This window comes from Stutzerimonas kunmingensis (assembly GCF_900114065.1).
GTDB classification, from domain to species: Bacteria; Pseudomonadota; Gammaproteobacteria; order Pseudomonadales; family Pseudomonadaceae; genus Stutzerimonas; species Stutzerimonas kunmingensis.
Window position 1 is genome coordinate 672200 of record NZ_FORS01000001.1, and the last position, 57121, is coordinate 729320.

Sequence of the window (57121 nt, forward strand, 5' to 3'; positions counted from 1 at the left end):
GCGATGCTCGAGTAACCGGTCAGGATCAACACCCGCATCTCGGGGTCCAGCTCGAGCAACTTGGGCAGCAGCACCAGGCCCGAATCGCCTTCCATCTTAAGGTCGAGCACTGCGTAGTCAGGAATATCCTGCTTGGCCAGGGCCAGGCCCTCCTCGGCAGAACCAGCAATGCTGACCTGCAGGCCCCGGCGACTCATGGCGCGCGCCATTACCCGGGTGAACGTCGGATCGTCATCCACCAACAGCAGGTGAGGTTGTTCTTCACCCTCTTGCTGCAACTCGTCGGTCATCTGTGCATTCCTCGCATTGGTCACGATCAGGATCAGGCGCGTACCGAACCATGCGGTAGGCGCAGTTCGGTCAGTGTGCCACCTTCTTCGTGATTGTAGAGCTTCACCGTGCCGCCAGCGCGCGTGACGCTGGCCTGACTGAGAAACAGACCAAGGCCGAAACCCTTGCCCTTGGTCGTGATGAAGGGTCTGCCGATCTGCTCGGCGATGGCCAGCGGAACACCGGCGCCGTGGTCACGGATGGTCAGCTTGATCCACTGCGGATCCCAGTCCAGGCGTATTTCCAGATCCTCGGGACTGGCATCGGTGGCGTTGTTCAACAGGTTGAGCAGCGACTGGCTGAGGTCCGCCGGCGGCATCAGCTTCGGCGCACTGCCAAGGCCGACGCACTGGAAGCGGAATGTTGCCTCTGGACGCATTAGGTGCCAGCGCTGCAGGACCGAGTCGACCCATTCGCGTGCGGTCTGCTCGACGACCGCCTGGCGCCTGTCCGCCTCGGCGGCGCGGACCAGCTGACGCAGGCTCTCCTTGCAGAGCTGGACCTGCGACTGCAGCAGGCCGAGATCCTCGCTCAGCTGCGGGTCCTTGTATTCCTGGCGCAACTCCTTGAGCAGCACGCTCATGGTTGCCAGCGGCGTGCCCAGTTCATGAGCGGCGCCAGCGGCCTGGGTGGCCACGGCGAGCAGTTGCTGGTCACGCATGCTCTCCTCGCGGCGCTGGGCCTGCTGCTGTTCCTGTCGGCGCAGCTGTTCGGCCATGCGCGCGACGAAGAAAGTGATCAGCGCGGCCGCCAGCGCGAAACTCAGCCACATGCCGTAAACCTGCAGCGTCGCCCGCTCGAAGGGTGGCAGGGTGAGCGGGTCGTACCAGACCAGCATCAGCGTGTAACCCAGCAGCGCCAGGCCGGAAAGCACGATGGAATAAAGCCACGGCAGGGTTGCTGCAGCGATGGTCAGCGGCACCAGGTAGTAGGACACGAACGGATTGGTCGAGCCGCCGGAGTAGTACAGCAGCGCGCTGTGGATCATCAGGTCGCAGCCCAGATGCACGGCGTATTCCAGCTCGGTGACGGGCCACGGGCCGCGCAAACGCAGTGCCGTACCTAGACAGAGCACCGCCGACACGGCCAGCGTGATGCCCAGCGCCAGCCAAGGCAGCGTCAGCATCTGCGTCGCGTAAGCCACGCCCACGGCGCCGGACTGTGCAGCCAGCACCACGATGCGAATAAGGGTCAGAAGCCGAAGGTTCTGCCGGCTGGCAGATAGCAGCGGGACGGATGTGTACATGGAGTCTCCAAGAATTCGGCGGAGTATAACCAAGCCGTCTGGCGGCCAAACCGAAATGCGGCAACTCGACGCACGGGCAGCTGCATACATTCACCGGCGCAGGTAGAGTCTTGCGCTATCGCACCGGCCGGTGCACATGCCAAGGATCCGTTATGCAGCCAACTCTCTTCCGCAGCGCAGCCCTCATGGCGCTGATCACCAGCCTCGTCAGCCTGCCCGCCTTGGCCGAGGAACCACGCTACAACCAGGTCGCCCTGCGCGCCGAGGTCAGCAGCGAAGTGGCCCATGACCGCATGCACGTCACGCTCTACAGCGAAGCACAACACAACGACCCCGCCCAGCTCGCGGCAGAGACCACCCGCGCGCTGAACCAGGCGCTGCAGACCGCTCGGCAGAGCAAGGATGTGATCGTCAGCCAGGGCAGCCGCAACAGCTATCCAGTCTATGACGACAAGGGCCAGCAGATCTCCGGCTGGCGGGAGCGTGCCGAGCTGCGCCTGGAGAGCGGCAACTTTGCCAGCCTGTCGAAGCTGACCGCCGAGCTGATGAAGAGCCTGAAGATGAGCAGCATGCACTTCAGTGTCTCCGACCCGATCCGCAAGCAGAACGAGGATGCTCTGCTCAAGGAGGCGGTCGCCGCGTTCCAGGCGCGCGCCCAACTCGCGACCGAAGCGCTCGGCGGCAGCGGTTACAAGCTGGTGAGCCTCAACCTCAACGGCGGCGGATTTCAACCTGTCATGCGCAGCAGCGCGATGAAGATGGACATGATGGAATCGGCACCCATCCCCGAAATCGAAGCGGGCACTCGCCAGGTCACGATCAACGCCGACGGCGTCATCGAAGTTCAGATGCCGTGACAGAAACTGACCGTTCGGACCACTTCTAAATATTCGCTTACAAATAGCCAGCCCGCGCTGTGCAAGGGCTGGCAACCGATTTGACGACCCAGATGAGAAACTAATGCAGTAAAGTCTACATTCTCGTTTACGAATGATTATCATGCGGGCGCCAACGAGACGGCTACAAGGAGCCCGCATGTCTATCCCCTTCGCACGTACCGCCCTGTCCTGCGCCATGATCGGCTGCAGCTGGACGGCTCTCGCCCAGAACGCGCCTGTCACGCTCAACGACACGGTCGTCAGCGCCTCCGGCTTCGAACAGAAGATCACCGAAGCACCGGCCAGCATCAGCGTCATCAGCCGTGAAGACCTGCAGCAGAAGCGCTACAACAACCTGGCGCAGGCACTGGGCGACGTGGAAGGCATCGACATCGGCCAGGGCACCGGCAAGACCGGCGGGCTCAACATCAGCATTCGTGGCATGCCCAGCCAGTACACCCTGATCCTCATCGACGGCCGTCGACAGAACGCCGCAGGCAATGTCACGCCAAACGGCTTCAACGAAACCTCCACCAGCTTCATGCCGCCGCTGTCGGCCATCGAGCGCATCGAAGTGATCCGTGGCCCGATGTCGACGCTCTACGGCTCCGACGCCATGGGCGGGGTAATCAACATCATCACCCGCAAGGTCGGCAAGGAGTGGACCGGCTCGGTGACACAGGATTACACCTACCAGCAAGATCGCGACTTCGGCGACACCCGCAACACCAGTGTCTACGCCAGTGGTCCGCTGGTCGACGGCCTGCTCGGTCTGCAGGTCCGCGGCAGCCTGTTTGATCGCCAGGAGTCGGACCTTAGCTACGGCAATGGCATCGACGTCAGCAAGCGCGGCCCCTCGCCCGTCGATGGTCGCAACCAGAACATCGGCGCCCGCCTGGCTCTGACCCCGCATCAGGACCATGACTTCGCGCTGGATATCGAGCGTGGACGGCAGGCATACAACAACGACGAATGCCAGCTCGGCACCCTCGACGGCTTGAACAGGGCTTGCACCGCACCGGATACCGCAGCGAACGGCTATGACGACGAGCTTCGCTTCGAGCGCGAACAGATCGCCCTGACCCACACCGGTCGCCTCGGCTTCGGCACGCTGGATTCCAGCCTGATGCACAACACCACCGAAACCTTTGGCCGGACCATTCCCGGCACCATCGGTGCGCCGACCGCCGTACCCGGGGCAATCGGCGGGGACGATCGCGAGCTGGAAACCACCAACCTGGTCTTCGACACCAAGCTGGTTGCCCCGATCGGCGAATCGCACATCGCCACCGTAGGCGGCCAATGGTGGAAAGCCGAAATGACCGATGGCATCGCCCAGACGGAATTCGAGCAGAAGACCTGGGCACTGTTTGCCGAAGATGAGTGGCGCCTGCGCGATGATCTGGCCCTGACTCTGGGCGCCCGCTATGACGACCACGAGTCCTTTGGTGGACATATCAGCCCGCGGGCTTACCTGGTCTGGAACACCACCGACAACTGGACCCTCAAGGGCGGCATCAGCAAGGGCTACAAAACGCCGGACCTGAACGACCTGCACGGCGGCATCAATGGCGTAACCGGCCAGGGCTCCATCATCACCATCGGCAACCCGGACCTGGACCCCGAAACGACCACCAGTACCGAGATCGGTGCCTATTTCGACAGCCTGACCGGCTTCAGCGCCAACGCCACGCTGTTCCACAACAAGTTCAAGGACAAGATCGCCAGCGGCGACCCGATCACCGATCCACTGTGCGCAGGCAACAACAACGGCACCTGCTCGCAGCAGATCAACGTCGACGAAGCGGTGACCCGTGGCCTGGAGCTGGCTGGCAGCTGGCAGTTCGCACCAGCCTGGAAACTGAGCGCCAACTACACCTACACCGACAGCGAGCAGAAGAGCGGGGATAACCAGGGAGAGCCGCTGACCAACACGCCCGAACACCTGGCCAACGCCAAACTCGACTGGCAGACCACCGACCGCCTGGGCCTGTGGCTGAAGAGCGAGTACCGCGGTGAGCGCGCGCGCTTCACCTCCAGCTACGAGAATCTCGCTAACGCCAACGGCAGCTACTCCACCAGCCAGTCGATCTACGACACGCTGGGCAAGAACGCCAAGGCATACACACTGTTTCACCTGGGCGGGTCGTATCGGGCTACGGAGAACCTGACGCTCAACGCGACGATCTACAACCTCTTCGACAAGGACTTCATCGACGGCAAGGCCTACACCACCTACTCCAATGGCGGGAGCGCAAACGGCACGGCCTACGGCACCGACTACAGCCACTCCGGCGCCGCCACCACCGGTATCGTGGAAGAAGGCCGCCGCCTGTGGCTGTCAGCCAACCTGACCTTCTGACCTGAAGGCGACAAAACAGAGCCGGGGTCATCCCGGCTCTGTTGTTTCTCGCCCATACGGATCATGAAAAACGCGAATGTATGCTGTTTGTAAATCTTTAGCATCGCCGCGTCAGTCGCCCTAGAATTCGCCCACCCTCCCATACGCCAAGGACCACCATGCATATCTGGCTCGGCACTCTGCGCCAATGGCACTGGATCAGCTCCGCGTTGTGCCTGGTCGGCATGCTGCTGTTTGCGGTCACCGGCATCACGCTGAACCACGCCGGGCAAATCGAGAGCAAACCGCTGGTGGAAACCCGCGAAGGACAGCTGCCCGAGCGGCTGCTCAACGGTCTGCAGGTCGACACCCCGGAGGACGGCCTGCCAGCTGACCTGCAGCGATGGCTGGAACAGACCCTGGGCGTGCAGCTGGCCGGTCGCGAAGCCGAGTGGAGCGATGGCGAACTCTACGTCGCCCTGCCCCGTCCTGGCGGCGATGCCTGGCTGAGTCTGAGCCTGGAAAGCGGCGAGCTGGAATACGAATCGACCGATCGCGGCTGGATCGCCTACTTCAACGACCTGCACAAGGGCCGTCACAGCGGCGAAGCCTGGAGCTGGTTCATCGATCTGTTTGCCGTTGCCTGTGTGGTGTTCAGCCTCACCGGCCTGCTGCTCCTGCAACGCCATGCCGGCAATCGCCCCGGCACCTGGCCACTGGTTGGCCTGGGGCTGGTGATTCCGCTGCTACTGGCGCTGATCTTCATTCATTAAGGACTGCTCATGCGTAAACGCCTGTTGTTCCCCCTCGCCCTGCTTAGCGCCCCGCTATACGCGGCGGACCTGCAGCTGGACGTGGAAATCCCCCGCCTGGATGTCGCCGAGTACCACCGTCCCTATGTCGCCATCTGGCTCGAGCGCCCGGACCAGAGCCACGTTGCCAATCTGGCGGTGTGGTACGACACCAAGCTCAAGGACAAGGAAGGTGAAAAGTGGCTCAAGGACCTGCGCCAGTGGTGGCGCCGTAGCGGCCGCAGCCTGGAAATGCCGGTTGATGGCGTCAGCGGCGCCACCCGTGCCGTGGGCAGCCACAGCCTGAAGTTTTCTGACAAGCAGGCGCCGTTCAAAACGCTGGAGGCCGGCGAGTACCGCGTGGTGGTCGAAGCCGCCCGTGAGGTCGGTGGCCGCGAGCTGCTGCGCGTCCCATTCAGCTGGCCGCCCCAGCAGAACGCCGAACATCAAGCCCAGGGCAAGAGTGAGCTGGGCGCCATCAATCTCACGCTGACCCCATGAACAGGAAGCACGCCATGAAACCCGTCATCAAATGGACCGCCCTGGCCCTCGCCGTCTGCCTGCCGCTTTCGGCCCAGGCCCACCGCGCCTGGATGCTGCCTTCGGCCACCGTGCTCTCGGGTGAAGAGCCTTGGATCACCGTCGACGCCGCGGTTTCCAACGACCTGTTCTATTTCGAACACGTGCCGATGCGCCTCAAGGGTATCGGCGAGGCAGCCCAGGCGCCGGCAGGTGGCCCGCCCGGCATGCGCGGGCGGCCGGTTCCGGAGCTGCAGGTCATCGCCCCGGATGGCTCCAAGGTTGCGGTACAGAACGGCGCCATCGGCCGCTACCGCAGTACCTTCGATGTGCAGCTGAGCCAGAAGGGCACCTACAAGCTGGCGGTCGCCAACAACGGCCTGTTCGCCAGCTGGAAGGAAAACGGCCAGATGCGCCGCTGGATGGGCACCCCGGAAAGCTTCGCCAAGGACGTCCCGGCCAAGGCCGAAGGTCTCAAGGTCAGCCAGACCAGCAACCGCATGGAAGTGTTCGTGACCTCCGGTGCGCCCAGCACTGACGTACTCGCGCCCAGCGGCCAGGGCCTGGAACTCAAGCCCGTCACCCACCCCAACGACCTGTTCGCCGGCGAAGCGGCGGAGTTCGTCTTTCTGCTCGATGGCAAGCCGGCCGCGGATGTCGAGATCAGCGTGATCCCGGGCGGCAACCGCTACCGCGACCAACTGGGGGAGATCAGGACGAAAACCGACAAGGCCGGTAAGGCCAGCATCACCTGGCCGGAAGCCGGCATGTACTGGCTGGAAGCCGAGCTCACTACCGACAAGGGCGTCAGCAAGCCGGCCACCGAGCGCCGCGCCAGCTACAGCGCCACGCTGGAAGTGCTGGCGCCCTGACGCCAGCCCGCTGCCTGAGCACTGACGCTCAGGCAGCGCGCTACCGCATTCCCCGCAACGAGTCCGCTTCTTGCCCAGACCTTTCCAATCCGTCCGGCGCCTGTCGCCGCTGCTCGGCTGTCTCGCGGTCGCTGCGCTGCTGCTGTGGTGGCAGCCGCCGCGAGAGATCAGCGCTGCCGTGGTCGTCCTCGTCTATCTGGCCATGTCGCTGTATTGCTGGCGTAGACAGCTACCCCGCAAGGCAGCATCTACCAACGCGACCTCGGCGCTTGTGGTGACCTATGCCAGCCAGGGCGGGCAAGCCCGGCTCTATGCCGAGCGCAGTGCTGAGCAGCTTCGCGAAGCTGGCGTGAACGTGCAGCTGCTGCCGCTGAATGCGCTGGAGCCGAGCCGGCTGCCAGCGCGGCGCATCCTGTTCGTCGTCAGCACCTATGGCGAAGGCGAGGCGCCGGACGACGGCGCGCGTTTCGAGCGGCGCCTGAGCACGGCAAACCTGCAGCTGCAGGACCTCGAGTATGCCGTGCTGGCCTTCGGTGATCGCCAGTACCGCCATTTCTGTGCGTTCGGCCAGCGTCTGGATGAACGAATGCGCCAATGCGGCGCCACGCCACTGTTCGATCGCCTGGAAGCTGACCGAGCCGATCCCGGCGTGCTGCGTCACTGGCAACAGCAGCTGGCCCATTTAAGTGGCAACAGCGATTTCAGCGACTGGCTGCCGGCGCCCTATCGGCAATGGCAGCTCACCGAGCGCCGCTGCCTCAACCCCGGCAGTGCTGGCGCGCCAGTGCAGCATCTGACGCTCGTGCCAGTCGACGATCAGCAACGCTGGCGCGCCGGCGATATCGTCGAGGTCGGCCCGCAGCACGAACTGGCCCGCATGGAACGCTTGCTGCAGCAGCTGGATCACGACCCGCAGCAGCGGGTGGATGGACAGCGTCTGGCAAGCCAGCTGGCCGGATTACGCCTGCCGGACCTCGACGTGTTGCGCACGCTCGACCTGCCCGCCTTGCTGGCCCTGCCGCCCTTGCCGCACCGCGAATACTCCATCGCCTCGATACCCTCGGACGGCGCCGTGCAGCTGGTGGTGCGCGAAGCTCGTCATCCGGACGGCACGCTCGGCCTCGGCTCCGGTTGGCTGTGCCGTCACGCGGCGATTGGCGAGCGGATCGCCCTGCGCATCCGCAGCAACCCCGGTTTTCATGGGCCCTCGGTCGATACACCGCTGATCCTGATCGGCAACGGCACCGGGATCGCCGGATTGCGCGCGCACCTGCGCGAACGCGCAGCCGCGCCCCAAGGCTCACGCAGCTGGCTGCTGTTCGGCGAACGCAACGCCGCCCACGACTTCTTCTTTCGAGACGAACTGCAGCATTGGCTCGACAGCGGCCTGCTGGAGCGGCTGGACCTGGCGTTCTCTCGCGACCAGCCGGAAAAGCGCTATGTGCAGCAAGTCCTGCGGGACGCGGCCGACGACCTGCGCCGCTGGATAGATCAGGGCGCGGCGATCTACGTTTGCGGCAGCCTGGAAGGCATGGGGCAGGAAGTGCAGCAGATCCTGCTCGGTCTGCTCGGCCAGGCGCGGCTGGAACAGCTGAGCGAGCAGGGACGCTATCGCCGCGACCTGTATTGATGTCCGCCATAACGACAAAGGCCGCTTCGAAGAGCGGCCTTTGTCATTTTCACAGCGGGATCAGAAGTGGAAGTTGGTGCTCAGTAACGCAGTACGACCGGCCGCGACGTGGGCATAGTGGCTGCCGTAGACCTGATCGAAATAGCGCTTGTCGGTCAGGTTCTGCACGTTCAGCTGCAGGTCCAGATTCTTGCTCACGCGATAGGCGGCCATCGCATCGTAGCGCCAGTATTCCGGTACCTCGATGTTGTTGGCCGTGTCGCCGAAGCGGGAGTCGACGTAGGTCGCACCGCCACCGATGGTCAGGTCCTGGGTGAGGTTGTAGGTGTTCCAGAAGCTGAAGCTGTGCTTCGGCGTGCTCGGCACCTCGTTACCGTCGTACAGCCCTTCCACGTACACCGGCGCCGCGCGGGTGCCGACGTTGGCGGCACCGGACTTGACCAGTTCGGCGTCCAGATAGGTATAGCTGGCAAACACCTGCCAGTTACGGGTGATCTGGCCGGTGGCGGCCAGCTCCAGGCCGTCGACCTGGGTTTCACCGATGCTTTCCTGGAAACCGCTGGCGTTGGTAACCCGCGCGTTGGTCTTCTCGGTGCGGAACAGCGCGGCGGTCAGGCCGAGACGCTCGTCGAAGAAGTCCCACTTGGTGCCGATCTCGTAGTTGCGGTTGCGCTCCGGATCGAGAACCTGGTTGTTCACGCTGAGCGCATCGGAGCCTTCGCCGCCGGTCTCGCTGGACGGGTTGCTGGAGGTCGACCACGCCGCGTAGATGCTGCCATTGGGCAGCGGATTGAAGACCAGACCCAACTGGTAGTTCCAGAAGTGGCTCTTGTTCTCCGGCCGGGTGACGACACCGGCGGTGGAGACGGCCTTCTGCTCCGTTTCGTAGTCGTCGTAGCGCAGGCCCATGTTCAGCGACCACTGCTCGTTGAACTTCAGCGTATCGAAGACGTAGGCCGCCAGCGTTTCGGTGTCGGTATCGGTCGTCGCCGCGCTGCGCGCGATGCTGCCGGTCCAGGCATCCTTGGAGCTCGGGTTGGACAGGCTGATGCAGTCGCCCGAAGCCAGGTGCGCCGACGAACAGGTGTTGCCGCTGGTGCCCGGAGTGACCACGTAGGGTCGGTTGTGCACGCCGACATCGCTGATTTCCACGCCGGTCACCAGGGTGTGCTCGATGCTGCCGGTGTCGAATCGCGCCGTCAGATCGGTCTGGTTGACCCAGCTCTGGGTATCGGAATTGCGGCTCTTGGCAGAGCGCGAAACCAGTCCATTGGGCACGTTGCCACGCGAGTCGTCCGGGTTGGTGACGATGTAGTCCAGGGTGGTGCGGGCGATACGCGTGGTGTTGGAGACGGTCAGGTTCTCGTTCAGGTCGTGCTCGAGCCGAATGGTGCCGGCATCCGTGGTGCTCTCGCGGAAGTCGCGGCTTTCAAGGCCGTAGAAGTTGTCGCGATCCACGCTCACTGGCTCGCGACCTGGATTGCCTGGCGTAGCCACGGTCAGCGGAATGCCGTAGTCCGGCATGTCGTCTGTTTCCAGGTGGTAGTAAGACAGCGTCGCCCGAGTCGGCGTATCGAAGCCGAAGGTGATGGTCGGTGCCACGCCCCAACGACTGACATCCACACCATCGCGGCCGGCGACGTTGGCCTCGTGCTTCATCAGGTTCAGACGGCCGGCGACGTTGTCACCGAGCACGCGGTTGACGTCCAGCGTATAGCGGCGCGTCTGGTCCGAACCGAGGGTGACGCTGGCATCGCCGAAGTCGCGTTGCTTGGCGGTCTTGCTGATCAGGTTGAGGCTGCCGCCCGTGGAGCCGGAACCGGTGTAGGCGGAGCCCGGCCCCTTGCTCACTTCGATGCTCTCGACGTTGAAGATCTCGCGGGTTTGCGAGCCAACGTCACGCAGGCCGTCGATGAAGGTGTCGCTCTCGGCGTTGAAGCCGCGGATGATCGGCCGGTCGCCCGCCGGATTTCCGCCCTCGCCCGCACCGAAGGTGATGCCGGAAGTGGTGCGCAACGCATCGACCAACGTCAGCGAACCGGTGTCGCGAATCACCTGGTCGGTGATCACGGTGACCGACTTCGGTGTTTCGCGCAGCGGTGCCGTGTATTTCTTCGAGGCGGATGTATCGGCCTTGTAGGCCTGTTCCTGCTCACCGATCACCGTCACTTCATCGAGCGCAACCGGCGCTTCGCTGGGCGATGACGCTGCAGGGACGACCTGAGCCATGGAGGGAGCGGAGAAAGCGGTAAGGGCGACACCGATAGCCGAAGCCAACACGAGAGGTGGCTGGGCCAGTTCTAGAGACTGACGCGACATGTAATGCGGATCCTTGGAGATGACGCAACTGCGAATTGCTATTATTAGCAGGTAGCATTCTGATACATTCTGTCGCATTCTGAAACACCTGAATGCAAACTAATATCATTCGCCAATTCCACATCCTGTCGGTGATCGATGCTCCTACGCATTGCCAATGTGTTTTCCCGTGAAGAAACCGACCGTATTCGCTCCGCGCTGGAACAGGCCAACTGGCAGGACGGCCGCGTCACCGCTGGCTATCAGTCGGCCAAGGCCAAATACAATCTGCAGCTGGCGGAGGACGACCCACTCGCCCACGAGATTGCCGAAGCCATGCTGCAACGGCTCTGGCAGCACCCGCAGTTCATGTCTGCCGCGCTGCCGAGCAAGGTCTTTCCGCCCCTGTTCAACTGCTACACGGCAGGCGGCGAGTTTGGCTTTCACATCGACAATGCGGTGCGTCAGGTACGCAACAGCGCCGAACGCGTGCGCACCGACCTGTCCGCCACACTGTTCTTCAGCGATCCCGAGGAGTACGACGGCGGCGAACTGGTGATCCACGACACCTACGGCACCCAGCGGGTGAAGTTCGCTGCCGGCGACATGGTGCTCTACCCCAGCACCAGCCTGCACAAGGTCGAGCCGGTCACCCGCGGCGCACGGCTGGCTTCGTTCTTCTGGATTCAGAGCCTGGTGCGCGAGGATGCGCAGCGCACGCTGCTCTACGAGATGGACCAAGCCATCCAGCAGCTGACCGCCGATGTGCCGGAGCACCCATCCCTGGTGCAACTGACCGGCACCTATCACAACCTGCTGCGCCGCTGGGTCGAGGTCTGATGCCTCATCTTCTGCGCCGTGAGGAAGCCCTCGACAGCGACCAGCTGGGCAAGCTGGCCGAGGAACCGCACCGAGCCGCACGCCTGGTCCTCGCGGCCGCCGCGACCGGGGAAATCGACGCGCAGGCGCTGCTCGGGCAAATCCTGCTGGAGGGCCGCGGCATCCAGGCCGATCCCGAACTGGCCCTGACCTGGTTCGGCATTGCCGCCGGCCGCGGCCACGCCATGGCCTGCAACATGGCCGGACGCTGCCACGAGCTTGGCTGGGGCTGCCCGGCCAATCCCGCACGCGCCGCCGAGCGGTACCGGCGCGCGGCAGACATGGGGTTGGACTGGGGCATGTACAACCTGGCCAATCTGCTCGCCACCGGTCGCGGTGTTTCACAGGATGAAGCCGTGGCCTATCGCCTATACCGCCAGGCCGCCGAGCTGGGCCACGCCAAGTCGATGAACCTGACCGGACGCTGCCTGGAAGAAGGCCGCGGTGTGTCGCGCGACGTGTCAGCGGCGCACAGCTGGTATCGACGTTCCGCGGAGGCTGGCGACTTTCGCGGCCAGTTCAGCCATGCCGCCGTGCTGCTCACCCAGCAGCAATGGGACGCCGCCCGGCATTGGCTGGACCGCGCGCTTGAGGTTGGCCACCTGAAGTTCGTCGAGACCGCGCTGGCCAGCCTGCAGGCCGCCGCATTGCCTCAGATCGTCGATATCGTCGAGGCCTACGCGCGGCGACGCGACGAGCTACGCGCCGGGTTACGGTGAACGAAGCACAGAAACGAAAACGCCCCGCAATGCGGGGCGTTCGTTCATCGTCTACGGCTTAGATGTAGTAAGCCTTCAGCGGCGGGAAGCCGTTGAATTCGACGGCGCTGTAGCTGGTGGTGTAGGCACCGGTGGACAGCCAGTACAGGCGGTCGCCGATGGCCAGGTTAAGCGGCAGGCCGTACTTGTAGTTCTCGTACATGATGTCGGCGCTGTCGCAGGTCGGACCGGCGATCACCACTTCCTCGACTTCGCCCTTCTTCTCGGCATAGATCGGGAACTTGATCGACTCGTCCATTGTTTCGATCAGGCCGCTGAACTTGCCCACATCGACATACACCCAACGCTCGACCGCGGTACGCGACTTGCGTGCCACCAGCACCACTTCACTGACGAGGATGCCGGCGTTGGCGATCAGCGAGCGACCCGGCTCGAGGATGATTTCCGGCAACTCGTCGCCGAAGTCTTCCTTGAGGAAGCGGATGATTTCCTCGGCGTAGGTTTCAAGGCTGTTGGTGCGGGTGATGTAGTTGGCGGGGAAACCGCCACCCATGTTGATCATCTTCAGCTCGATGCCGTCTTCTTCCTTCAGACGCTCGAAGATCACCTTGACCTTGGCGATGGCGGCGTCCCATACGGAAATGTCGCGCTGCTGCGAACCGACATGGAAGGAAATGCCGTAGGGCTCCAGCTTCAGCTGACGTGCGAGGATCAAGAGATCCATCGCCATGTCGGTCTGGCAGCCGAACTTGCGCGACAGCGGCCAGTCCGCAGTGGTAGAGCCTTCGGTGAGGATGCGTACATAGACTTTCGAACCCGGCGCGGCCTTGGCGATGTTGCGCAGGTCGGCTTCCGAGTCGGTGGCGAACATGCGCACACCCTTGTCGTAGAAGTAGCGGATGTCCTTGGCTTTCTTGATGGTGTTGCCGTAGCTGATGCGCTCCGGGCCAACGCCGCGGGACATTACTTTGTCCAGCTCATAGATCGAGGCGATATCGAAGCTCGAACCCTTGTCGCGCAGCAGATCGATGATCTCGACCGCCGGGTTGGCCTTGACGGCGTAGTACACGCTGGCGAATTCGAAACCGGCGCGCAGGTCGTCATAGGCCTTGCTGATGGTTTCGGTGTCGATCACCACGAAGGGGGTTTCGTGCTGGTCGGCAAATGCCTTCATCTTCTGGAAGGTGGCGCGAGGGTAATAGTCTTCGATCTTGACCGTCATGCGTGGGACTCCAAAAAACGGGAAACAAAAGTCGGATGAGGGATGGAGGGCATCAGCCCTGACAAGAACGCCTGATCAGTTTCCCCACTTTGGTTCGCCTACTTCCCAAGGCATGTCGCCGAGTATCACGGAGGATCTCTCGTCGTCAGTACTTGAGCCGGATGGATCGTTGCCAGCATGGACGTTCGGGCGCGAACTTTAGGACCAAGGGGGGCATAGATCAATCAAAAAAACGTCCCGAAGGTGCATCCGTTTCTAGTTGTTGTCGATTCAAAACAAAGCGTCATGGAAACTGCACAAATCGGCGATTTCCGCAGCCGTGCGGGCCGCAGCGAAATCCATTTGCCGCTATAATCGCCGCCTTTTTTGACAGACCGACTACTCGTCGACGGGTTCCTTAATTCCGATGACCACTCAGGCCGCCGAAGTCGCGAAGCGCCGTACCTTCGCCATCATCTCGCACCCCGATGCGGGCAAGACCACCATCACCGAAAAGCTGCTGCTGATGGGCAAGGCGATCGCCGTTGCCGGTACGGTGAAGTCGCGCAAATCCGACCGCCATGCCACCTCCGACTGGATGGAGATGGAGAAGCAGCGCGGCATCTCCATCACCACCTCGGTGATGCAGTTCCCCTACCGCGAGCACATGATCAACCTGCTCGACACCCCCGGTCACGAGGACTTCTCGGAAGACACCTACCGCACCCTGACCGCGGTGGACTCGGCGCTGATGGTTCTCGACGGCGGCAAGGGTGTCGAGCCACGCACCATCGCGCTGATGGACGTCTGCCGCCTGCGCGACACGCCGATCGTGAGCTTCATCAACAAGCTCGACCGCGATATCCGCGACCCCATCGAACTGCTCGACGAAATCGAGGCGGTGCTCAAGATCAAGGCCGCGCCGATCACATGGCCGATCGGCTGCTACCGCGACTTCAAGGGCGTGTACCACCTCAAGGACGACTACATCATCGTCTACACGCCGGGCCACGGGCACGAGCGCACCGAGGTCAAGATCATCCAGAACCTCGATTCCGACGAAGCGCGCAAGCACATCGGCGACGAGTACGAGCGTTTCATCGAACAGCTGGAACTGGTTCAGGGCGCCTGCCACGAGTTCGACCAGGACGAATTCCTCAATGGTCAGCTGACCCCGGTGTTTTTCGGTACCGCGCTGGGCAATTTCGGTGTGGACCACGTGCTCGACGCCGTCGTCGACTGGGCGCCGATGCCGCTGCCCCGCGCGGCCAACGAGCGAGTGGTCGAGCCGGTCGAGGAGAAGTTCACCGGCTTCGTGTTCAAGATCCAGGCGAACATGGACCCCAAGCACCGCGACCGCATCGCCTTCATGCGCATCTGCTCGGGCAAGTACGAGAAAGGCATGAAGCTGCGCCACGCGCGCATCGGCAAGGATGTCCGCATCGCCGACGCCCTGACCTTCTTCTCCAGCGAGCGGGAAATGCTCGAGGAAGCCTGGGCCGGCGACATCATCGGCCTGCACAACCACGGCACCATCCAGATCGGCGACACCTTCACCGAGGGCGAGAACCTTGGCTTTACCGGCATCCCGCACTTCGCACCGGAACTGTTCCGCCGCGTGCGCCTGAAAGACCCGCTGAAATCCAAGCAGCTGCGCCAGGGCCTGCAGGAACTGGCCGAGGAAGGCGCCACCCAGGTGTTCTTCCCCGAGCGCAACAACGACATCATCCTCGGCGCGGTCGGCGTGCTGCAGTTCGACGTCGTCGCCAGTCGCCTGAAAGAGGAATACAAGGTCGAGTGTGCCTACGAGGCGATCAACGTCTGGTCGGCGCGCTGGATCGAATGCGATGACAAGAAGAAGCTCGAAGACTTCAAGAACAAGGCCTACGAGAACCTCGCCATTGACGGCGGCGGCCATCTGACCTACCTGGCACCGACACGGGTAAACCTGAGCCTGATGGAAGAGCGCTGGCCGGATGTGAAGTTCAGGGCAACGCGCGAGCATCACTGACCCAGGAATGCGCCTGCTGCGGGGTACAGCAGGCGTAGTTGATTCTGCACTTTACTGCCGCTGCGCTCATTTAGATGCGCTCTCGCATGGAAGCGAGAGGCTGCGTTTTCACAAGGACCGTGTATGCCCAACGAACGCGCCTCCCCCGAACAACGCCAGTTCGCCAGACACCTGCGATACCAACTCACCGATTGCGAGCGCCTGCTGTGGCGCCAGTTGCGCAATCGCGGCTTAGCCGGATTCAAATTTCGCCGACAGCATCCGTGCCCGCCCTATGTCCTGGATTTCTACTGTGCAGAATTGCGACTTGTAGTTGAACTCGATGGCGGTCAGCACTTCGACGAAGCTGGCATGGCGAAAGACCGTTTGCGCACGGCCTACCTGCAGCATCACGGGCTGGAGGTTCTACGCTTCAGCAATCTGGATGTGATACGGAATCTAGAGGGTGTTCTGACTGAAATCTTGAGCTGGATTGAGACCCGTACCCCTCACCCCAACCCTCTCCCCAATGGGGAGAGGGAGCTGGATTGAGGCAGCCGGATCACTTGCGCTCATGCAGACCGTGCAGAGCAAGCGAGGGGAGTGAGCGAGGGCTGTGCCCATCAAGCAGTTGCAACCACCACCAGCACGCTCTCACCCCAGCACCCAATCTCCGCATTACCGATACACCGGACTGAATCCGAGTCCTGACTGAAAGCTCGCACCGAATCGAGGCCCGCGCCCCTCACCCCAACCCTCTCCCCAACGGGGAAGAGGGAGCTGGATTGAGGAAGCCGGATCACTTGTGCTCATGCAGACCGCGCAGAGTAAGCGAGGGGAGTGAGCGCGGGCTGTGCCCATCAGGCAGTTGCAACAAACACCAGCACGCTCTCACCCCAGCACCCAATCCGCGCATTACCGATACACCGGCCTGAATCCGAGTCCTGACTGAAATCTTGCACCGGATCGAGGCCCGCGCCCCAACCATCTCCCCAAAGGGGAGAGGGGGCCTGAATGAAGCCACCGAACCCTTTGTGATCGGCCCGACACGCATTAAAGCGCATCGCCCTACACCCGGAACGAAAAACCGCGCGGTCTAGTCCCCTCTCCCCTTCGGGGAGAGGGCTAGGGTGAGGGGCTGGCGGCCACGACTAGCGTCGCAACTAAAACCCACACAGCCCGTTTCACCTACTCCTCAAGGGACCACGCGATCAATAAACCGCCCAGATTGGTACCGAGCAAGCCATGCCGGCCTGGCTCGAAGACCGCCCACCCAATCCTCTCCACAACGACGAGAGAGGGCCTGATTGAAGCCACCGAACATCCGCAACTAGCGGGCACATCATGCGTTTCGCCCTGCACCGGATCGGCAACCCAACCCGGTCAAGTCCCCTCTCCCCTCCGGGGAGAGGGCTAGGGTGAGGGGCTGGTGGCTATGTCGAGCGCTGCAGTCGACGTCGCCACCTGCCCCCGCCTCACCTACTCCTCAAGGGTCCACGCGATCAAGGAATCCCCCAGCTTGGTGCCGAACGAGCCATGCCCGCCGGCCATCTGCACCACGTACTGCTTGCCGGTCTTCTCGGACACGTAGGTCATCGGAGTCGCCTGGCCACCGGCAGGCAGGCGGCCCTTCCACAATTCCTTGCCGTTCTGCAGATCGTAGGCGCGCAGATAGTAATCCAGCGTTCCGCTCATAAAGGCCACTCCGCCGGCGGTGACGATCGGCCCGCCCAGTGCTGGCGTACCCACCGGGAAGGGAATGCCCAAGGGCGCACTGTCGCGGCTGGTGCCGTTCTTGTGCATCCAGACCTTCTTCATGCTGCGCAGGTCCAGCGCGGTGACGAAGCCCCATGGCGGCGTCTGGCACGGCAGGCCGAGCACCGACATGAACGGCTCCAGCCGCACCATATACGGCGCCCCCAGATTGGGCTGCAGGCCAGTCTCACCGCCGCCGGTACGCTCATCGGGGTCGACCTCGCTGCGCTTGACCATCGTAGAGATGAAGGCCAGGTAATTCGGCGCGCCGAACAACAGCTGTCGGCTCGGATCGACCGCCACCGATGGCCAGTTGAAAGTACCCACGTTACCCGGATAGATCAGCGAGCCCTGCTCCGACGGCGGCGTGAAGTCGCCCTCGTAACGCAGCTTGCGGAACTGGATGCGGCACATCATCTGATCCAGCGGCGTACCGCCCCACATGTCGCGCTCGCGCAGCGGTTCTTGCGGGGCGTAGCTGACGGCCGATGCGGGCTGGGTCGGCGCGGTGAACTCGCCGTAGTCAGTGCCTTGGGGCACGGGCATCTCTTCCACCGGCACGATCGGCTCGCCGGTACGGCGGTCGAGGATGTACAGATCGCCACGCTTGGTCGGCTGGATGATGGCCGGCACCTGGCCTTGTGGCCCTTCGATATCCACCAGCGTCGGCTGCGATGGCAGGTCGCGGTCCCAGAGGTCATGGTGCACGGTCTGGAATTCCCAGCGCACCTGGCCGGTCGCCAGGTCCAGCGCCACCAGGGTGTCGGTGAAACGCTCGGACTCCGGCGTGCGCGGCTGCGCCCACTGGTCCGGGGTCTGGTTGCCGGTGGGGATGTAGACCAGCCCCAGCGACTCGTCGGCAGTGGCGATGGTCCAGGAGTTTGGCGTGCTGCGCACGTAGGTTTCGCCGGGTGGCAAGGGCTCTGTGGCGTCCGGGTTACCCGGGTCGAAATTCCATACCAGCTCGCCGCTGCGCACGTCGTAGGCGCGAATCACGCCGCCGGGTGAATCCACCGCGCCGTTGTCGGTGATCGAGCCGCCGACGATGACCAGCTTCTCGGTCACCACCGGTGGTGAAGTCGGCAGGTAAACGCCCAAAGCGTCCTCACCGAGTCCAGCCTTCAGATCCACCACGCCGGCATTGCCGAAGTCCTCGCAGGGCTTGCCGTCCTCGACATCCAGCGCGACCAGAGTGCCGTCGTTGGTCGGCAAAAACAGCCTCCGCGCGCAACGCGCTACGGGCTGGTCGGACGGTGCCGTCGCTGCGGGCCCGTAGGCGTTGGCGTCATGGAAGGCCAGGCCACGGCAGGTCATGTGCTGGTAGTACTCGGCATCGCGGTTGATGCTCGGATCGAAGCGCCAGCGCTCCTCACCGCTGTCGGCATCGACGGCGATGGCGATGCTGTGCGGCGTGCAGATGAACAGATTGTCGCCAACCTTCAACGGCGTCACCTGATAGGTGATCTCGCCGGGGTCACCCTCGCCGGACAGGTCACCGGTGTGGAACTCCCAGGCCTTTTTCAACTTGCCGACGTTGTCCGGCGTGATCAGATCGGCCGTCGAATAACGATCGCCGCGGTCGGAGCCGCCGTAGGCTTTCCATTCGCCGGCAACCCGACCGGCCTGCCCCTCGGGATTCGAGCCCTGCATCTGCGCGTCGCTGAATTCACCCGTGATCGAGTGATAATCCTGGGTCAGCGAGTACCCGGCGATCAGCGCGCCGGCCAGCAGCCCCAAGCCAAGCAGGCCGCTGGCGCCATCACGCCAGACCAGCCGATCGCCGACGTAGCGATTGACGAAAGGCAGAATCAGCCAGAGCCCGAGGATGCACCAGAGGTCGATTCGCGGCGCCAACTGCCACCAGTCGAAGCTGACTTCGTACAGCGTCCACGCCAACGTCGCCAGCAGCAGCACCGCGTAGAGCCAGATCGCGGCGCGACGCCGAGCGAACAACAGCCCGGCCACGCCTAACAGCCCTATACCAGCCAGCAGGTAGTACCAGGAGCCACCCAACATCGCGAGGTAGCCGCCGCCGACCGCCATCAGCGCCCCCAGCAGCAGGACCACCACGGCGGTCAGGGTGATGCGCATGGGCCGCGGCCCGTAATCGATACTCATGCAACGCTCTCCAGCCAATTCATCTTCAAAACAAAAAGCAAAAAGCTGGCGAAACTTTCTGACACAAAGTCTCGCCAGCTTGTAGTGGATACGATAGGCGGGGCTTTAGTTCAGCCGTTTGGCGACCGCTTACGCCGTCGCCCCGACACTGAGCGGCTGCGTTTCAGGCCGCTTGATTCCTGCGTAGATCACCCCGGTTACCAAGCTGCCGGCGAGGATTGCAGCCAGATACAGAAGCGCGTGATTGATGGCGTTGGGGATCAGCAGCACGAACAGCCCGCCATGGGGCGCCAGCAGCTTTGCGCCGAAGGCCATGGACAGCGCGCCGGTCAGCGCACCACCGGCGATGCTGGCCGGAATCACCCGCAATGGGTCTTTCGCAGCGAACGGAATCGCGCCTTCGGAAATGAAGCAGCAGCCCAGCACCAGCGCGGCCTTGCCGGCTTCGCGCTCGGTCTGCGCGAACTTGCGTCGGGCGATCAGCGTGGCAATGCCCATGCCGATTGGCGGCACCATCCCCGCTGCCATTGTGGCGGCCATCGGCGCGTAACTCTGGGACGCGAGTAGCCCGACGGAGAAGGCATAAGCGGCCTTGTTCACCGGTCCGCCGAGGTCGACGCACATCATGGTGCCGAGCAGCAGCCCGAGCAGGATGGCGTTGGAGGTGCCCATGGTGTCGAGGAATTCGGTGAGCCCGGCGAGCATCTTCGCCACCGGTGTGCCGACCACGTAAATCATCACCAGACCAGTTACCAGGCTCGCCAGCAACGGAATGATCAGGATCGGCTTGAGCGATTCGATACTGGCCGGCAATGGAATCCAGCGGCTCACTGCCTTGGCCGCGTAGCCCGCCACGAAACCGGCGATGATCCCGCCAATGAAGCCCGCACCGAGGGTGCCGGCCAGCAAGCCGCCGATCATGCCGGGCGCCAGGCCCGGGCGGTCCGCGATGGAATAGGCGATGTAGCCGGCAAGCAGCGGCACCATCAGCTGGAAGGCCGTTTCGCCACCGATCTTCATCAGCGCGGCGGCCAGCGTGCCCTCCTCCTTGAACGCCTCAATGCCGAAGACGAACGACAGCGCGATCAGCAAACCGCCCGCCACCACCATCGGCAGCATGTAGGACACGCCGGTCAGCAGGTGCTTGTAGACGCCAGCCTTCTCGCCCTTCTGTTCACCACTTGCGCTGGCAGCGGCGCCTCCAGCGAGCACCGAGCCTTCTTCCAGCGCGCGATCCAGGGTCGCATCGGGTTGCTTGAGGGCGACGCCAGTACCGCAGCGAAATACGCGCTTGCCGGCGAAACGGGTGACATCCACCTCGATATCCGCAGCCAGCAGCACCACGTCGGCCTCTTCGATGGCCTGGGCTTCGAGCACATTGCGCGCCCCCACCGAGCCGCGGGTTTCAACCTGCAGGTCATAACCCTTGCGGATCGCCGCCTGCTGCAGGGCTTCAGCCGCCATGAAAGTGTGTGCCACGCCGGTCGGACAGGCGGTGATGGCCACCAGCTTGGGCTTGCCGCTGGTATGCGCCGCATCCGCTTCGTCGGCCTGCTGCAGCTCGCTGGCGGTGTCCGCGGCACTGCGCAAGAAGGCTTCCGGGTCGAGCAGCGCCTCGGATGGCGTGGACTGGGCGACGCGCTTGCCAACGAAGCGCTGCAATGACAACGGCCCGGTTTTCACCACCACCACCAGATCGGCATTGGCGATCTGCGCGGGCGTCAGCGGCGAACCGATGGCCTTGGGATCGTGGACTTCCACGGCGGTCGACCAGCCCAGGCGATGGGCAGCCGCTTCGAGCAGGCGTGAAGTCAGCACGCTGGTGACCATTCCGTTGGGGCAGGCCGTGACGATGAGAAGATTCATTCCTTCACCTCTTGTTCGAATTATTGGCTGAGCGACTGCAGGCGCACCGCAGCTTCAAGCTCCGCAAGTTCAGCCGTGTCGGTGAGGCCGAACCCAACCTGCCCGACCGCCTGCGCGGCGATGGCCGTGGCCTGTGTGAGGGTGCGCTCTGCCGGCCAGCCTTCCAGCAAACCGTGAAGCATCCCGGCGAGCAGCGAGTCGCCGGCACCGACGGTGCTGACGACCCGAACCCTGGGCGGATTTGCATGCAGTGCCGCGCCTGATGAAAACCAGCTGACACCGTCAGCGCCCTGCGAAACCACCACATGCTCGATGCCTTCGGTTTGCAGCCGCCGCGCTTCGGCCAGCAGCGCCGAAGAGCCGGTGAGATCAACGCCACGGGCCTCGGCCAGTTCCTCCTCGTTGGGTTTGATCAGCCAGGGCGCGGCGGCCAGCCCGTCACGCAATGCGGCGCCGCTGGTGTCCAGCGCCACCCGCACGCCGAGTCTCTTGAGCGTCTGCAGCAGTTGCACGAACCACTGGCTGTCGATGCCACGCGGCAAACTGCCGGCGACGACCACGAGGTCATGAGCGGGCGCCAGCCGCTGGAGGCGCGTCAGCAGCTCCGTGCAGTGCGCCTCGCTCACCGTCAGCCCTGGGCCGTTGATGTCGGTGACCTGCCCGTCCGCTTCGGCGAGTTTGATGTTGCTGCGGGTATCGCTCGGCACGCGGACGAATTCGTCGGCAAATCCACGCGCGGCGAACAACTGCTCGAAGGCCTGCGGATTGCCCTCGCCGAGAAAGCCGGTGACGGTCAGCTGATGGCCGAGATCGGCCAGCACCTGCGCGACGTTGAGCCCCTTACCGGCGGCATGCACCTGCAGACTTTCGCTACGATTGACCTGGCCCAGGCGCAGCGCGGACAGCTGCACGGTCAGGTCCAGGGCCGGGTTAAGGGTGACAGTGAGAACACGAGCCATCAGCAGTGCTCCCCGACGAAGGCGCGGACTTCATGGGCACCGGGCAGCATCAAGGCTTGCTGGGCCAGCCTCTGGCAGGTCGTGAAGTCCAGCTCGCGCACCCTCGCTTTCACCAGGGCAATGCTGCGCGCCGAGACGCTCAGTTCGTCCACGCCCAGGCCCACCAGCATCGGCACCGCCAATGCATCAGCGGCCAACTCGCCACAAACGCCAACCCACTTGCCGTGGGCATGGGCGGCCTCGACCGTCATGCCGATCAGACGCAAAACAGCCGGATGCAGCCCGTCGGCCTGGCCGGAGAGCGTCGGATGGCCGCGGTCGATGGCCAGGGTGTATTGCGTCAGGTCATTGGTGCCGATGCTGAAGAAGTCGACTTCCTGCGCCAGCACTGGCGCGATCAGGGCCGCAGAGGGGATCTCGATCATAATGCCGACCTGCAGGTCAGCTACCGGCAGCTCAACGCACAGGCGGTCGACCATGGCTTTGGCGGTGCGCCACTCGTCAATATTGCCGACCATGGGGAACATGATCCGCAACGGGCGGCCATCGGCCGAAGCGAGCAAGGCACGCAGCTGGGTCTCGAGGATGTCCGGGCGTTGCAAACTCAGGCGAATGCCGCGCACGCCCAGAAACGGGTTTTCCTCGGCGGGCATCGGCCAGTACGGCAGCGGCTTGTCCCCGCCGACATCCAGCGTACGCACCACCAATGGACGCCCTTCGAGGGCTTCCAGCACACGGCGGTACTCGGCTTCCTGAGTCGCCTGATCCGGCGCCTGGGAATGGTTCATGAACACCAGCTCGGTACGCAGCAGGCCGATGCCTTCGGCGCCCATCGCCACCGCTTCCGGGGTTTCGCCGGCAGCGCCGATGTTGGCAGCGATCTCTACCGGATGGCCGTCGCGGGTGATGGCCGGCTCCAGGCGACGCTCATTTGCCAGGCGCTTGCGCTCCTCGCGGGTGGCGCGCTCGTTGCGGGCCTGGTCCAGCTGCGCATCGGTTGGGGCGACCAGCAGTTCACCGCGCTCGCCGTCAAGCAGCAGCAAGGTGTTTGGCGCTAGCCCAAGCACACCCGGCCCAGCACCGACTATCGCCGGAATGCCCAGCGCGCGGGCGATGATGGCGCTGTGCGAAGTGGCGCCGCCGCCAGCGGTAAGAATGCCTGCGACCCGCTGGGCATTGAGCGTGGCGACGTCCGAAGGCGCCACCTCGTCCATCACCAGGATGTAGGGCTCATCTGGGGCCTGATCGGCTTCCACACCAGTCAGGCAGGCCAGCACGCGACGCCCGACGTCACGCAAATCGGCCGCACGTTCGGCCAGCAGCTTGTCGTGGAGCGCCTCCTGCTGCTGCGCCGCAGTTTCGATTTCCTCCATCCAGGCCGCTTCGGCGCTCAGTCCCTTTTGCAGCCGAACCTGCACCTCCTCGCGCAACGCTGGGTCCTTGAGCATGGCCTGATGGGTGGTGAAGATGTCGCGGATGCTGGCGACCTGACTCTCATCGATCAGCGTGCCGATCTCCGCATGGACCTTGTCCAGCGCCGCATCCAGCCGCTGCAGTTCGATCACCGGAGACTCGCCGCGCTTGGGGTAGTCGATCACCTGCGGCTTGCGTACCAGGACCGGACCGATGGCGATGCCGGGCGCGGCGGCGATGCCGATGACCTGCTCGCCGGCCCGCAAGACGGGCACGTCCTGGGCTGCCTCATTCAGTTGCACGGCCCGCTGCTCCGCCGGCGCCCCGCCGGCCGGCAGCGGCTCGATTTCCTCGCCCAGCCCTTCCTCCACCGCGCGGACCAGCGCCGGCAACGCATCGTCGGCGATCGAGGGCTCGGCGATGAACTCCAGCACCTGGCCGCGATGCGAACCCATCGCCAGCAGCTTGCTCAGGCTCTTGGCCGACACGCCCGCGCTCTGGCTACCAGCCAGACGCACTCGGATCTCGCCGGCGAAGGCCTGTGCGACCTCGGTCAGCACCTTTGCCGGACGCGCATGCAAGCCATGGGCGTTGGCGAGCGGCACCTGGGCACTCGGCCAGTCTGCCGGCACTTCGCCGCCCAGGGCTTCGAGCACTGTGCGACTGGACGTCGCCTGGCTCAGCTCCTGCCCGCGGCCTTCGATCAGCAGATTGCACAGGCGCTCGAGCATCGCCCGATGCGCTTCGCCCAGGCTGGCCAGCACGAAAAGACCATTGAGCGGCTGCCCCTGATGCTCGAGATGGGAAGCTGGCGTGACGAAGGCGAGACCAGGACGCTGCACCGCCTGCTCGCTACTCAGCCACCAGAGGCCATCCCCCAGCGGCAGCGCCTGGCCAAGCGGCAGACTGGCGTTGAAACCCGGCTCCACGCACTGCGCGCGCTTGAGCAGCTTGACGCCCTGCCAGGCCAGCTCGTCGAAATCATCCGCAGCGACACCCAGCGAGACCAGCTCGCAATCCAGCGCTAGCGCCTGTGGCGCACCCTGCAGCAGGTCGATGATGGCTTCCGGACTTTCGGCTTTCTGCAGCGCCTCGCTCAGATCGCCTTCACCCAATGCTCGGGTCAGCAGCTGTAGCAGGCGCAGGTGTTCGTCGGAACGCGCAGCGATACCGATGGCCAGATACACCAGCTGGCCGTTGCCCCAGTCGACGCCGGCCGGAAAATGCAGCAGCCGCACACCGGTGGTGAACACCTGATCACGGGTTTCCGGCGTGCCATGGGGAATCGCAAGGCCCTGACCGAGAAAGGTCGAGCCCTGCGCTTCACGCGCACGCAGCCCGTCCAGATAACCCGGCGCGACCAGCCCGTCGGCGACCAGAACTTCACCCAGCAGGGCCAGCGCCGCTAGCTTGTCCGCCGCGGCCTGATGCATGTGGATGTGCTGTGCATTCAACTCAAGCATGGAGAACTCCTGCGGGGCTCGCGATTGTTGTGGCCGACGGTCGCGCCGGCCTTGCCCGAATCCTGGGCTGGCGCTTCAGACCGAAACAGTGCTGAAACGTTTCACCTAAAGCTGGCACATTACGCAATATTGGGTAATTCTAGAAGCCCGAGTTCATACCACCCGTCTCAGGACCCTCTGTTGAAACTGACCGACATCGCCCGCCTCGCCAACGTTTCGGTAACCACCGCCAGCTATGTGCTCAATGGCAAGGCCGCGCAGCGCCGTATCAGCGCGGCCACGGTCGAACGGGTGATGGCCGTGGCCGAACAGCAGGGCTTTCAGCTCGACCAGCAGGCGGCTGGCCTGCGTCGAGGGCAGTCGCGCACCCTCGGCTTCATCGTTCCGGATCTGGAAAACCCCAGCTACGCGCGTCTGGCCAAACTGCTCGAGCAGCGCGCGCGGCAGCGCGGCTACCAGCTGCTGATCGCCGGCACCGACGACGAGCCGGACACCGAGCGCCAGGTCATCCAGCTGCTGCGCTCGCGCCGCTGCGATGCGCTGATCGTCGCCAGCTGCCTACCGGCCGACGACCAGAGCTATCGCAAGGTGCAGGCGGCTGGCACGCCGGTGATCGCCCTCGACCGTGCGCTGGACGCCGAGCACTTCTGCTCGGTGGTCAGCGATGATTGTGAAGCGGCCGCCCTGCTTACCCGCTCGCTGGCAGTTCCGGCCGCCGCCCATATCGCCCTGATCAGCGCACGCCCGGCATTGCCCATCAGTCAGCAGCGCGAGGAAGGTTTCCGCCAGGCACTGTCGCAGCACAGCGGTCAGGTCAGCATCCTGCAGGCCGAACAGTTCAGCCGTGCGTGCGGCCGTGAAAAGATGCTCGCCCTGCTCGACCGCGGCCCGTTGCCCGATGCGCTGATCACCACCGCCTACGTCTTGCTGGAAGGCGTTTTCGATGCGCTGCGCGAGCGCGATCTGCTTTGGCCGGAGCAGCTGCGGCTGGCGACCTTTGGTGACGCGCAGTTGCTGGATTTCCTGCCGATCCGGGTCAATGCGATTTCCCAGCAGCACCAGCAGATCGCCGAGCAAACCCTGGAACAGGCAATCCGCGCCATCGAGCAGGGCGATTACCGTCCCGGCGTGATCGCCATCGAGCGTGAGCTGAAAGTGCGGCGTCTCTGATCCGCCCCTTGCGGGCGCTGCCGCGCTGACGGAAGCTTGTCGTCTTTCGAACACGCCCACCCTCCCAGATGAACATCGAACAGATCACCCAACGCCTGCACGCCATCCGCGATCAGAACGACTGGCAGCGCTTTCACAGCCCCAAGAATCTCGCCATGGCCGCCAGCGTGGAAATGGCCGAGCTGGTGGAAATCTTCCAGTGGCAGACCGAAGACGAGTCGCGCCAGCTCTCAGCCGACAAACTCGAGCATGCCGGTCAGGAAGTCGGCGACATCCTCATGTACCTGCTCTTGATGTGCAGCGAGCTGGGCATCGATATGGAACAGGCGCTGCTGGCCAAGCTGGCTGACAACGAGCGGCGGTTCGCCCGATGAGCGATCGGCATTTCGACGAGCTGGCGACGCGCTTCGCCGAGAAGATCTACGGCGGCGCCAAGGGCGCGATCCGCCTTGCCGTGCTGCAGGCCGACCTGACGGAAGCCCTGCCGCAACGGCCACTGCGGGTGCTGGATATCGGCGCCGGCCTCGGCCATATGAGTCTGTGGCTGGCTCAGCAGGGCCATGATGTGACCCTGGCAGAACCGGCAGAGCCGATGCTGGAAGGCGCGCGCAAACAGTTTGCCGCAGCCGGCCAGCAGGCAACCTTCATTCAGGCGCCCTGGCAGACAGTCGAAAGCCAGGTCGAGGGCCGTTTCGATCTGGTGATCTGCCACGCGGTGCTGGAATGGCTGGCCGAGCCCCAGGCGATCCTGCCGGTGCTGCATCGCCTGACATCGGCCGATGGCTGGCTATCGCTGGCCTTCTACAACCGCGACGCGTTGATCTACCGCAACCTGCTCAAGGGCCATTTCAAGAAGCTGCGCAGCCAGACCTATGCCGGCGAGCGCCAGAGCCTGACGCCTCAGCAGCCGCTGGACCCACGCGAGCTGGCGGCGCAACTCGCACCGCACTGGCAGGTCGAAACAACCAGTGGCGTGCGCGTATTCCATGACTACATGCCCGCCGATTTCCAGGCCCGCACCGAGCCGGCCGAACTGATCGAGATGGAGCTGGCCTACCGCCGCCATCCACAATTTGCCGGTCTCGGGCGCTACCTGCACTGGATGTGTCGGCCGCTCTGAGCCGACCGGGAGGTACCGATGTCGATCCGCGCCATGCTGCCGGTGCTCTGCCTGGGCCTTGCAGCCTGCCAGAGCCAGAACCCCTATACCGACGAATCCGCGCCGATTCCTCCGGCGCCACCTATCGAGCAGATCCAGTCACCGGTCTATCCGGCGGCACCACGGGACTTCTCCAGCTACCAGAACTGGAGCTGGCAAGCCCCACCGGCCGGCACCGCGTCGATCACCGGTGAGGAGCTGCAGGAAATGGTCGCCGGCGCGCTCGATCAACTCGGCTTGCGCCCTGCGCAGGCCGAGCGCAAGGGCGAGCTGTTGATCAGCGCCCGCGCCAGCAAGGAGACCCGCATTCGGCAGACTTACGATGATTACGGCCCGCATGTCGGCGTAGACCGCTACGGTGGTGGCTACGGGTACGGCTCAGGTTATGGCGTGGGGACGAGCGTACCCATCGTGCGTAACTACGAGGAAGAGGTGCTCTCGGTGCGTATCGAGATGTTCGACGCGGCTTCCGGCCAATCGATCTGGAGCAATCGCGCCGAAGCACGTAGCGGCGGTAGCCGCGCCAAGCAGCAGGATGCGCTGCGCGAGGCGGTGCAGCGGGCGCTGGCGGACTACCCGCCGCGCTGAGCGTGACAGCGATGCAGACTCAGCACCGCGCCGAGGCCTAGACTGAACAGATTCCACCCCCGGAGAACGATCATGTTGCGCTGCCTGTTGCTTATACCTCTGCTCTTCGCGCTCGCCGCCTGCCAGGGCCCGCAGGTGCAGCGCGATTTTGATCCGACGCGGGATTTCTCGGCCTATCGGGCCTGGGGCTGGCAGGAACCGGCGTTGCAGTATCGACCTGATGATCCAAGAATCAAAAGCGACCTCACCGAACAACGCATTCGCGCGGCGATCGCCGAACAGCTCGATCAGCAGGGAATGCGTCCCGCGACGGCCGGCAAAGCGGCGGACCTCAAGGTGCAGGCCTGGTACATCGTCGACCAGCGCACCCAGCAGTACACGACCACCTCCGGCGCCTGGGGCAATCCCTGGTACGGCTACTGGGGTGGGCCGATGTTCACCGACACCCGCACCATCGACTATCAGGTCGGCACGTTGCAGATCGACCTGTATGACGCCGCTGACGGCAAACTGGTCTGGCGCGGCAGCGCCGAGCAGACCCTGAGCAACCGCCAGGGCACCCCCGAGCAACGCGCCGGTAGCATGCGCGAGCTGGTGACACGGGTGCTGTCGCAATACCCGCCGCACTGAGCCAAGCACAGCGAACCGCTGTCCCGCTATGGCGAGTCGTATCCCGGCTCGCCATACTGTCGCGCCCTGATTCCGGAGATCCGAAATGCCTGCCGTTGCCTGGTGGTTACTCACCCTTCCGTTCATTGCCGGCGCGATGCTGCCCCTGCAGGCCGGAATCAACGGCCAGGTCGCGCGTCACCTCGGCAACGTGATGGGCGCGGCACTGCTTTCGTTCACCGTGGGCACGCTGGCACTGTTCGTCATCGTGGCAGTCCAGCGCGATATCCCGGCGTTGCAGACGCTGAAGGGCCTGCACTGGTCGCACTGGTGTGGTGGGCTGCTGGGGGCCTTTTTCATCGCCACGGCCGCCTTCGCCGCACCGCGCACGGGAGCGTTGCTGTTCATGGCGCTATTGCTGGCCGGCCAGCTGTTCGTCGCCTTGCTGCTGGATCACTTCGGCTGGGCCGGCTTTCGCCAGTCCAGCATCAGCTTCGGCAAGGTCTCCGGTCTGCTGCTGATCTTCGCCGGCGTCTGGCTGATCCAGCGCGGCTAGCAGGTGCGCGGCGGGCGTCACTCGTGCTCGAAGGCGTAGAACAGGTTGGGCTCGCTGACCAGGTATAGATTGCCCTGTGCATCGAAGGTCATCCCTTCGGCCTGCGGCACGCTGCGCTCGAGTCCGGCAAACCCGCTCCAGAGCGAGCGGAAGCTGACCAGCTCGCCCTCGGCGTCGAGTTCCAGCATCATCTTCGCCTCGTCGCTGAGCAGCACCAGATGGCCGGTACGCTCCTCGAAGTGCACCGAGGACAGATCACTGGCCATGTCCAGCTTCTCGATCCAGGCCTCACGGTCGATGATCTTGATGTCCATGCCACCTGCCAGACTGCGCTTGATGCCCTGGATCTCGTAGAGCTTGCGCGGTGAATGCTCCTTGACCACGAACAGGCGATCACCGGCGCGGTCGTACCCGACGCCCTCGAAACCGGTATTGTCCGCGTCGTTTAGGGCCAGGGTAATGGAGCGGGCATCGGTACGCTGCAGCGGACCGGCAATCCTGGGAACCTGCACGATCACCAGCGACTGCTTACGCTCCTCGGTCAACACCAGCAGGTCATCACCCAGATAGGTCACGCCCTCTACGTCCTGGAACCCGCGCAGCGGGTAGCGCGCGAGGAAGCCGCCATCCTTGTCCAGCGCCAGCAGCTCTTCGGGGTTATTGACGACGCCCCAGAGATGATCGCGGCGTTCGTCATAGGTCAACCCGGAAAGATTGTCTTCCACCGTGGCCACCGGCAGCGCGTCGATCTTCACCCGGTATTCGGGTAGCCAGAGGCTGTGCCTTTCCCAGCTGCTTTCATGCCAGGTGGTTTTCAGCGTATAGAACAGCCGCTCGTCCAGATGAGTGGCGGTAACAACGTAGAGCAGGCCGAAAAAGACGCAGCCATAGGCCCAGGCCGGGCGCAGTGTCTTGATTCGTTCCAGGCGCGCTCTGGCAATGGCCAGCATCGTTGGTCTTCTCGTTCTGGGAATGGTAGGCAGGCTGCCTGGCGCTTGTTGCAGTTGCATGAAGGTCGGGAACGCATGATGCGCTAAGGACTCACAGCGACATTCCGACCGCCTCCTGCCCTGGTGGTTCCAGCGCAGCGCGGCCGTTCGGAACTCTCGGGCGCACTCGAGAGCCCAATGCCCAGAGCCGTGCTTGGGCACCGCAATCGAACGTTCAGGAGAGTGAGACATGCGGGTAGAAGGATTCTTCGAATGGCTGGGACAGGCGCTGGGCGCGGTCATACGTTTCATCGTCGAGGCGCTGGGCGACTTCTTCGGCCTGTTTGCCAGGGCCGGACACAATTTCCTCGAGGGGTTGTCGCGTACGCTGGGCATGGACCGCTCGCTGATCAGCCTGGTAGCACTGGCGATCGGCCTGATGTTGCTGGTTGCGGCGGTCCGCGCGTTCTTTCGCGGCTCGATCATCGGCGGGCTGATCTGGCTGTTCCTCGGGCTGTGGCTGCTGAGCTGGTTGATTCACTGACGCGCAGCCTAAAGCTCGGACTTTCCCTCTTTCATTGCATGCCACGTATAGTGCCGGGCCGTCCCGGAGGCCCGTAATGCCCAGCTTGCTCGTCGCCTGGCGCCACGCACCGACCCATAACAAAGTGTGGGCGCTGGCGGCGCCGATGATCCTGTCGAACCTTTCCGTTCCGCTGGTCGCACTGGTGGACAGCAGCGTAATCGGCCATCTGCCGCACGCGCATCAGCTGGGCGCAGTGGCGGTCGGCGGTAGCCTGTATACGCTGCTGGTGTGGGTGATGGGCTTTCTGCGCATGGGCACGACGGGCTTCGCCGCCCAGGCGGCCGGCCGCAAAGACGGCGCTGCTTTGCGCCAGATACTGCTGCAAGGGTTGCTGCTGGCACTGGGCTTCGCGCTATTGCTAGGTGTAATAGGCGTCCCACTGAAGGGCATAGCCCTGCAACTCATGCAGCCCTCGGCCGAACTGGACGAACTCACCCGTGACTATTTCCACACGCGGCTGTTCGGCCTGCCCGCGGCGCTGGCCAGCTATGCACTGATCGGCTGGTTCCTCGGCACGCAGAATGCGCGCGCGCCACTGGCCATCCTGCTGACCACCAATCTGATCAACGTGGCGCTGGACCTGTGGTTCGTACTCGGCCTCGACTGGGGCGTGGCCGGCGCCGCACGCGCCTCGGTGATCGCCGAATGGAGCGGCGCGCTGCTCGGCCTGGCGCTCACCCGCAACGCGCTGGCCCGCTATCCCGGTCGAATCGATACCCGCGCGCTGCGCCGCTGGTTGAGCTGGCGGCCGCTGATGGCGGTCAACCGCGACATCTTCCTGCGCTCCCTGGCGCTGCAACTGGTGTTTTTCCTGGTGACGATACAGGGCACGCGGCTAGGCGATGCGACGGTCGCCGCCAACGCGCTGCTGCTCAACGGCCTGCTGCTGACCGCGCACGCCCTCGATGGATTGGCTCATGCCGTGGAAGCCTTGGCCGGGCATGCCATCGGTGCCCGCAACCGCGACGCACTGCAGCGAGTGATGGTGGTCGCCGGGGGCTGGTCGTTGCTGGCCAGCGTCGCCTTCGGCCTGTTCTTCCTGCTTGGCGGCCACCTATTTATCCAGCTGCAGACCGACATTCCCAAGGTCCGCGCGACCGCGCTGATCTACCTGCCCTACCTGGCGGCGTTGCCGCTGATTGCGGTCTGGAGCTATCTGCTCGACGGGTTGTTCATCGGTGCAACCCGCGCGCGGGAGATGCGCAACAGCATGCTCCTAGCGGTAGGCCTGACGCTGCCACTGGGCTGGCTGCTGCAAGGGCTTGGCAATCACGGGTTGTGGCTGGCGTTTCTGAGCTTCATGCTGATGCGCGGCGTCTGCCTGGGCGTGCTCGCTCAGCGCCTGCAGCGCCGCGGAGCCTGGTTTAACATGGGCGCGCCGAGCACCACACACTCCGAAGGACACTGAACATGGCCTACGCCATCGCCGCCTACCTGCATTTTCTGGCGATATTCCTGCTCTTTGCCCTGCTGCTGCTGGAACACCAGCTGTTCCGTCAGCCGCTGACGCTGGAGCGAGCGCGCAGCCTGTTCCGTATCGACATCGCCTTCGGTATCACCGCGGCGGCGGTACTGGCCAGCGGAGCGGCCCGGGCCATCCTCTATGGCAAAGGCCTGGACTACTACCTGAAGAACAGCCTGTTCCACGCCAAGATCGGCCTGTTCGTGGTGGTCGCGGTGCTCTCCATCTATCCGACCCTGACGTTCCTGCGCTGGCGCCCGGCCTTGTCCGCAGGCCAGGCACCGATCATGTCGGACAGCAGCGCCAGGTGGGTCAAGCTGACCATCCGCCTGGAGCTGCTGCTACTCCTGCTGATCCCCTTGCTGGCGTCGCTGATGTCACGAGGCTTTGGCGTAATGCCCGGCTGACGCCGGGCTCGCGGCTCAAGGCGTCAGATAGGACGACCGCGTCAGCCCCAGACGCAACGCGTCGATGTACTGGGTGCGCTCCTTGGCGCTCAGCTTGGCGCTGGCAACCTTGTCGCGGTAGTAGGTCATCAGCTCCTCGGGCGACAGGTGCACGTAGCGCAGCATGTCCTCGATGGTGTCGTGGGTCTCGATGCCCGCGTGGTAGTAGCTGCCGTCCTCACGCTGATAGACGTTCACCGAGTCGGTATCGCCGAACAGGTTGTGCATGTCGCCGAGAATCTCCTGATAGGCACCGACCAGGAACACTCCGAGGAAGTACTCCTCGCCAGGCGCGACCTCGTGCACCGGCATGCTGCTTTCGATGCTCTGCTCGTCGACGTAGTGCTTGATCTTGCCATCCGAGTCGCAGGTCAGGTCCTGCAGCACAGCGCGCCGCACCGGCTCCTCGCTCAGCCGCTGCAGCGGCACGATCGGCAGGATCTGGTCGATCGCCCAGGTATCCGGAAGGCTCTGGAATACCGAGAAATTGCAGATGTACTTGTCCGCCAGCTTGTCGTTGAGCTCGTCGAGCACTGCCCGATGCGAGCGCTGGCGGGCCTTCAGCTGGTTGTACAGGCGGCGACAGATGGCGAAGTAGCTCTGCTCGGCCAGTGCCTTCTGCGCCAGCGTCAGCTTGCCGGAGGCGTACTGCGCGCTGGACTCGCTCATGTAGTGGGTAGCGCGCCAGTAGGTCTCGGTGACCATTTCCGGGTCGGTCGGTCCGAGCAGGTCGGCCAGCGATTGCACGATCTCCGGCAGTTCGTCGTAGTTGTCGATCACCGGCAGCTCATCGTTGTGCCGCTCGACGTCGGTGACCTGCATGACCAGCACCGCATGATGCGCGGTCATCGCCCGCCCGCTTTCGGAGAAGATGTTCGGGTGCGGCAGGCCCTGTGCCTCGCAGAACTCCTTGAGCATGCCGACCACGGTACCGGCGTATTCGTCGATGTCGTAGTTGATCGAGCTGGCATTGCGCGAGTGGGTACCGTCGTAATCGACCCCCAGACCGCCGCCGACATCGATGTAATCCACCGGCAGGTTCAACGCCCGTAGCTCGGCGTAGTAACGAATCGCCTCACGGAAGCCCTGACGGTAGTCGGCCAGATTGGCGATCTGCGAGCCCATGTGGAAGTGCAGCAAGCGGATGCCCTGATCCATTTCCGCCGCACGAAAGCGCTCTATCACCGAAAGCAACTGCGCCGCAGACAAGCCGAACTTCGACCGCTCACCACCAGTGTCAGCCCACTTGGACGATGCCAGCGACGACAGGCGCACGCGCAGGCCGACCTGCGGCGTCAGCTTCAGCTCGTTGGCCTCCTCGATCACCAGCCCGACCTCGGACTCCTTCTCGATGACAATGAATACCTTGTGGCCGAGCTTCTGGCCCATCAGTGCCAGGCGGATGAACTCGCGATCCTTGTAGCCATTGCAGACGATGGTGCCGCCCTTCGGCGCCAGTGCCAGCACCGCCATCAGCTCCGGCTTGGAGCCGGCCTCCAGGCCGATGGAAACGTTCTGCGTGGCGATGATGTTCTCTACCACCGCTTCCTGCTGGTTGACCTTGATCGGGTACAACGCGGTGTACTTGCCGGCGTACTCCATGCGCTCGATGTTGGCATCGAAGGCACCGGTCAGGCGCCGCACGCGGTCCTGCAGGATGCCGGGGAAACGCACCAGCAACGGCAGCGACAGCCCCGCCTCGCGTAATTGCTCGATCAGGCCGTTGAACTCGATCGGCTCGCCGCTCGGCCCTTGAGGGCGCACTTCGACATTGCCCTGGTCGTTGATTGCGAAATACCCAGCGCCCCAGTGGCGGATACCGTAGATGCTGCGGCTGTCGGCAGCGGTCCACTGGCTACCGTCGTCTTTACGTGTGCGTCGTACAGGCATCAAGGCCTCCCGGAAGAAATTGAGTGTTTCGCAGCGAGCAGAACCGCGCGGCGAAGGCTATGCGGCTTCGACAGCCGATATGCGGAAAATGGTGAAAATCGGTGGAGGTGTCACATCGGTGCTCAGCCACCGGACTTCTTGGCCTTGAAGCCACGTTTGCTCAGCTCGTCGATCAGCAGCTGAACGTGATCACCCTGAATCTCGATGACGCCATCCTTCAGCGCACCACCCGTGCCGCAGCGACGTTTCAGCGCGCTGGCAAGTTCCTTGAGGTCGGTCTCGGGCAAGGGAACGCCACTGATGGTCGTCACCGTCTTGCCGCCTCGGCCCTTGCTCTCGCGGCGCACCCGCGCAATACCGTCGCCGTCAGGCAGAACGCTTTGTTTGCAGATGCAACTACCCAGCGGTTGGCTGCACTCAGGACAATGCCGACCGGCATCGGTGGAATAGACCAGCCCGCTCAGGCCGGCCAGGGAAGTGGTTTTCTTCGCCACACAAACCTCACTCGCCAATCTGGCTCTGCCTGGCAGAGCCGAAGTGCCGGCTAATTTACCAGCAATGCGAGTTGGTAGCAGAACAGAGTCCGGGCGACGGATATGAAACCCGGACTGCTCGTGAAACCGTAGTACCGCGAAGGGCCGATCAGCTCTTCTGAGCGGCGATACGCCCGGCCGGTGCATAGGGCGATGGGTCCACGATCGGCGCCTGCCCAAGCATCAGATCGACCAGCAGCTGACAGGACGCCGGTGCCAGCACCAACCCGTTGCGGAAGTGCCCGCAGTTCAGCCACAGCCCGTCGAAACCGCTCACCTGTCCTATATAAGGCACGCCGTCCGGCGAACCGGGTCGCAGGCCTGCCCAGTGCTTGACCACTTGCGCATCGGCCAGCGCGGGCAACAGCTCGATCGCTGTTGCCCTCAGGCTTTCCAGCGCGTCTTCGGTCGGCGTCTTGTCGAAGCCGACATCTTCCAGCGTGCTGCCGACCAGGATATGGCCGTCGCGCCGCGGAATCGCATAGCGCCGTTTAGCCAGCACCATACTCGGCAGGAAGTCCTCGGCGCACTTGAATAGAATCATCTGCCCCTTCATCGGCTTGACCGGAATCTCCAGCCCCAGCGTCGCCAGCAACTGTGCGCTCCAGGCGCCCGCAGCCACTACAACCTGATCCGCTCGCATCTCGCCCTGCGCCGTCTGCACGCCCACGATACGCGAACCATCGCGGAGGAAACCCTCGACCGGGCACTGTTCGATCACAGTCACATTCGGCAGCTGCCGCAGCGCTTCGCGCAAGGCGCGCAACAGACGAGGATTGCGAATGTTGGCGACACCCTCCATGTAGACGGCGCGCTCGTAACCCTCACCCAGCGAAGGCACTGCCTGGCGCACGGTCTCCATCGACACCGACGTCAGCGGCCGGCCATAACGCTCAGCCCAACTCAGCGCCTCCGCCTCGTCATGCAGATCCAGCCAGTAAAGGCCGGTGACATGCACCTCGGGGTCCACCCCCGTCTCTTCCAGAAGCCGCTCGCCAAGCTGCGGATAGAAATCCTGCGACCAATGCGCCAGCGCCGTGACCGCCGGGCTGTAGCGCCACGGATAAAGCGGCGAAACGATCCCGCCGCCGGCCCAGGAGGCTTCGGTTCCTGTTCCGGACGCCTCTACCAACGTCACCGACGTGCCTGCAGCAGCCAGCTTGTAAGCCGTCAGCAGGCCGATAACGCCTCCCCCCACCACAATCACATGTTGCTTCACTCAGCCTCCGGCACTCAGGTTCACAATTTCAGCCATTTATCCTTGGACTGACCGCAGCGCTGGTCTAAAAAGGCCGTGCTTCATTACTTGAATGAAACAAAGCGTCACCGCCAGGACGGCAAACATGATACTTGCAAAGGAACTGCACTATGCCGAACCAGAATCAAGGCTTCACGCTTATTGAGTTGCTTCTGACCCTCGTCGTACTCGCCATTGTGCTGGCGATCGCGATACCGAGCTTCACTGCCACCCTCGACTCCGTCAGACAACGTACTCAGGTCAACCAGCTCTTGGCTGACCTCAACTTCGCACGCAGCCGGGCGATAACAAGCCGGCGCCCAGTCAGCATCTGTGCCGGAGCTTCAGGTTGTGATGGCTTAAAAGATTGGAGCGGCCAGGTTCTCATATTCGACGATATCAACGGCAATGGCGCATTCAACGAAGCGGACGACGTCCCATTACGCGTCACCAGTGTTTCACCGAACCATTCCTGGAGATGGCGAAACTTTCGTCAGCAGCGGCACATGACCTTCAAACCCGACGGGACCACCCACAGCCTCAATGGCAGCTTCATTCTGTGCCGCCAGGAAGTAGCCCTGAGAAAGATCGTGATCAACATCACGGGGCGCACGAGACTTACCGCACCCACCGCCGAAGACCTTTGCTCCTAACATGCCGCACAGTCTTCGAAACCGACCGGACGTCCGGGCGGCATGGGAAGCGAAACGGCAAATCGGGATGATCTGATGACCTTGCAATCGAGAAGAACCATGCGGTACTCCCGAGGCTTCACCCTCATAGAACTCCTGATCACGTTGTCGATCCTGGCGATCCTGCTCGCGATCGCAGCACCGTCTTTCCGAGACCTCATCCAGAGCAACCGAACCCAGACCATTGCCAACGACCTGACCACGGCGCTGCAGTTCGCTCGCTCCGAAGCGGTCAAGCGTGGCGTTAACGTCGACATCTGCCGACGCAACGGCAACACCTGCGCGAACTCCACAGACTGGGGTAACGGATGGTTGGTTAAGGTAAACGGCGGCGCCTTGCTGCGAGTCTGGGAAGCTGTCGGCGGCCAGGACACCGTCACAGGGCCCAACGAGACGCTCACCTACCGCCCTAGCGGCTTGCTCACCAAAGCAAGCAACGCTGCTGACACCACCTTCACCGTTGCCTTTTCCAACTGCACCGGCAAGCCCCAATACAGCATCGCGCTGACCGCAACAGGACGAGTGACGAGCGCAAAAGGAACGTGCCCATGAGACGCCCCCCATCACCCTCTGCCGACCAGCGCGGTGCAACACTCATTGAGGTGCTCGTCGCCATGCTGGTTCTTTCCATCGGCCTGCTCGGTCTGGCGGGCATGCAGATGACCGCGTTGAAGAGTAACCAGAGCGCCTACTATCGATCGCAGGCAACGGTGCTTGCGTACGACATCATCGATCGCATGCGCGCCAACCGCGCCGATGCGCTCAATGGCGTTTACGACATTGCGCTGCAGAACCAGGCCTGCGACCCGGATCTTTCCCCTAGCGGATCGATTGCGAAGAAGGATGTGGCTGAGTGGCTGAACTCCCTCTCGTGCCTTCTTTCGTCCGATGCTCAGGGAAGTGTCGTGCGCAACGGCCGAATTTTCACGATCTCCATCGAGTGGAACGATAATCGCGGGCGCATCGAGGCAGCTGATGACGACGACCGCGAAACCTTTGTCTATCGGACGCAGCTATGAAATCACTCTCCCTCAACCGGCAGATGGGCTTGTCGCTCATCGAGCTGATGGTCGCCATGCTGATAAGCCTGATTTTGCTCGGCGGTGTTTTGCAGGTTTTCCTTTCCAGCAAGGATATGTACCGAACCAATACGGCAGTTGCCCGCGTCCAGGAAGCGGGCCGCTTCGCAACTGAGTTCATGAAATTCGATATCCGCCAAGCAGGCTACAAGGGCGAATGTTTAAGTGAGCCTTTTAACCAGTTGGATTTATCGTCAAACAAGAACGGACTTACAGCAGACGAAAAGAATGCATATAGCACAACACCAGCAATTCAAGGCTGGGACAACGAGGAACCAATTTTTTTTGACTCCAACACTACACGCACCGACACCGATTCATTTATTGTCAAGTATGCAGGCGACGGCATGGAGTTCGAACCAAACGGAACAAACAGCGCCGGAGCCGGAAACTTGAATGTCAAAGGGGAGACTGGCGCATATAGCGGGCAGATTGTTCTGGTCGCAAATTCCACAGGCTGCGACATTTTCCAAAACACAAACAATAATAATGCAAGCACTTTTCAGACAAGTGGCGGCAATGAAACCCCAGGAAACACAAAGGCAGGCATGAGCCAAGCCTATAATTCCAAATTCACCGCACATGTATTACGAAGCCATACCTACTTCATTCGGGATAATGACGACCGTCCACCTTCCCTTTATCGTCGAGTCCTCAGCCCAAGCCCTGCTACCGAAGAGCTGGTCGAAGGCATTATCGAAATGCAGATCACCTACGGCATTGACAAGGACGGTGACCGGCTGGCGGATGAGTACGTGAAAGCCGGGACAAACAATCTCATAGCCAGCGGTGAGGGCGACTGGGGAAAAGTTGTTTCAGCGCGCATATCCGTGATCGCAGTCAGCCCCGAAACCAACGTTCTGGAAGAGCCTCAGAAATTCGTATATCCCGCCGCGGCTGACATCGAGCGAGACGACGAATACGCGCTTTATGAAGATGACGGCACGGTCACCATCAAGAACAACCGGGTCGCACAGGTCTATACCACCACTGTGGCCATACGGAATCGTCTGCCATGAAACAGCGATCTTTCAATCATTCACGCCAACGAGGGGCCGTCCTGCTCGTTGCACTCATCATGCTGTTGTTGCTCACCATCCTCGGAGCGGCAGCGATGCGTGACACCAATCTTCAGGAACGCATGGCAGGCAACATGCGTGACCATAACCTGGCATTTCAGGCGGCTGAGGCCGCGCTTCGGTTTGCAGAACAGGAAGTCAAAACGGATTACGCCAACCTTATTAATGACAATAAGTATCCAATTAATAACATGAATGGAAATACTTTCGCACCTCCGAAGGTGGTGACATTTACTGACTTCAAAGGCGAGGTTTATAAGGCCCCGACCTACACAATTACCCGCCTGCCTCATCCGGGGCAGCTCGACATGCAGAACATGGTCAACCCGACGACCGCCGGAGGCGACTCGCTCGCCGCCGGGGAGTCGCTGATTCTCGATTTTGTTCTGGTGCGCATAGAGGCAACCGGCACCGGTGCCAGCCCGGACTCGAAGGTAACTCTTCGTTCCCTGTATTTCGTAGAGGAGTGACATGATGCCGCTCAATCATCGCCACATGCCCAGGACCGGCTTCGCCACTACGTGGCGCCCGTTGTTGCTGGCCGTAACCGCGCTGTGCTGGACACTTGGTGTCAGCCAAGCAACCGCGGATGTATCACAAACACCATTGCTGCTTGGCGGCGGCAACGTGCCGGGTAACCTTGCATTGGTACCCTCAGTAGAACACCCGACTGTAATCAGCGTGGCTAATCTTGGCGCCTACAATAACACCTCTACCTACACTGGTTATTTTGACTCTGGAAAGTGTTATAGCTTTATTGAAGAGGAGTTTAACCACGTTTTTTTTGGCACCATTTCTAAAGAGAACGGCGGTGGTTACTTCACGCCTGTATCAGAAATGAACAGCGCGCGCGACTGCTCCGGCAACAGCAACGCAAAATGGAGTGGAAACTATCTGAATTGGGCGACCACCCAGACAATTGATCCATTTCGCAAAGCGCTGACAGGCGGCTACCGTGTGGTTGACACAACCTCAATGACTATTCTCGAGAAGGCCACTCGAGGGAATAGCAGCAATTACTTCGGAAACCGCACGATTGATGCAACAAATGCCAATAAAACAACACCATTTGGCAGCGTTACGCTCACCAGCTCCGTTACCAGCGGCAGCAATGACTTTCAGAAAAACAAAACAGTACGCTTCACATACAGTGGCAGCGATAACAAGACGGTAACCAAGCACTTTACCGTAAGAGTAGAAGTTTGTAAAAAAGGGCTCCTAGAAAGCAATTGCACTAAATACGGAGAAAACCTTTGGAAACCGGAAGGCTTGATTCAGCAATACTCAAAGGACATTCGCTACAGTGTATTTAGTTATCTCAATGAGAATGGCAACACACGTAACGGCGGTGTAATGCGAGCCCCACAGGGCTACGTAGGTCAGACAAAACGAGAGCCGGGAACACCAAATGAGTTACCGAACGAGCTCAAAGAGTGGTCCGATGAGACAGGAATTTTCTATGTAAACCCCAGAAATGACAGCGTAGGAAATAGCGGAGTAATCAACTATATAAACAAATTTGGTGAACTCACCAATCGACACAAGTCCAACGACCCTGTAAGCGAGCTCTACTATGCCGCGCTTCGCTATTTTCGCAACCTTGGTGACGTTGCGGCGTATTCAAAAATTACTGACGAGGCACAACGAGACAAGTTCCCAGTAATCACCAACTGGACAGACCCAATCCAATATTCCTGCCAAAAAAACGTAATTCTTGGAATTGGAGACGTTAACAGCCATGAAGACCGGGATCTACCGGTAACAGGCGATCCGCTAAACGTACAAGAGCTCACTCAAAAGGTTTTTGATTTAGAAGGCATCAATAAGAATGCATCTAGCGAATTCACTGGCCGAGGCAACTCAGCACATATCGCTGGTCTAGCGTATTACGCCAACACCGCTGACTTGCGTGAAGATCGCGCAGGAAAGCAGACGATATCCACCCATTGGGTCGACGTGAGGGAAGACGAAAAGCTTTTGGAAAAAGCGAGAAACCAATACTGGCTCGCCGCAAAGTACGGCGGTTTTCAGGTCCCCGATGATTACGAGTTCGGGGACACCATTGACCAAGCCTGGTGGTGGACCAATGGTGAAACACTCGACCCCACAAACGACAAGCGCCCCGACAACTTCTATGTCGCGAGCGATGCAACCCGCATGGTGGAAAGCCTGAAAGCAGCTTTTGCCAAAATCGCCAAAGACGTGAGTAGCACCACCGCAGCTCTTTCCACCAACTCCACCAAACTCGAAACAGACACTGTCGTCTTTCAGTCAATGCTCGACAGTGCGGATTGGAGCGGAGATCTGTTGGCCAAGGCTGTGGCCAGCAACGGCAAGGTCAGCGAGACTCCAACCTGGAAGGCAGCAGAGAAGCTCGACGCACTGACTGATGAGGAGATGTCGGATCGCAGCATCCTTACATCCCTACCACCAACGATCGATACAACATCGGGCGCGCTGATTTCCACCACGGGTCGCACCTTTTCCTGGGACCAACTGAGTTCTGCCCAGCAAGACGCCTTGAGAACGACAGTTGGAGGAACGTTGACCACTGAAGAGGTTGGTCAAAATCGGCTTGCCTTCATTCGCGGCGTCCGCACCATGGAGCGCACCGACGCCGCACCGAACAACCCGTTCCGTCAGCGTGGCAGTCGTCTTGGCGATATCGCAAACTCGGACCCACAGTACATCCACAAGCAGAACTTCGGTTATTCGCAACTGCCGGAAACCGCTGGTTTCACCGCCGCAGCTAAAAGCGCCTATACCACTTTCCGCGCCTCCAGTAGCTACCAAAATCGCCCCCCACTGGTCGTGGTGGGCGCTAACGACGGGATGTTGCATGGATTTAATGCCAGTTTGGGCACAAACGGGGGCAAGGAGCTGTTTGCCTACGTGCCGAACGACCTGATCGATGAACTCTACGAGCTTACCGACCCTACTTATTCGCACCGCTACTATGTCGACGGCACTCCGCGCATCGGTGACGCCTGGGTCGGCAATGCGTGGAAGACCCTGGTCATAGGATCGTCTGGCGCGGGGGGCCGAAGCATCTTCGCGCTCGACATTTCCAATCCAGAGAGCATGTCGAGCAGCAGCGTGCTCTGGGAGTTCACTCATCCGGAAATGGGCTATAGCCTTGGACGCCCAAGCTTGGTTCCGCTTTACAACGGCAAATTCGGCGTGGTTGTCACGAGCGGCTATGACCGCCCCACCAGCACGACCAGTGGCTATGTATGGCTGCTCGATGCAGCCGACGGCAGCGTTCTGAAGCGCTTCGAGCTGCCTAACAGCGGAGACCTGGGATCGCCTCTGGTCGTAGACCTCGACAATGACCGCGTCGCTGATCGAATCTACGTTGCCGATACCAACGGCAATGTCTGGCGGCTGGACACGAACAGCACGAGCACCGGCAACTGGGACGCCCCATCCAGCTTGAAAGCCGGAGGCAGCATCACCCCACTGTTCATCGCGAAAGATAGCAGCGGGGCTCGCCAGCCGATTACGGCTCCGCTGGATGCGGCCTATACCAAGGACCGAAAGATCATGCTGGTATTCGGCACCGGTAGCTTCTACCAGACAACCGATAACGAAATACCTGAATCTCCTCAGGTCCAATCGTTCTACGGCATCATCGATAGCGGCACATCAATTGACGGCCGCGGCAACCTGCTCGAGCAGGAAATCCTCAAGGAAGTTACCGGTACAGAGCTTAACGGCCGTGCAGTCAGCCAGAACACGCTTGAGGACCGCCATCTCGGCTGGTATCTGGACTTGCAGTGGAAGAAGTCCAGAAAAGGACCAGGTCCCAAGGGAGAGCGAGTCATCTCCCAAGCTCAGCTAGGCGGCAACCGAGTAACATTCAGCACCCTGATACCAGCGGCAGATCCCTGCCTCCCCGGCGGAACGAGCTGGATCATGAGCCTGGATCTGGCAACCGGCAGCCGCCTCGTCTACTCGTACTTCGACTACAACGGTGATGGAAAAATCGATGAAAGTGATTACATCAAGCTTGATGACGGCACAAAGGTTCCAGTTAGCGGCGTAGCGGACCCCGATGAGGGCGCGGTAAAGGGCACTATCGGCCTGAACGACCAGAAGAAAGGGAAACGTTATCTGTGTTATGCCAGTTCGGCATCCAGCACCGACTCGGATGGTGTGACCCCGGTTTGCATCGAGGTCATGGGAGATAACAGCGATTCCAACCGCTTGTCGTGGCATGAAGTGAGGAGCAACCTTTGAAACTTTACAAATCCAACCGTCAGGCGAGCTTTGGTTTCACGCTGATTGAGCTGATGATCGTCGTCGCGATCATCGGCATCATCGCTGCAGTCGCCTATCCGAGCTATCAGGAGTATGTGCGCAATGCCAAGCGTGCGGACGCTGAGACGGCGCTCATGGAGTTGGCGCATTTCATGGAGCGTTACTACACAGCCAACGGCCGCTATGTCGACGGGGATGGCGACGAGCCCGACCTGCCATTTAGCCAAGCTCCACGGGACGGCGGAACCAAGACTTACGACATCGAGCTTGTCGAGGCCAGCACGTCCGCCACTGCTTACGTGCTGCAAGCCGTACCGACGGGCAGCATGACCAACGACAAATGTGGAACCCTGACGCTGGCCAACACGGGCGCCAAAGGGCAGAAAACAGGCATGACCCTGGCCGAATGCTGGAAACGCTAAGCGGCTGAAACGAAAACGCCCGGCATCGCCGGGCGTTTTTATTTACGAGGCTGTCAGACAGCCTTTAACCGCAACTCCTTCGGCATCGAGAACGTCACGTTCTCTGGGCGGCCCTCCAGCTCATCCATGCCGCTGGCGCCCCACTCCTTGAGCCGCTCGATCACTCCACGCACCAGCACTTCAGGGGCTGATGCACCGGCGGTGATACCGATACGCTCGATGTTCTCGAACCATTCGCGCTTAAGGTCTTCGGCGCCGTCGATGAGATAAGCCGGTGTGCTCATACGCTCTGCCAGTTCGCGCAGGCGGTTGGAGTTGGAACTGTTCGGGCTGCCTACGACCAGCACCACATCACATTCGTCAGCGAGTTGCTTGACCGCATCCTGACGGTTTTGGGTGGCGTAGCAGATGTCGTCCTTGCGTGGACCACCGATGCTCGGGAACTTGCTGCGCAGCGCGTCGATGACACGGCTGGTGTCATCCATGGAGAGCGTTGTCTGGGTGACAAAGGCCAGCGCCTCGGGGTCGCGCACTTGCAGCTGGGCGACGTCTTCCTCGTCTTCAACCAAGTAGATCGCGCCACCGTTGCGCGCATCGTACTGGCCCATAGTGCCTTCGACTTCCGGGTGGCCCTGATGACCGATCAAGATGCACTCACGCCCATCACGACTGTACTTGGCGACTTCCAGATGCACCTTGGTCACCAGCGGACAGGTGGCGTCGAAAACCTTCAAACCACGCTTCTCCGCCTCCAGCCGCACAGCCTGGGAGACGCCATGGGCACTGAAGATGACAATGACGTCGTCCGGCACCTGGTCCAGCTCTTCGACGAAGATCGCCCCACGCGCACGCAGGTCTTCGACCACGAACTTGTTGTGCACCACTTCATGCCGCACATAGATCGGCGGCCCGAAAACTTCCAGGGCCCGGTTGACGATTTCGATGGCGCGATCCACACCCGCGCAGAAGCCGCGAGGGTTGGCGAGTTTGATTTGCATGGTAAGTCTCGGCACGCGAAGGCTTGATGACGGGTGAGTGTAACGCGATACGGCACAGGCGTTCTCTGACGCCCTGTATCGGCCAGCGGGAGGGAAGCAATCCTCCCGGCTGGCCAGCTCCGGTTACACCGGTTTAACGTCGATGATCTCGACCTCGAAGGTCAGGATCTTGCCAGCCAATGGATGATTGAAGTCTACGGTGACCTGACTCTCGTCGAACGCCTTCACCACGCCCGGCAGCTCAGTGCGCGCCGCATCCTGAAAGCTGACCATCAACCCTTCGGAAAGCTCCATCCCGGCGAACTGGCTGCGCGGCATGATCTGCACGTTCTGCGGGTTGACCTGGCCGAAGCCCTGCTCCGGAGCAATCTGCAGGGTGCGCTTGTCACCGGCCTTCAGCCCGTAGAGCTGCTGCTCAAAGCCTGGCAGCAGGTTGCCATCACCTACCTTGAAGGTTGCTGGCTTCTTATCGAACGTGCTGTCGACCAGCTCGCCCGTTTCCAGGCCAAGCGCGAAATGCAGGGTGACTTCCTTGTCCGGCCCAATGCGCTGTTCAGTCATTTGCAGCTTCTCCGGTCTTGTTGCCCTTGAACATGTCCAGCGCCAGCATGACGGCACCGACGGTGATGGCGCTATCAGCGATATTGAACGCGGGGAAATACCAGCGGTTCTGCCAATGCACCAGAATGAAATCGACTACATGGCCTAACACCACGCGATCATAGAGATTGCCCAGCGCGCCGCCCAACACCAGCGCCAACGCTACTGCCAGCCAGGTTTCGTTTGCTTTCAGCCGCTTCAGCCAGACCACCAGCACGACACTGACGCCAACTGCGATCACCGCAAACAGCCACCGCTGCCAGCCGCCATGATCGGCAAGGAAGCTGAACGCCGCCCCCGTGTTGTAGGCCAGCGTCCAGGCGAAGTAGCCCGGAATCACGTCGACCTTCTGGTACAGGCTGAAGTTGGCCTCAAAGTAGTGTTTGGTCGCCTGATCGAAGGCGATCACCAGCACACTGAGCCACAGCCAGGCGAGCCGACCGAAACGCGCACTCATTGCACAGCCTCCGGCTCGCTGATCGTCCGGCGCACATCACGCATAGTGACGAACCTCACCAGCGCCTTCGATATTCTCCACACAGCGACCGCAGATGTCCGGATGCTCGGCATGCGTACCAACGTCCGGCAGATGGTGCCAGCAACGACCGCACTTGCTATGCCCGGTCTTGCGGACCACCAGCTTGAGGCCGGCCAGCTCGCTCTCCACAGCCTCGGCTGGGGCCTGAGCCAGTGGTGCGATATCGACGGCAGAGGTGATCAGCACGAAGCGCAGCTCGTTGCCCAGCTTGGCCAACTCCGCAGCCAACGCGCCTTCTGCATACAGCGTGACTTCCGCCTGCAGATTGCCGCCAATGGTCTTGGCCGCACGCTGGTTTTCCAGTTCCTTGTTCACCGCGGTCTTGACCGCCATGACCTTGTCCCAGAAAGCGCGATCCAGCTCGGCGTCCTGTGGTAGCGCGGTCAGGCCCGTGTACCAGGTATTGAGCATCACCGATTCGTTGCGCTCGCCTGGCAGGTACTGCCAGATTTCCTCGGCGGTGAAGGCCAGGATCGGCGCGATCCAGCGCACCAGCGCCTCGGCGATGTGATACAGCGCGGTCTGGCAGGAGCGACGCGGCAGGCTGTCCGCACCAGTGGTGTATTGGCGGTCCTTGATGATGTCCAGATAGAAGCCGCCCAACTCCTGCACGCAGAAGTTGTGCACCTTCTGGTAGACGTTCCAGAAGCGATAGGTGGTGTAGGCCTCCTCGATCTCCTGCTGCAGCAGCAGTGCGCGGTCGATGGCCCAGCGGTCCAGGGCGATCAGCTGATCATTCGGCACCATGTGCTGCGCGGGATCGAAGCCGTCGAGATTCGAGAGCAGGAAGCGTGCGGTGTTGCGGATACGACGGTAGGCATCGGCGCTGCGCTGCAGGATCTGCTTGGATACCGCCATCTCGCCGGAATAGTCGGTGGCCGAGACCCACAGACGCAGGATGTCGGCGCCCATGCTGTCGGTAATTTCCTGCGGCGCGATGACGTTGCCGAGGGACTTGGACATCTTGCGGCCGTTCTCGTCCACGGTGAAGCCGTGGGTCAGCAGGCCCTTGTACGGTGCATGACCGTCGATGGCCGCGCCGGTCAGCAGCGATGAATGGAACCAGCCGCGATGCTGGTCGGAGCCTTCCAGATAGAGATCGGCACGCGGGCCGCTTTCGTGGCCCATGGGGTGCGAGCCGCGCATCACATGCCAGTGGGTGGTGCCGGAATCGAACCAGACGTCCAGGGTGTCGTTGATCTTCTCGTACTGCGCGGCCTCGTCGCCCAGCAGCTCGGCGGCGTCCAGCTTGAACCAGGCTTCGATGCCTTGCTGCTCGACGCGCTGGGCGACCTCCTCCATCAGCTCGACAGTACGCGGATGCAGCTCGCCGCTTTCCTTGTGCAGGAAGAACGGGATCGGCACGCCCCAGTTGCGCTGGCGCGAGATGCACCAGTCCGGGCGGCCGGCGATCATGCCATGCAGACGCGCCTGGCCCCAGGCCGGGACGAACTGGGTCTGCTCAATGGCGTCCAGCGCGCGGCGACGCAGCGAGCTGCCGTCGTGGGCGACCTTGTCCATGCCGACGAACCACTGCGCGGTGGCGCGGTAGATCAGCGGCGTCTTGTGCCGCCAGCAGTGCATGTAGCTGTGCTGGATCGACTCGTGCTTGAGCAGCGCGCCGACCTCGGCGAGCTTCTCGACAATAGCCGGGTTGGCTTTCCAGATGAACTGGCCACCAAAGAACGGCAGGTCGGAGACGTAGACGCCGTTGCTCTGCACCGGGCCGAGGATGTCGTCGTTCTCCATCCCGTAGTGCTTGCAGGAGCGGAAGTCGTCCTCGCCGTAGGCCGGCGCCGAGTGGACGATACCGGTACCGGCACCGGTTTCCACGTAATCGGCCAGGTAGATCGGGGCGAAGCGCTCGTAGAACGGATGACGGAAGCGGATCAGCTCCAGCACCTTGCCTTCGCAACGGGCGATGATTTCACCAGCCAGACCGTAGCGCTGCAGGCAGGACTCGACCAGTTCCTCGGCCAGCACCAGCAGGCGCTCGCCGGTGTCGACCAGCGCATAGACGAACTCGGGGTGCACGTTCAGTGCCTGGTTGGCCGGAATGGTCCAGGGCGTGGTGGTCCAGATCACGATGCTGGCAGGCTTGGCCAGATTCGGCAGACCGAACGCAGCAGCCAGCTTGTCGGCATCCTCGACTTCGAAGGCGACGTCGATGGCATCGGATTTCTTGTCCTGATATTCGACCTCCGCCTCGGCCAGCGCCGAACCGCAGTCGAAGCACCAGTTCACCGGCTTCAGGCCCTTGAAGACGAAGCCGCCCTCGACCATCTTCGCCAGGGCGCGGATCTCACCGGCTTCGTTGGCGAAATCCATGGTCTTGTAGGGGTTGTCCCAGTCGCCCAGGACGCCGAGGCGGATGAAGTCGGCTTTCTGCCCTTCGATCTGTTCGGCCGCGTAGGCACGGCAGCGCTCGCGGGTCAGATCGGCCGGCTGGTTCTTGCCGAAGGTGGTCTCGACCTTGTGCTCGATCGGCAGACCGTGGCAATCCCAACCCGGCACATAGGGCGCGTCGAAACCAGCCAGGGTGCGCGAGCGGACGATCATGTCCTTGATCACCTTGTTCACCGCGTGGCCAATGTGAATATTGCCGTTGGCATACGGCGGGCCATCGTGCAGGACGAACTTCGGGCGACCTTCGCCGATCTGCCGCAGCTTCCGGTACAGGTCAATGCTGTTCCAGCGCTGCAGAATCTCCGGCTCGCGCTGTGGCAGACCGGCCTTCATCGGAAATGCCGTGGACGGCAGATTGAGGGTCGCTTTGTAATCGGTCATTTCAGTCCTGACTCGTCATGAGGGGTGAAGCCCGCCAGTAATCGCGGGCAGCGGCGATGTCGGCTTCGATCGCCGTCTTGAGCGCCTCCAGCGAGGCGAAACGCTGCTCGTCGCGCAGCTTGCGATGGAAGGTGACCTGCACCAGACGCCCATACAGGTCGCCCTGATAATCGAGCAGATGCACTTCCAAGTGTGGTTTACCGTCACTTTCGACCGTGGGTCGCATGCCGATGTTGGCGACACCGGCAAGCGACTTGTCGTCCAGCTCGAAACTGACCAGGAACACGCCACTCAGCGGCGTGTTGCGACGCTTGAGCTGGACATTGGCGGTCGGCGCGCCGAGCTGCCGGCCCAGTTTCTGCCCGTGCATGACCCGGCCGGTGATACCGAACGGTCTGCCGAGCAGCGCTTCGGCGCAGGCCAGGTCACCCTCCGCCAGCACCTGACGCAACCGCGTGCTACTGACCCGCTCGCCGTCCACCTCAATGGTGGTGGCGGCCTCGACCGAGAAGCCTTCGGCCGCGCCGGCCTTGAGCAGGAAGTCGAAATCGCCGGCGCGGTCGCAACCGAAACGGAAATCGTCACCGACTTCCAAATGCCGTACACCCAACCCTTCCACCAGCGTGGCGTGGACGAATTCAGCGGCACTCAGCTCTCGCAGGCGGCGATTGAAGGCCAGACACAACACCAGATCGACGCCCTGCTCGCTCAACAGCTGCAGCTTTTCACGCAGGCGGGTGAGCCGCGCCGGCGCCTTGTCCGGCGAAAAGAATTCACGCGGTTGCGGCTCGAAGATCACTACGCAGCTGGGCAGCCCCAATTCGGCCGCACGCTCGCGCAGCCGCGCCAGGATGGCCTGATGCCCCCGGTGCACGCCGTCGAAATTGCCGATGGTGGCGACGCAGCCCCGATGCCGGGGTCGCAGATTGTGAAGGCCTCGAACCAGCTGCATACCGCACTTCTTGCTTGAAAAGTGGCCGATTATACGCACGTGCCGCGCATCCCGGACAGGTTTGCTCCGCCCGTGAATCGTCGATCAATGCCGCAAATGCCGCGGCCGCAGCCCGGTCAGCAACAACCCGGCGGCAAATGCCGCGAGCCCTGCGCAAACGAGAATCCCCAACCGCAGCGCTCGCTGCTGCCAGCCCCAGACGAACCACTCCTGCGCCGGCACGTTGAGCCACCAGACCGTCGCCACCATCGCCGCACAGGCAGCTGCCAGGCGTAACCCGAACAGCCACCAGCCCGGCGCAGGACGGTAGACGCCAACCTTGTACAGCCCCCAGAACAGCAGCACAGCGTTGAGCATCGACGACAACGAAGTCGCCAGCGCCAGCCCGACATGCTGTAACGGCCAGATCAGGATCAGGTTCATTACCATGTTTGCGACCATGCAAATGACCGCGACGCGTACCGGCGTCTTCAGATCCTGACGAGCGAAGAAACCCGGCGCCAGCACCTTGATCAGCATGAACGCCAGCACGCCGAGAGAATAGGCCTGCAGCGCCCTGGCCGATTGCACCACCGCCTCTTCGCTCATGGCGCCGTAATAGAACAGGCTGGCGATCATTGGCTCGGCGAGAATACCCAGCGCCAGCGCAGCGGGAACGCCTACCAGCAGCACCATGCGCAATGCCCAATCGACCGTTGCGGAGAACGCCTTTGGATCGTCTCCGGCATGCTGGCGCGACAAGCTCGGCAAGATCACCGTGCCAATCGCGATGCCAAACGCCCCCAACGGCAGCTCTGACAGGCGATCGGCGTAATACAACCAGGACACGCTGCCGGTCTGCAGAAAGGAAGCCAGCACTGTATCCAGCAACAGATTGATCTGACTGACCGAGACACCGAACAGCGCCGGCACCATCAGCAGCATGATGCGTCGAACGCCCTCGTCACCCCGCTTTACCTTTGGCCGCGGCAGCAGGCCAAGCTTGGCGACATACGGCAGCTGGAAGGCCAGCTGGGCGAAACCGGCAATGAATACGCCCCAGGCAAGCGCCATGATCGGCTGATCGAAATAGGGCGTGAGAAACACCGCCGAGGCGATCATGCAGACATTGAGCAGCACCGGCGTGAAGCCCGGCACCGCGAAGTGCCCGTAACTGTTGAGTACGCCGGAGGTGAATGCCGTCAGCGAGATCAGCATCAGGTAGGGAAAGGTGATGCGCAGCAGCTCGCCAGCCAGCTGCATCTTCCCCGGATCATCATGAAAGCCGGGCGCGAAGACCATTACCACATAGGGCGCAAACAGCACGCCCAGCGCAGTCAGCCCGGCAAGGATGAGCCCGAGCATGCCGGCGGTGCGATCCACCAACTGCTTGACGTCCTGCAGCGTGCGCTTGGTGCGATATTCCGAAAGCACTGGCACGAACGCCTGAGCGAATGCGCCCTCGGCAAACAGCCGGCGCAGAAAGTTGGGAATCTTGAACGCAATGAAGAACGCGTCGGCCGCAGCCCCCGAACCGAAGTAGCTGGCGACGACCATATCGCGTACCATGCCCAGCACGCGTGACAGCAGGGTCATGACACTGACCACGGCGCTGGAGCGCAACAATCCGCCCTTGCCGGTTTTTTCGGACATTTGTCTTCCTAGAATTGCAGCGAGATTGATCAACCGAGCGCTCAGCGCCGGCCGGATCGATGGCCAGTTACGACACGAAAAGAGGCGGCGAGTTTAGCCGCAGCCCTTCTGTCCGACCAGCTTCTCAAGCCATTCGACCGGGCTTGACAAGCGCCCTTCGCGTCGGCATGATTCGCGGCCTTATTTGCTTTGCAATCCCCCAAGTTTTCGAGGAGTTCGACGGTGGCCAACAGCCCTTCCGCCAAAAAACGCGCAATTCAGGCTGAGAAGCGTCGCAGCCACAATGCCAGCTTGCGCTCCATGGTTCGTACCTACATCAAGAATGTGGTCAAGGCCATCGACGCCAAAGACCTGGACAAGGCTCGCACAGCCTACACTGCTGCTGTGCCGGTCATTGACCGCATGGCCGACAAAGGCATCATCCACAAGAACAAAGCTGCTCGTCACAAGAGCCGCCTGAACGGCCACATCAAGGCCCTCGGCGAAGCTGCTGCAGCCTAACTGCAGGTTCTTGAAAAAACCGGCCTAGCGCCGGTTTTTTTATGCCCAAATTTTGCCCCACTCGCGAAGGATGGGCCGATGCGCAAGTTACGGCGCAACCGGCCAAGGCAAAATCGGAATCGCCGTCACCGCATTCTGCGGGCTACCCTCGATGACGCGATCGCTGTAGACCAGATAAACCAAGGTATTACGCGACTCATCAAAGAAGCGCACCACCTGCATGGTCTTGAACACCAGCGAGGTGCGCTCCTTGAACACTACATCGCCATCTTTGAGCTTGCCGTTGATGCGAATCGGCCCCACCTGGCGACAGGCGATCGACGCCTCGGCACGATCCTCCGCGAGCCCCAGCCCGCCCTTGATTCCACCGGTCTTGGCGCGAGACAGATAGCAGGTCACACCATCGACCAAGGGATCGTCGAACGCCTCCACGACGATCTTGTGATTCGGCCCGAGCCACTTGAAGACCGTATCCACCTCACCGACCTGCTCGGCCAATGCCAGCGAAGGGATGAGCAACCCAAAAACCAGCGAAAAATTGGCTAAACGCATCCTCACCTCAGACCAGAATCATGTTGTCGCGATGGATAAGCTCCGGCTCGTCGACATATCCGAGCAGCTTTTCAATTTCATCTGATGGCCGCCCAAGGATGCGCTGCGCCTCGACTGCACTGTAGTTCACCAGACCGCGCGCGACCTCCGAACCCTGCGGGCCGACACAGACGACCATCTCGCCACGACGAAACGCCCCCTGCACAGCCCTGACCCCAACCGGCAACAGGCTGCGGTTACCCTGGCGCAGCGCGTGCACAGCACCGTCGTCCAGCGTCAGCGTGCCACGAGTCTGCAGGTGCCCAGCCAACCATTGCTTGCGCGCCGCATGCCGACTGCACTCCGGCGCCAGCAGCGTCCCCAGGCGATCACCCGCCTTGAGCCGCGCCAGCACCTGCTCGATGCGCCCACCAACGATCACCGTATGCGCGCCAGAGCGCGCTGCCAGGCGCGCCGCACGAAGCTTGGTCTGCATGCCGCCACGCCCCAGCACCCCTCCCGTGCCGCCAGCCACTGCATCCAACGCAGGATCGTCGGCGCGCGCCTCACTGATGAGATTGGCTTGAGGATTGAAACGCGGGTCGGCGTCGAACATGCCGTCCCGGTCGGTCAGGATGACCAGCAGATCGGCCTCGACCAGGTTGGCGACCAGCGCAGCAAGCGTGTCGTTGTCGCCAAAGCGGATTTCGTCAGTGACCACCGTGTCGTTCTCGTTGATGACCGGCACCACACCGAGATCGATGAGCGTACGCAGCGTGCTGCGCGCATTGAGATAGCGCTTGCGGTCCGAGAGATCGTCGTGGGTGACGAGAATTTGCGCCGTCTGCTGATCACAGCGAGCGAAGCTGGATTCCCAGGCGCGAATCAAGCCCATCTGTCCGACAGCGGCGGCCGCCTGCAACTCATGCACAGCCTTCGGTCGAGAGCTCCAGCCAAGACGACTCATGCCCGCAGCAACCGCACCCGACGACACCAGCACGAGCTCCACACCTGCCTCGCGCAAGGCCACCATCTGATCGACCCAGACCGCCATCGCAGCCTGATCGAGCCCGCGGCCGTCGGCGGTCAGCAGCGCACTGCCGATCTTGACCACCCAGCGCCGCGCACCGCCCACCTTGTCCCGCATCGTTCCCGCCTCCTATACGGCCAAAACACTTCCGGATCGGACTGCGCACGAGGCAGCCCACCGACCACTCGCCTGACCAGGCCGCGCAGCGGCCCGGGGTTCGACTTAGCGCACGTAGATGATCTCGGCACCACCCTCATCATCATCATCGTCATCGTCATCGAAGTCGTCGTCTTCGACCTCATCGGCCGCCTTGACGCCAGCGCGGCGCAACGCACGCTGATCATCCAGCTCCTGCAAGCGGGCCCGCGCCTCATCCTCGATCTGGCGATCGAGCTCGGCCAGGGCCTCGGCGTAATCAGGCTCTTCGGCGATGCGCACAGTGCGCTCATCCAGATAACGCATGATCGCCTGACTCAGCGCTTCGGTACCCTCGCTCTCCAGCGCGGAGATGACGAATACCGGACCCTTCCAGTCCAAACGCTCGACCACCTGCCGGACACGTTGCTCACGCTCATCTTCCAGCAGCTGATCAGCCTTGTTCAGCACCAACCAGCGATCGCGCTGTGTCAGCGCCGGGCTGAACTTCTCCAGCTCATGCAGGATCACCTCCGCCGCATCGGCCGGGTCGCTACCATCTAACGGAGCCATATCCACCAGGTGCAGCAGCAGGCGAGTACGCGCCAAGTGCTTGAGGAAGCGAATCCCCAGCCCCGCACCTTCGGCCGCCCCCTCGATGAGCCCCGGAATGTCGGCAATCACGAAGCTCTTGTAGCGTCCAACGCTGACAACACCGAGGTTCGGCACCAGCGTGGTGAACGGGTAGTCAGCGACCTTGGGCTTGGCCGCCGACACCGAGCGAATGAAGGTGCTCTTGCCGGCATTCGGCAAGCCCAGCAGGCCGACATCCGCCAACACCTTCAGCTCGAGCTTGAGATCACGAGCATCACCCGGCTTGCCCGGCGTGGTTTGCCGCGGCGCGCGATTGGTGCTGGACTTGAAGCGCGTATTGCCCAGCCCATGCCAGCCGCCTTGAGCCACCAGCAGGCGCTGCCCCGGCCTGGTGAGGTCGCCCATAATCTCCTGGGTAGCCGCATCGATGATGGTGGTACCAACCGGCACCGGCAGGACAAGATCCTCACCCTTGGCGCCTGTACAGTCGGTACTACCGCCCTTCTGCCCGTTCTGCGCATTGAAGCGACGGGTGTAGCGGTAGTCCACCAGCGTGTTGAGGTTCTCGTTGGCCTCCAGATACACCGAACCGCCGTCACCGCCATCGCCGCCGTTGGGGCCACCCTTTTCGATGAACTTCTCACGACGAAAGCTCATCATGCCGTTGCCGCCGTCGCCGGCCTTTACAAAAATCGATACTTCATCGACGAATTTCATGGGAACGCCTCCCGTCGCAGGACGGGCTTAGGAAACAAGAAACGTAAGGGTCTTGCAAAAAACCCAGCGAAAACTGAATGAGCACCGAGCAGTTCTTTGCAAGAGCCTCACAGGATACAGAAACAAAAAAGCCCCGTCGCATGACAGGGCTTTTCCAGCAACGACGCAGTTAGGCTGCGACGACGCTCACGTAGCGACGGCCAAAAGCGCCCTTCACTTCGAACTTGATCACGCCTTCCACTTTTGCGAACAGGGTGTGATCCTTGCCCATGCCAACGCCGTAACCGGCATGGAACTGGGTGCCGCGCTGACGCACGATGATATTGCCGGCCTTGATGGCCTGGCCGCCGTACATCTTCACGCCAAGGCGTTTGGCTTCTGAGTCGCGACCGTTGCGGGTAGAACCGCCAGCTTTTTTGTGTGCCATGAGTTCAATACTCCTATAAGGGGATTCAGGCCCGATTAGCCCTGAATACCGGTGATTTTGACCTCAGTGAACCACTGACGGTGGCCCTGACGCTTCATGTGGTGCTTACGACGGCGGAATTTGATGATGGTGACCTTGTCGTGACGGCCCTGGGCGATCACTTCAGCGGTAACTTTGGCACCATCGACCACCGGAGCGCCGATCTTTACATCATCGCCGTTGCCGATCAGCAGAACGCGGTCAAAAGTGACAGCTTCGCCAGTCGCAACTTCGAGTTTTTCAATCTTGAGGTATTCGCCTTCGGCGACCTTGTATTGCTTGCCGCCGGTTACGATAACTGCGTACATCTGTGTATCTCCGTTGATCCTGCTCACCCAGCGCTTTGAAAGAATGATTAGTGGCTGGCATGGCTGCATGGGGCCGGAAGGTGACGCCCGTGCAATTGCGTAAGGCAGGGAAATGCCCAGGGGGAAGTTCAGGGTCCGCGATTGTACGCATGCGATACACCCCGCGCAATAGCCAACTGGAGTTGCCTTGACAGTGCCAGACCCGCCCCCTAGCATGCCGCGCAATCTGCGAGGAGTCCCCGATGCAACCCCAGCCTTTCTATCAAGTTGTGGCGGACGATTTTGCCGCTGTCGACGGCATCATCCGCAAGCAACTGACTTCGCGCGTTCCTCTGGTGGAAAAGATCGGGGACTACATCACCTCGGCCGGCGGCAAGCGCCTGCGCCCCCTGCTGGTGCTGCTCAGCGGCAGTGCACTCGGGCATCAGGGCGATCAATTACGCTTGCTGGCTGCCATCATCGAGTTCCTGCACACCTCCACGCTGCTACATGACGATGTGGTCGACATGTCCGGCATGCGCCGCGGCCGCTCCACTGCCAACGCCCTGTGGGGCAATGCGCCAAGCGTACTGGTTGGCGACTTTCTATATGCACGTTCGTTCGAAATGATGGTGGAACTGGATTCCATGCCGGTAATGCGCATCATCTCCCAGGCAACGCGCGTCATTGCCGAAGGCGAAGTACTGCAGCTGTCGAAGGTCCGCGACGCCAGCACCACCGAAGAAATCTACATGGAGGTCATCCGCGGCAAGACCGCGATGCTCTTCGAAGCCTCGACCCACAGCGCCGCCACCCTGGCCGGCGCCAGCGAGGAACAGCGTGAAGCGCTGCGCACCTTCGGCGATCACCTCGGCATCGCCTTCCAGCTGGTCGACGATCTGCTCGATTACCAGGGCGACGCGGAAACCCTCGGCAAGAACGTCGGTGACGACCTCGCCGAAGGCAAGCCTACCCTTCCGCTGATCTACACCATGCGCGAAGGTACCGCCGAACAGGCCGCTCTGGTGCGCAAAGCCATCCAGAAAGGCGGCCTCGAAGACCTGGAAAGCATCCGCGCCGCTGTCGAGGCATCAGGTGCGCTGGACTACACCGCCAAGCTTGCCCGCGACTATGCCGAACGCGCCGTTGCCTGCCTCGAAGTGATTCCCGCGAATCAGTATCGTGATGCACTGGTCGAGCTCTGCCGCTTCGCCGTGGCGCGCACCCACTGACACCCCAGCAATGTCGACGCTGCGCTTCGAGCACAGCCTTCACCCCGACCGTTGATCCCTCACCTCCACCCTCATCAAGGGGAATATTTGCGCTTGCATATTTGCAAATAACAATTATTCTCATTAAGAGAATGAATTGGAGGTGACGCATGACTT

52 protein-coding genes (2 of these 52 cut by a window edge) are annotated in these 57121 nt (G+C 62.2%); 29 read left to right on the forward strand and 23 right to left on the reverse strand.

The window, feature by feature from the left end; translation table 11 throughout:
- Both BM275_RS03380 and BM275_RS03385 read right to left on the reverse strand, forming a co-directional pair.
- Positions 1-290: the 5' portion of a response regulator transcription factor gene (locus BM275_RS03380; RefSeq protein WP_014821408.1), read on the reverse strand. 271 nt of this gene lie to the left of the window's left edge; only the first 290 of its 561 coding nucleotides appear in the window; the start codon lies at positions 288-290; its stop codon lies beyond the left edge, outside the window.
- Positions 291-322: 32 nt separating this feature from the next.
- Positions 323-1576, reverse strand: a complete 1254-nt coding sequence (locus BM275_RS03385) for an ATP-binding protein (RefSeq protein WP_003302234.1) — start codon at positions 1574-1576, stop codon at positions 323-325.
- Positions 1577-1728: 152 nt separating this feature from the next.
- On the opposite strand from BM275_RS03385, the gene BM275_RS03390 reads away from it, so the two are divergent.
- From BM275_RS03390 to BM275_RS03415, 6 genes are all read left to right on the forward strand, one after another.
- Positions 1729-2433 carry an SIMPL domain-containing protein gene (locus tag BM275_RS03390; RefSeq protein WP_090519280.1) on the forward strand — a complete coding sequence of 235 codons (705 nt, stop codon included), beginning with the start codon at positions 1729-1731 and terminating at the stop codon, positions 2431-2433.
- Between the two features lie 178 nt (positions 2434-2611).
- Entirely contained in the window at positions 2612-4816 is a 2205-nt protein-coding gene (locus tag BM275_RS03395) for a TonB-dependent receptor domain-containing protein (RefSeq protein WP_090519281.1), read from the forward strand.
- A 158-nt stretch (positions 4817-4974) separates the two neighbouring features.
- Positions 4975-5568 carry a PepSY-associated TM helix domain-containing protein gene (locus BM275_RS03400; protein WP_090519283.1) on the forward strand — a complete coding sequence of 198 codons (594 nt, stop codon included), beginning with the start codon at positions 4975-4977 and terminating at the stop codon, positions 5566-5568.
- Between the two features lie 9 nt (positions 5569-5577).
- The gene (locus tag BM275_RS03405) at positions 5578-6087 is read left to right on the forward strand and encodes a DUF2271 domain-containing protein (protein ID WP_023445936.1); all 510 of its coding nucleotides are present in this window, start codon (positions 5578-5580) and stop codon (positions 6085-6087) included.
- 14 nt (positions 6088-6101) lie between these two features.
- The gene (locus BM275_RS03410; protein WP_090519285.1) at positions 6102-6977 is read left to right on the forward strand and encodes a DUF4198 domain-containing protein; all 876 of its coding nucleotides are present in this window, start codon (positions 6102-6104) and stop codon (positions 6975-6977) included.
- 70 nt (positions 6978-7047) lie between these two features.
- A complete protein-coding gene (locus BM275_RS03415) occupies positions 7048-8607 on the forward strand; it encodes a sulfite reductase subunit alpha (RefSeq protein WP_090519286.1) in 1560 nt (519 codons plus the stop codon).
- Positions 8608-8667: 60 nt separating this feature from the next.
- On the opposite strand, the gene BM275_RS03420 is transcribed toward BM275_RS03415, so the two are convergent.
- Positions 8668-10926: a TonB-dependent receptor gene (locus tag BM275_RS03420; RefSeq protein WP_090519288.1), complete on the reverse strand. Its 2259-nt coding sequence runs from the start codon at positions 10924-10926 to the stop codon at positions 8668-8670.
- 138 nt (positions 10927-11064) lie between these two features.
- Here BM275_RS03420 and BM275_RS03425 point away from each other — a divergent pair, with 138 nt between their 5' ends.
- Complete coding sequence (locus BM275_RS03425; protein ID WP_090519290.1) at positions 11065-11745, forward strand: Fe2+-dependent dioxygenase; 681 nt, start codon at positions 11065-11067, stop codon at positions 11743-11745.
- Positions 11745-12503: a tetratricopeptide repeat protein gene (locus tag BM275_RS03430; RefSeq protein ID WP_090519291.1), complete on the forward strand. Its 759-nt coding sequence runs from the start codon at positions 11745-11747 to the stop codon at positions 12501-12503. Before BM275_RS03425 ends, BM275_RS03430 begins: the two co-directional genes overlap by 1 nt.
- 58 nt (positions 12504-12561) lie before the next feature.
- Here BM275_RS03430 and BM275_RS03435 read toward each other — a convergent pair whose 3' ends face one another.
- Positions 12562-13725, reverse strand: coding sequence for a type III PLP-dependent enzyme (locus BM275_RS03435; protein WP_003302224.1), 1164 nt, complete (start codon positions 13723-13725; stop codon positions 12562-12564).
- A gap of 406 nt (positions 13726-14131) precedes the next feature.
- Here BM275_RS03435 and BM275_RS03440 point away from each other — a divergent pair, with 406 nt between their 5' ends.
- Positions 14132-15715 (forward strand): peptide chain release factor 3, encoded by a 1584-nt coding sequence (locus BM275_RS03440; RefSeq protein WP_038657220.1) that lies wholly within the window; start codon positions 14132-14134, stop codon positions 15713-15715.
- 123 nt (positions 15716-15838) lie between these two features.
- Positions 15839-16246, forward strand: a complete 408-nt coding sequence (locus tag BM275_RS03445) for an endonuclease domain-containing protein (protein ID WP_090519292.1) — start codon at positions 15839-15841, stop codon at positions 16244-16246.
- 927 nt (positions 16247-17173) lie between these two features.
- On the opposite strand, the gene BM275_RS03450 is transcribed toward BM275_RS03445, so the two are convergent.
- The 4 genes from BM275_RS03450 to ptsP form a co-directional block, all read right to left on the reverse strand.
- On the reverse strand, positions 17174-19567 hold the full coding sequence (locus BM275_RS03450; protein ID WP_090519293.1) for a membrane-bound PQQ-dependent dehydrogenase, glucose/quinate/shikimate family: 2394 nt from the start codon (positions 19565-19567) through the stop codon (positions 17174-17176).
- A gap of 129 nt (positions 19568-19696) precedes the next feature.
- Complete coding sequence (locus BM275_RS03455) at positions 19697-21433, reverse strand: PTS fructose-like transporter subunit IIB (RefSeq protein WP_090519294.1); 1737 nt, start codon at positions 21431-21433, stop codon at positions 19697-19699.
- A 20-nt stretch (positions 21434-21453) separates the two neighbouring features.
- Positions 21454-22392 carry a 1-phosphofructokinase gene (gene pfkB / locus BM275_RS03460; RefSeq protein ID WP_090519295.1) on the reverse strand — a complete coding sequence of 313 codons (939 nt, stop codon included), beginning with the start codon at positions 22390-22392 and terminating at the stop codon, positions 21454-21456.
- The gene (ptsP, locus tag BM275_RS03465) at positions 22392-25268 is read right to left on the reverse strand and encodes a phosphoenolpyruvate--protein phosphotransferase (RefSeq protein ID WP_090519296.1); all 2877 of its coding nucleotides are present in this window, start codon (positions 25266-25268) and stop codon (positions 22392-22394) included. Before ptsP ends, pfkB begins: the two co-directional genes overlap by 1 nt.
- Before the next feature lie 180 nt (positions 25269-25448).
- On the opposite strand from ptsP, the gene cra reads away from it, so the two are divergent.
- The 6 genes from cra to BM275_RS03495 all read left to right on the forward strand — a co-directional run bounded on the left by cra (position 25449) and on the right by BM275_RS03495 (position 29350).
- On the forward strand, positions 25449-26438 hold the full coding sequence (gene cra, locus BM275_RS03470) for a catabolite repressor/activator (protein WP_090519298.1): 990 nt from the start codon (positions 25449-25451) through the stop codon (positions 26436-26438).
- A 68-nt stretch (positions 26439-26506) separates the two neighbouring features.
- Positions 26507-26812 carry a nucleotide pyrophosphohydrolase gene (locus BM275_RS03475; RefSeq protein WP_003302193.1) on the forward strand — a complete coding sequence of 102 codons (306 nt, stop codon included), beginning with the start codon at positions 26507-26509 and terminating at the stop codon, positions 26810-26812.
- The gene (locus tag BM275_RS03480; RefSeq protein WP_023445948.1) at positions 26809-27558 is read left to right on the forward strand and encodes a methyltransferase domain-containing protein; all 750 of its coding nucleotides are present in this window, start codon (positions 26809-26811) and stop codon (positions 27556-27558) included. The genes BM275_RS03475 and BM275_RS03480 overlap by 4 nt, the downstream gene beginning before the upstream one ends.
- An 18-nt stretch (positions 27559-27576) precedes the next feature.
- Complete coding sequence (locus BM275_RS03485; protein ID WP_090519299.1) at positions 27577-28185, forward strand: DUF4136 domain-containing protein; 609 nt, start codon at positions 27577-27579, stop codon at positions 28183-28185.
- Between the two features lie 72 nt (positions 28186-28257).
- Positions 28258-28815: a DUF4136 domain-containing protein gene (locus tag BM275_RS03490; RefSeq protein WP_090519301.1), complete on the forward strand. Its 558-nt coding sequence runs from the start codon at positions 28258-28260 to the stop codon at positions 28813-28815.
- Between the two features lie 85 nt (positions 28816-28900).
- Positions 28901-29350 (forward strand): DMT family transporter, encoded by a 450-nt coding sequence (locus BM275_RS03495; RefSeq protein ID WP_090519303.1) that lies wholly within the window; start codon positions 28901-28903, stop codon positions 29348-29350.
- Between the two features lie 17 nt (positions 29351-29367).
- Here the strand turns inward: BM275_RS03495 and BM275_RS03500 are convergent, their stop codons facing one another.
- Complete coding sequence (locus BM275_RS03500) at positions 29368-30300, reverse strand: SdiA-regulated domain-containing protein (protein WP_090519305.1); 933 nt, start codon at positions 30298-30300, stop codon at positions 29368-29370.
- 229 nt (positions 30301-30529) lie between these two features.
- On the opposite strand from BM275_RS03500, the gene BM275_RS03505 reads away from it, so the two are divergent.
- The 3 genes from BM275_RS03505 (at position 30530) to BM275_RS03515 (ending at position 32734) form a co-directional block, all read left to right on the forward strand.
- The gene (locus BM275_RS03505; protein WP_014821429.1) at positions 30530-30823 is read left to right on the forward strand and encodes a hypothetical protein; all 294 of its coding nucleotides are present in this window, start codon (positions 30530-30532) and stop codon (positions 30821-30823) included.
- Between the two features lie 76 nt (positions 30824-30899).
- The gene (locus tag BM275_RS03510) at positions 30900-32273 is read left to right on the forward strand and encodes an MATE family efflux transporter (RefSeq protein ID WP_090519306.1); all 1374 of its coding nucleotides are present in this window, start codon (positions 30900-30902) and stop codon (positions 32271-32273) included.
- A 2-nt stretch (positions 32274-32275) separates the two neighbouring features.
- A complete protein-coding gene (locus BM275_RS03515; RefSeq protein WP_049339027.1) occupies positions 32276-32734 on the forward strand; it encodes a DUF2214 family protein in 459 nt (152 codons plus the stop codon).
- Positions 32735-32749: 15 nt separating this feature from the next.
- Here BM275_RS03515 and speA read toward each other — a convergent pair whose 3' ends face one another.
- From speA to thiO, 3 genes are all read right to left on the reverse strand, one after another.
- Entirely contained in the window at positions 32750-34663 is a 1914-nt protein-coding gene (gene speA, locus BM275_RS03520) for an arginine decarboxylase (protein WP_014821432.1), read from the reverse strand.
- A gap of 122 nt (positions 34664-34785) precedes the next feature.
- Positions 34786-35157: a translation initiation factor Sui1 gene (locus tag BM275_RS03525; RefSeq protein WP_090519308.1), complete on the reverse strand. Its 372-nt coding sequence runs from the start codon at positions 35155-35157 to the stop codon at positions 34786-34788.
- A gap of 148 nt (positions 35158-35305) precedes the next feature.
- Complete coding sequence (gene thiO / locus BM275_RS03530; protein ID WP_090519310.1) at positions 35306-36415, reverse strand: glycine oxidase ThiO; 1110 nt, start codon at positions 36413-36415, stop codon at positions 35306-35308.
- 149 nt (positions 36416-36564) lie between these two features.
- Here thiO and BM275_RS03535 point away from each other — a divergent pair, with 149 nt between their 5' ends.
- The 7 genes from BM275_RS03535 (at position 36565) to BM275_RS03565 (ending at position 43965) form a co-directional block, all read left to right on the forward strand.
- Positions 36565-37086: a GspH/FimT family pseudopilin gene (locus BM275_RS03535; protein ID WP_046617882.1), complete on the forward strand. Its 522-nt coding sequence runs from the start codon at positions 36565-36567 to the stop codon at positions 37084-37086.
- A gap of 75 nt (positions 37087-37161) precedes the next feature.
- The gene (locus tag BM275_RS03540; protein WP_226930303.1) at positions 37162-37677 is read left to right on the forward strand and encodes a GspH/FimT family pseudopilin; all 516 of its coding nucleotides are present in this window, start codon (positions 37162-37164) and stop codon (positions 37675-37677) included.
- Complete coding sequence (pilV, locus tag BM275_RS03545; protein ID WP_090519312.1) at positions 37674-38144, forward strand: type IV pilus modification protein PilV; 471 nt, start codon at positions 37674-37676, stop codon at positions 38142-38144. Before BM275_RS03540 ends, pilV begins: the two co-directional genes overlap by 4 nt.
- A complete protein-coding gene (locus tag BM275_RS03550) occupies positions 38141-39223 on the forward strand; it encodes a PilW family protein (protein ID WP_041014877.1) in 1083 nt (360 codons plus the stop codon). The genes pilV and BM275_RS03550 overlap by 4 nt, the downstream gene beginning before the upstream one ends.
- The gene (locus BM275_RS03555) at positions 39220-39753 is read left to right on the forward strand and encodes a pilus assembly PilX family protein (protein ID WP_090519314.1); all 534 of its coding nucleotides are present in this window, start codon (positions 39220-39222) and stop codon (positions 39751-39753) included. The genes BM275_RS03550 and BM275_RS03555 overlap by 4 nt, the downstream gene beginning before the upstream one ends.
- A gap of 1 nt (position 39754) precedes the next feature.
- Positions 39755-43522 (forward strand): pilus assembly protein, encoded by a 3768-nt coding sequence (locus BM275_RS22385; RefSeq protein ID WP_244153839.1) that lies wholly within the window; start codon positions 39755-39757, stop codon positions 43520-43522.
- Entirely contained in the window at positions 43519-43965 is a 447-nt protein-coding gene (locus BM275_RS03565) for a type IV pilin protein (protein ID WP_090519317.1), read from the forward strand. The genes BM275_RS22385 and BM275_RS03565 overlap by 4 nt, the downstream gene beginning before the upstream one ends.
- 53 nt (positions 43966-44018) lie before the next feature.
- On the opposite strand, the gene ispH is transcribed toward BM275_RS03565, so the two are convergent.
- The 6 genes from ispH to murJ form a co-directional block, all read right to left on the reverse strand.
- Positions 44019-44963: a 4-hydroxy-3-methylbut-2-enyl diphosphate reductase gene (ispH, locus tag BM275_RS03570; protein WP_041014880.1), complete on the reverse strand. Its 945-nt coding sequence runs from the start codon at positions 44961-44963 to the stop codon at positions 44019-44021.
- Between the two features lie 123 nt (positions 44964-45086).
- Positions 45087-45524 carry an FKBP-type peptidyl-prolyl cis-trans isomerase gene (locus tag BM275_RS03575; RefSeq protein WP_014821443.1) on the reverse strand — a complete coding sequence of 146 codons (438 nt, stop codon included), beginning with the start codon at positions 45522-45524 and terminating at the stop codon, positions 45087-45089.
- On the reverse strand, positions 45517-46020 hold the full coding sequence (gene lspA, locus BM275_RS03580) for a signal peptidase II (protein WP_090519318.1): 504 nt from the start codon (positions 46018-46020) through the stop codon (positions 45517-45519). Before lspA ends, BM275_RS03575 begins: the two co-directional genes overlap by 8 nt.
- A gap of 36 nt (positions 46021-46056) precedes the next feature.
- Positions 46057-48888, reverse strand: a complete 2832-nt coding sequence (ileS, locus tag BM275_RS03585; RefSeq protein WP_090519320.1) for an isoleucine--tRNA ligase — start codon at positions 48886-48888, stop codon at positions 46057-46059.
- A 1-nt stretch (position 48889) separates the two neighbouring features.
- A complete protein-coding gene (gene ribF / locus BM275_RS03590; protein ID WP_090519322.1) occupies positions 48890-49840 on the reverse strand; it encodes a bifunctional riboflavin kinase/FAD synthetase in 951 nt (316 codons plus the stop codon).
- A gap of 84 nt (positions 49841-49924) precedes the next feature.
- On the reverse strand, positions 49925-51472 hold the full coding sequence (murJ, locus tag BM275_RS03595; RefSeq protein ID WP_045665417.1) for a murein biosynthesis integral membrane protein MurJ: 1548 nt from the start codon (positions 51470-51472) through the stop codon (positions 49925-49927).
- A gap of 222 nt (positions 51473-51694) precedes the next feature.
- On the opposite strand from murJ, the gene rpsT reads away from it, so the two are divergent.
- The gene (rpsT, locus tag BM275_RS03600) at positions 51695-51973 is read left to right on the forward strand and encodes a 30S ribosomal protein S20 (RefSeq protein ID WP_003281567.1); all 279 of its coding nucleotides are present in this window, start codon (positions 51695-51697) and stop codon (positions 51971-51973) included.
- An 87-nt stretch (positions 51974-52060) separates the two neighbouring features.
- Here rpsT and BM275_RS03605 read toward each other — a convergent pair whose 3' ends face one another.
- The 5 genes from BM275_RS03605 to rplU all read right to left on the reverse strand — a co-directional run bounded on the left by BM275_RS03605 (position 52061) and on the right by rplU (position 55754).
- A complete protein-coding gene (locus tag BM275_RS03605) occupies positions 52061-52525 on the reverse strand; it encodes a CreA family protein (RefSeq protein WP_003302151.1) in 465 nt (154 codons plus the stop codon).
- Positions 52526-52532: 7 nt separating this feature from the next.
- Complete coding sequence (proB, locus tag BM275_RS03610) at positions 52533-53651, reverse strand: glutamate 5-kinase (RefSeq protein ID WP_090519325.1); 1119 nt, start codon at positions 53649-53651, stop codon at positions 52533-52535.
- Positions 53652-53756: 105 nt separating this feature from the next.
- Positions 53757-54980 carry an Obg family GTPase CgtA gene (cgtA, locus tag BM275_RS03615; protein ID WP_090519326.1) on the reverse strand — a complete coding sequence of 408 codons (1224 nt, stop codon included), beginning with the start codon at positions 54978-54980 and terminating at the stop codon, positions 53757-53759.
- 169 nt (positions 54981-55149) lie between these two features.
- The gene (rpmA, locus tag BM275_RS03620) at positions 55150-55407 is read right to left on the reverse strand and encodes a 50S ribosomal protein L27 (RefSeq protein ID WP_003281574.1); all 258 of its coding nucleotides are present in this window, start codon (positions 55405-55407) and stop codon (positions 55150-55152) included.
- 35 nt (positions 55408-55442) lie between these two features.
- Positions 55443-55754, reverse strand: a complete 312-nt coding sequence (gene rplU, locus BM275_RS03625) for a 50S ribosomal protein L21 (RefSeq protein WP_003302133.1) — start codon at positions 55752-55754, stop codon at positions 55443-55445.
- 242 nt (positions 55755-55996) lie between these two features.
- On the opposite strand from rplU, the gene BM275_RS03630 reads away from it, so the two are divergent.
- Together BM275_RS03630 and BM275_RS03635 are read left to right on the forward strand one after the other, a co-directional pair.
- Positions 55997-56965 (forward strand): polyprenyl synthetase family protein, encoded by a 969-nt coding sequence (locus BM275_RS03630; protein ID WP_041014886.1) that lies wholly within the window; start codon positions 55997-55999, stop codon positions 56963-56965.
- 149 nt (positions 56966-57114) lie between these two features.
- Positions 57115-57121, forward strand: the 5' end (the start) of a protein-coding gene (locus BM275_RS03635) for a PA4570 family protein (protein WP_003302130.1). The gene runs 221 nt beyond the window's last position; only the first 7 of its 228 coding nucleotides appear in the window; its start codon is at positions 57115-57117; its stop codon lies off the right edge, out of view.

What these genes read in the sequence shown, in the direction of transcription:
- BM275_RS03385 (WP_003302234.1), bottom strand. Translation starts at nt 1,576, where the DNA reads ATGTACACATCCGTCCCGCTGCTATCTGCCAGCCGGCAGAACCTTCGG.
- BM275_RS03390 (WP_090519280.1), top strand. Translation starts at nt 1,729, where the DNA reads ATGCAGCCAACTCTCTTCCGCAGCGCAGCCCTCATGGCGCTGATCACC.
- BM275_RS03395 (WP_090519281.1), top strand. Translation starts at nt 2,612, where the DNA reads ATGTCTATCCCCTTCGCACGTACCGCCCTGTCCTGCGCCATGATCGGC.
- BM275_RS03400 (WP_090519283.1), top strand. Translation starts at nt 4,975, where the DNA reads ATGCATATCTGGCTCGGCACTCTGCGCCAATGGCACTGGATCAGCTCC.
- BM275_RS03405 (WP_023445936.1), top strand. Translation starts at nt 5,578, where the DNA reads ATGCGTAAACGCCTGTTGTTCCCCCTCGCCCTGCTTAGCGCCCCGCTA.
- BM275_RS03410 (WP_090519285.1), top strand. Translation starts at nt 6,102, where the DNA reads ATGAAACCCGTCATCAAATGGACCGCCCTGGCCCTCGCCGTCTGCCTG.
- BM275_RS03420 (WP_090519288.1), bottom strand. Translation starts at nt 10,926, where the DNA reads ATGTCGCGTCAGTCTCTAGAACTGGCCCAGCCACCTCTCGTGTTGGCT.
- BM275_RS03425 (WP_090519290.1), top strand. Translation starts at nt 11,065, where the DNA reads ATGCTCCTACGCATTGCCAATGTGTTTTCCCGTGAAGAAACCGACCGT.
- BM275_RS03430 (WP_090519291.1), top strand. Translation starts at nt 11,745, where the DNA reads ATGCCTCATCTTCTGCGCCGTGAGGAAGCCCTCGACAGCGACCAGCTG.
- BM275_RS03435 (WP_003302224.1), bottom strand. Translation starts at nt 13,725, where the DNA reads ATGACGGTCAAGATCGAAGACTATTACCCTCGCGCCACCTTCCAGAAG.
- BM275_RS03440 (WP_038657220.1), top strand. Translation starts at nt 14,132, where the DNA reads ATGACCACTCAGGCCGCCGAAGTCGCGAAGCGCCGTACCTTCGCCATC.
- BM275_RS03445 (WP_090519292.1), top strand. Translation starts at nt 15,839, where the DNA reads ATGCCCAACGAACGCGCCTCCCCCGAACAACGCCAGTTCGCCAGACAC.
- BM275_RS03450 (WP_090519293.1), bottom strand. Translation starts at nt 19,567, where the DNA reads ATGAGTATCGATTACGGGCCGCGGCCCATGCGCATCACCCTGACCGCC.
- BM275_RS03455 (WP_090519294.1), bottom strand. Translation starts at nt 21,433, where the DNA reads ATGAATCTTCTCATCGTCACGGCCTGCCCCAACGGAATGGTCACCAGC.
- pfkB (WP_090519295.1), bottom strand. Translation starts at nt 22,392, where the DNA reads ATGGCTCGTGTTCTCACTGTCACCCTTAACCCGGCCCTGGACCTGACC.
- ptsP (WP_090519296.1), bottom strand. Translation starts at nt 25,268, where the DNA reads ATGCTTGAGTTGAATGCACAGCACATCCACATGCATCAGGCCGCGGCG.
- BM275_RS03475 (WP_003302193.1), top strand. Translation starts at nt 26,507, where the DNA reads ATGAACATCGAACAGATCACCCAACGCCTGCACGCCATCCGCGATCAG.
- BM275_RS03480 (WP_023445948.1), top strand. Translation starts at nt 26,809, where the DNA reads ATGAGCGATCGGCATTTCGACGAGCTGGCGACGCGCTTCGCCGAGAAG.
- BM275_RS03485 (WP_090519299.1), top strand. Translation starts at nt 27,577, where the DNA reads ATGTCGATCCGCGCCATGCTGCCGGTGCTCTGCCTGGGCCTTGCAGCC.
- BM275_RS03490 (WP_090519301.1), top strand. Translation starts at nt 28,258, where the DNA reads ATGTTGCGCTGCCTGTTGCTTATACCTCTGCTCTTCGCGCTCGCCGCC.
- BM275_RS03495 (WP_090519303.1), top strand. Translation starts at nt 28,901, where the DNA reads ATGCCTGCCGTTGCCTGGTGGTTACTCACCCTTCCGTTCATTGCCGGC.
- BM275_RS03500 (WP_090519305.1), bottom strand. Translation starts at nt 30,300, where the DNA reads ATGCTGGCCATTGCCAGAGCGCGCCTGGAACGAATCAAGACACTGCGC.
- BM275_RS03505 (WP_014821429.1), top strand. Translation starts at nt 30,530, where the DNA reads ATGCGGGTAGAAGGATTCTTCGAATGGCTGGGACAGGCGCTGGGCGCG.
- BM275_RS03510 (WP_090519306.1), top strand. Translation starts at nt 30,900, where the DNA reads ATGCCCAGCTTGCTCGTCGCCTGGCGCCACGCACCGACCCATAACAAA.
- BM275_RS03515 (WP_049339027.1), top strand. Translation starts at nt 32,276, where the DNA reads ATGGCCTACGCCATCGCCGCCTACCTGCATTTTCTGGCGATATTCCTG.
- speA (WP_014821432.1), bottom strand. Translation starts at nt 34,663, where the DNA reads ATGCCTGTACGACGCACACGTAAAGACGACGGTAGCCAGTGGACCGCT.
- BM275_RS03535 (WP_046617882.1), top strand. Translation starts at nt 36,565, where the DNA reads ATGCCGAACCAGAATCAAGGCTTCACGCTTATTGAGTTGCTTCTGACC.
- BM275_RS03540 (WP_226930303.1), top strand. Translation starts at nt 37,162, where the DNA reads ATGACCTTGCAATCGAGAAGAACCATGCGGTACTCCCGAGGCTTCACC.
- pilV (WP_090519312.1), top strand. Translation starts at nt 37,674, where the DNA reads ATGAGACGCCCCCCATCACCCTCTGCCGACCAGCGCGGTGCAACACTC.
- BM275_RS03550 (WP_041014877.1), top strand. Translation starts at nt 38,141, where the DNA reads ATGAAATCACTCTCCCTCAACCGGCAGATGGGCTTGTCGCTCATCGAG.
- BM275_RS03555 (WP_090519314.1), top strand. Translation starts at nt 39,220, where the DNA reads ATGAAACAGCGATCTTTCAATCATTCACGCCAACGAGGGGCCGTCCTG.
- BM275_RS22385 (WP_244153839.1), top strand. Translation starts at nt 39,755, where the DNA reads ATGATGCCGCTCAATCATCGCCACATGCCCAGGACCGGCTTCGCCACT.
- ispH (WP_041014880.1), bottom strand. Translation starts at nt 44,963, where the DNA reads ATGCAAATCAAACTCGCCAACCCTCGCGGCTTCTGCGCGGGTGTGGAT.
- BM275_RS03575 (WP_014821443.1), bottom strand. Translation starts at nt 45,524, where the DNA reads ATGACTGAACAGCGCATTGGGCCGGACAAGGAAGTCACCCTGCATTTC.
- lspA (WP_090519318.1), bottom strand. Translation starts at nt 46,020, where the DNA reads ATGAGTGCGCGTTTCGGTCGGCTCGCCTGGCTGTGGCTCAGTGTGCTG.
- ileS (WP_090519320.1), bottom strand. Translation starts at nt 48,888, where the DNA reads ATGACCGATTACAAAGCGACCCTCAATCTGCCGTCCACGGCATTTCCG.
- ribF (WP_090519322.1), bottom strand. Translation starts at nt 49,840, where the DNA reads ATGCAGCTGGTTCGAGGCCTTCACAATCTGCGACCCCGGCATCGGGGC.
- murJ (WP_045665417.1), bottom strand. Translation starts at nt 51,472, where the DNA reads ATGTCCGAAAAAACCGGCAAGGGCGGATTGTTGCGCTCCAGCGCCGTG.
- BM275_RS03605 (WP_003302151.1), bottom strand. Translation starts at nt 52,525, where the DNA reads ATGCGTTTAGCCAATTTTTCGCTGGTTTTTGGGTTGCTCATCCCTTCG.
- proB (WP_090519325.1), bottom strand. Translation starts at nt 53,651, where the DNA reads ATGCGGGACAAGGTGGGCGGTGCGCGGCGCTGGGTGGTCAAGATCGGC.
- cgtA (WP_090519326.1), bottom strand. Translation starts at nt 54,980, where the DNA reads ATGAAATTCGTCGATGAAGTATCGATTTTTGTAAAGGCCGGCGACGGC.
- rpmA (WP_003281574.1), bottom strand. Translation starts at nt 55,407, where the DNA reads ATGGCACACAAAAAAGCTGGCGGTTCTACCCGCAACGGTCGCGACTCA.
- rplU (WP_003302133.1), bottom strand. Translation starts at nt 55,754, where the DNA reads ATGTACGCAGTTATCGTAACCGGCGGCAAGCAATACAAGGTCGCCGAA.
- BM275_RS03630 (WP_041014886.1), top strand. Translation starts at nt 55,997, where the DNA reads ATGCAACCCCAGCCTTTCTATCAAGTTGTGGCGGACGATTTTGCCGCT.